Below are 57,671 nucleotides of genomic sequence, written 5' to 3'. Positions count from 1 at the left end.
ACGCCAATTATAACCTTGATTTGTTACACGGTCACTTACACTTAAACCATCTTGACCGGTATGACTAAAGAAGTTGTAGTTAGCCATGTTGCTAGAATGGACAAACGCAGCTTGCTCAAGATCAGCATCCCAAGTCAACGGAGCTACCGCTGGCATAAAGGTTCCACCACAGTCATAACCGGTAGCCCGTGCAGCGTTAACCGCTGTCAACATTTCTTGCTCTAAACCTGTAACAGGTGCTGGATCTGGAGCCGGTGCTGGAGCCGGTGCTGGAGCCGGTGCTGGAGCCGGTGCTGGAGCCGGTGCTGGAGATGGTACTGGAGCCGGTGCTGGAGATGGTACTGGAGATGGTGCTGGAGCCGGTGCTGGAGATGGTACTGGAGATGGTACTGGAGATGGTGCTGGAGCCGGTGATGAATCCCCATTACCTGAATCAACAGGGCCTTGCGCATTACTATTACCCTCATCCGGATTTGATGGTGTTCCATTGAAATCACCGGAATTTGAAATGTCACTTCCTGAGTTAGAGACGCTGTCCTGTCCACTCTCTGAGCCACCACCAGAACCACATCCTGAAATCAAGAACATAGAAACAAATAATAATGAGAATAATCGCATGGGTACTTCCAATATAATTGTATTTATCTATTTAATATCAATCAATATTTTGAGTAGTTGAATACTATTCAAAATATTAATTAATCCAAATTAACCCCTTAATGGAATTTTTAGCTGCTGATATAAAAGCACGATTAATATACTCGAAATTGATTTCATGCATCAACAGCCAGCGTTCAAAATACAGATAAATTGACAAAAGTCTGACAAAGTCAAATAGAAACCAGTCTAACAAGGTCGTATTACTTTGATTTTACGCATATTAAATAGTGACGGCCTGATATCGCATACAGCAATAAAACCATCATAAATACACATCTTGTTTGGTCGAAAGAGTTACTAAGAAAGGTGAAATAATACATTTTAGCTTGTTGTGCATATCAAAAATATAAATATAAATATATCAAAGCTGATTAGACAGAGTCTTTATCTAATGAGCTAAACATAGTTAATTTAGCTCATTAACGTAATTGTATTACACCTACCAAAATACAACCCCTTTGTGTTCATCTGCATAATGAGCCCACATTAATTAAGAGTTTTTATCTGGCTGATTCATTCCGAGTGATTCACCATGAACAATAACTTGGTAATCATCCTCATCAGTGTCACCTTCAGGTTTCAATTTTTTCTCAAATGTTGCCGCCTCTAGGTAATCTAACAGTGCGTTGACTTGCCCACTTTTAACTATGTGTTCAGGTGTTTCCATGTCGAAGGCCGGAATTTGTTCATGCTCATACCAAGATACAGCGTATTCTCTGCTGCACAAACCTTTGTTGACCAAGAACGTTAATACCCTTTCGCGATTCTCAACACGATGCATACACACCTCCTTTTATGAGACCTATAAAATAATAATAGTTGCAATTCGGCGTATCATCATTACCCACAATTGCGATTTACTATAATTTGCTCATATGATCTGCACCAACAATCTATTATTTACTTACTATGGATAAAAAGGTTGGGAAAGAATGATGAAACTTACACCAGAAGAAGTATTAGCTCAGATAGAGAGAGAGCAAGTAGTTGTAAAAACAGTAGAACACTGGTTAGATAACGCATTAAATGCAATCGAAGAACGCGGGTTCTCAAGTTTTAATGATGAAGCGAAAGCAACCTTTATTAACGGGTATATGATAGCAATGTCAAATTGCTATCATGCTAACAAGATGAATGATGAGTAATCGTTGTGTGTGGGTGTTTTACTCCAGTTCGGTAGCGATTTAACGTAATGCGCATTGGAGTTACCGATACTAACCAGTTTGCCCCTTTCGTTTGTATGAATGGGGCTTTTTTTGCGGATAGTGAAGGTAAAGTGATCATTTTTTTAATTGCATGGAAATTGGGGCAAAAAGGCCGAGAAATGCGAGTGATTTTAAAATTTCAAAGTCCATTTTTCCTTTTAAAACACGTCGAAAACAGGAAAAGAATGATAGCTGACAACACCTAGTTGCTCACGTCCATAGTCTAAAGCTGCTAATTTATCATCAAATGGCCCATAGACAGTAACCTCATGGAATTCATTGTACTGAGAGACAATCCATTGACCGAGCGCAAAATAAATCCCAGATTCCTGAATAAGCGGCTGTTGGTTCTTCTCAACAATATTGGAAACCACACAAACCAGCCCTTCAGCAGATAACTCGAAGGGAGATTCGTCGGGTTGGCGTTCTCTGCCATATCCGAAGTATTCAATTGGTTCACCTTCAGTATTGCGAATCATATTATCTATTAAAGAACGAAATCCGCCCCCTTTCTTTACCTTCTGTCTTTTAACCATACGTTTCAACCACTTAATTTCTATTTGAGTTTTCTTTTGTTACAAGATTTGTCGCCTGATTGAAATATCTTGTAGATGGTGAAGCTAAAAAGAGTCGCTAAACAGCTGGACGGATATCAATGTAAGTCAGTGTTTATTGATGATCACTATGATTTGATGCGCCTTTTCAGTCCTGCACTATTATAGATTGTAGTGGTACGGTAAATTTAGCCATCTAATTAGAGCCGACAGCAGCATTAAAGAGAAAGGTTAATAGAATATTCTGCATTTGCAAAAGTATCTCAAATTAATAAATTGCACCGCAGGAGGACTAATGCCAGAATCTCAACATCCGCAAAAACAGCCTATCCCAAATAATTGGATCATCAATGCAATGGTCATTATTGGATTGATGGTCACGCTTTATTTTTCTCTGACACAAAGGCCGGTAACAGAGCCTGCCTATGACATACCCTATAGCGAATTCAAGGAATTGTTGAATAATGGTGGGCTGGTGTCAGTCACACTAAAGGGCAATAAGGCTGAAGGTACTTTGTTGCAAGCTGCGAACATTGGTCCGCAGAAAGAGTTGAGCAGGTATTTCAAAACACGCATTCCCGATATTGGCGACGAAAGTCTTTTACCCGCTATTGAAGCACAGCGTGTTGAATTAAAAGTACTTCCACCAGATACTGATGGGGTCTTGTGGCCGATACTGCTTAGTATGTTGCCATGGATATTTATTATTGCTTTCTGGTTCTGGGTTGTTAATCGGGCACAGCACAATATTTCAGGCGGGCTGGGCGGCAAAGGCGAGTTGGGTAAATTTCTGCGCGGCTCTACCAAGGCTGCTGAAATTCCCGATATCACTTTTGATGATGTGGCTGGTCAGGATACCGCTAAACGAGAAGTCACCGAATTAGTTGAATTCCTCAAACATCCCACTCAATTTCGTCAGCTTGGCGCCGAAGTGCCACGCGGGGTGTTGCTGATGGGGCCACCTGGCACAGGCAAAACACTTATGGCCAGGGCTTTGGCCGGTGAAGCCGGTGTCAAGTTCTATTCCATTTCAGGCTCTGAATTCATCGAAGTTTTCGTGGGTGTTGGTGCATCTCGAGTTCGCCACCTGTTTGAGGAAGCCAAGAAAAACTCACCGGCGATTATCTTTATTGACGAGCTGGATAGCATTGGCCGTACCCGTGGTACGGGTCTCGGTGGCGGCCATGATGAGCGCGAACAAACCCTTAACCAGATTCTCGCTGAAATGGATGGCTTTAGCGGCCATGAAGCCATCATTGTACTGGGTGCAACCAATCGCCCAGATGTACTGGATCCGGCTATTTTACGGCCGGGTCGCTTCGATCGTCATGTGATGCTGGAATTACCAGACCGCAATGATCGTATTGCCATTCTGAAGGTTCATACTCGCAAAGTTCCTCTGGGTGACGACGTGGTTTTTGAGCAGATATCATCCGGAACACCCGGTTTCTCAGGTGCCGATATCAAAAATCTGGTTAATGAAGCGGCTATGTTGGCTGCCCGTGATAAGGCAACTAAAGTAAGCATGACTCATTTTGATGAAGCACGGGACAAGCTCATGCTGGGAACGGTACGCACCCTGGCTATTCAGCCCGAAGAGCGACATCGTCTGGCAGTGCATGAATCCGGTCACGCGCTGCTTGCCTATTTTCTTCCCCATGCAGATCCTATTTATAAAGTGAGTATCATTCCCCGAGGCAGGGCTTTAGGTGCAACTCATCAATTACCCGAACACGAGCGATACACGCTACCAGAAGATTATTTGAGAGAACGATTAGTAGTGATGCTGGGAGGACGAAGTGCTGAAAGGGAACTTTTAGGCAGCGTCAGTTCCGGTGCCGATGATGACATTTCCCAGGCTACTGCACTGGCGCGTGCCATGGTTTCCCGCTGGGGTATGTCGAAGGAAATTGGTCCAGTGGATCTCCGCAATAGTGAGGAGCATCCGTTTCTTGGCAAAGAAATAGCCCAGCCGCGTCACTTTTCCGAAAACTCGGCGCAGTTGGTGGATAAGGCTGTAAAAGAGCTTCTAGGCAATGCCGAAAAACAGGCTATGGATTTAATTGTAAGTCACAGGAAAGAGCTGGATAACCTGATTAATGAACTTGAAGAACATGAAACCCTGAACGGGGAGCAGATTAAGGTTTGTCTTGGCACCAAAGAATGATTTCAGGGGCAAAGCAAACACACGAAGTGACACCGTCACCCCGTGTGTACTGAGAGCGATTTCATGAGGCTAGTCGAGCAACCATGTCGACAGAGCTTCCCTCACCTTTTCGCAATATCCTATCAACATTTGTGGCTTTTCTTCGAATGGATCTGTCGTATGTGTAACGCGAACAAAAACTTGCGTACTTATATCAACATGTGTGATCACCTGCCCCTCGTCATTCTGGAAAATAAGATAATCGGGCGTCGCAAAAATCAGATGTTCTGGATAATAAAGGAAAGCATTGTCGGAATTATTTAGCGTACACAGCAACGATTGCTCTTCTGCCAAGGCATAAGAGCAAGCTATTGATAAATCAATAATTATTACCATCAGTACACTATGCTTTATTAACCGCATCATTTATTCCAATTTCACCATTCAACTGGAGTGATATCAGCACTATCAACCCCACCTTTAATCATACATCAAAGTTTTATGCCAATTTGACATAACCCAATACTCAACATGTAGTATATACCATTGGTGTATGATAATGTTTTAAGTGTTGCAGATAAATATAAGAGAAGTACCTCCGTACAATTTGCTGTTAGGGGATCGATATGGATATCACAAAAAATGAGACGCAAAGCTTCGATGCTGATGTAATTCAGTTGTACTTAAGAGAAATCGCACATAAGCCCCTCCTGACGAAAGAAGAAGAGATCTTGTATAGCCGTAAGAGCCTTACTGGTGATATGGCGGCTAAAAAGGTAATGATTGAAAGTAACTTACGCCTTGTCGTGAGTATTGCTAAGAAATACCGCGGTAGTGGCATGCAACTCAGTGATCTGATTGATGAAGGAAACATTGGCCTAATCACAGCCGTTGATAAATACGACCCTGAGCGGGGCTTTCGTTTTTCAACCTACGCTACATGGTGGATAAAGCAGACCATAGAGCGCTCCATTCATAACCAAGCCCGTACTATTCGTTTACCTGTGCACGTTTCTAAAGAAATCAATACTATTTTTAGAACGCATAAGCGGTTGATGAAGAATACCAGTCATGACCCTAGTCATGAAGAAGTAGCTAAAGAGCTTGAACGTAGTGTCGAAGATATTACTTCAATGCTTGCTTATGATGCGCCGGTAGTGTCAATCGATCAATCGATTGGTGATGACGCTAATTCTCAGTCGATTTCAGTCTTCATTGCTGATGATTCATCAACTAGCCCTGAAACGCATGTCGATCAACATGATGTTCGTAAGTTGGCTATGGCAATGCTAGAGAGTTTAAATCAACGAGATCGCGAGATTCTTTGCCGTCGATTTGGTTTGCTGGGTTATGAAACCCAAACACTTCAACAAGTTGCTGATGAAGTTGGTCTAACTCGTGAACGTATTCGTCAACTGCAGGTTAGCTCTTTGAAGAAACTTAAAAACACCCTGCATCGTGATAATTACGATATGGAAACTCTTTTTGCCGAAACGGCATAATACAACACGTGACCCTGTCACCTCACGTGGGAGCACTAAGTAATTAGTGCTCTTTAGGAACAACCTCCCCCCATTTTTAATAACCTCCTGAAATTGTATCTTTTTGCTTTAAGCCTTGTTTGCCTACTTGACCAAGATCTCACGGTTATGACAACTGTCGAGCCTTCACACCAGTTATTCAGAGTTGGATCGGCATATTAAAAATCACGATGTTTATCTCCTTGCTATAGAACATTCGCATCGTGTATCAATAGCTCATACCTTGATGGAATGAGCAAAATAATGAAATACAAAGCGGCATGGCTGGGAGTCTTACTCATTTTTTTACTTAACCCTGTATTACCAATAGAAGCCAAGATCGATAAGAAGCAGAAATGTCTCGAGACGAAGGAAAAAATCATTAAAATCAATCGTAAAATGCGTCAAAAATACACAGTTAAGCAAGGTGAAAAGTATAGGATTCAGCTAGCAAAACTTTATAAACTAGAATTTAAATACTGTTTTTAACAGATTATTGAAAATATTATGGCAACTACATAAATAAAGGCTAATACTTATCGATATACTCAAGCCTTAACTATTTGATAGGTAAAACATTGAAGTACATTATCCCCGCTATTCTTACACTACTTATCACTGGCTGCGCAAGTTACAGTGTCACCGAATCCGAAATCCAGGAATATCTTGATAGTCGCACAAGCTTTGAAAGAACAATCGGTGTAAAGGGCATTGCTCATGCCAATATCATTTTTAATGATATTAAGGTTGGTATCGGTCGTATTGCAGAAGACAGAGTGAGTTTAGATGCTAAAAGCCAAGCCGAGCTGATGATCACAGGCCAACCAAAGCAAAAGGTTGAGGTAGATATAAGTTTCAGCGCAATCCCCTACTACGATGAAGACGAAGGCGCTATTTTCCTAAACGATTTAAATGTTGAATCCCTAAATGTAACACCAGACGACCTGGGGATTTTTGCCAATAAGCAATTGATATCACCCATCGTTGCTATTGTGGGACAAATTCTATCGACACAACCGGTTTACCGTTTAAATGAAGGTGACTTAAAACAGTCATTGCTAAAAACAGCCAAACCTGAATTAGTCATAAAAAATCATTCACTTGTCATTGAATTATAGTAAAGCAGCACCTCATCGACAAACACCAGCCTTATTCTGGTGGCGATATAACTGGGTTTCTTATCCCACCACCTACCCTTCATACCAATCAGGTGAAGTATGTTACAACTCCAGCCAACTGGAATTAGGTCATAGAACAATCATTTATACTTTCCCGTACTAGACCAATTTAATCCTACTTATTGATTTATGGTGTTTTTCTAGTTTCGTCGAAATTAGGATTATTATTGTAGGTTATATATATAGTTATAGTGCGTTAGGATAGCAACAGGAATACGCAAAGGTTACACGCATTAACTTTAATTATAAAAAGTAGAAGCCGCTCCATTAAAGAGCGACTAGATGATTATATGAATGATTTATAGACGAAGAGGAGAATAGCTAGCAGCCAAACCGGGCATCGACCGTGCTTAATCAATCCATATCCCACAACCACTGCTATCACATCGGTCAGCGAGCCAATAGACGTTGTAATCACTGGCTTTACAAATGCACTGGCCAATAAGCCAACCACACTGGCATTGACCAGTTTTATAGACGCTTTTAAACGAGAATGACTGAAAAGCGCTTTCCAGGCTGGTAAGAATGCGAACAGTAATAAGCTTCCTGGCATAAATACAGCTATGGTAGCGATAGCACTGCCTAGAATTGGTGCGGTTCCTAATGCTGCTGCACCTAAATAACTGGCCATAGTAAACATAGGACCAGGAACTAATTGAGACGACGCGTAGGCCGTGATGAATGTGTCCGGTTCAACCATGCCCTCTAGCATTGGTTCAAGCAGAGGTAATACCACATGCCCGCCACCGAAAACAAAACTACCGGCCTGATAAAATACATTGAAAATGGCCGCTAACGGTGAGTCAACTGTTAGTAACGGCATGCCAAGTAAAAGAAATATAAATATCAGCAAGATCAGAATATTTGGCCGAATCGAATCATTCACTGTCCTGCTATGGCTGTTTTTATCTGATGAAAATGACATCATAAAACCAACCAAAGCGGCCAGAAGTATTGGTAAAATCTGCCCGATTAACCCTGTACTGAAAAATAACCATATGGCCGTTAGCAGAGCCACAGCAATGGTTAGCTTATCGGTGATGAGCTTCTTCGTCATCCCCCACAAAGCATCGGCAACCACCACGACAGCGAGAAGTTTCGCAGCTTGAATGAATGTATTAACGTATTCGACATTATTGAACTTCTGATTCGCCACCGCAAAGAATGTCAGTAAAACAAACGATGGGAACGTAAAACCCACAAAAGCAGCCATCGCCCCCGCATAACCGGCTTTTTTATAGCCCACATACATACCTAGCTGGCTACTAGCCGGACCAGGTAAAAACTGACATAAAGCAACCGCGTGGGTGAAATCTTCTTCTTTCAGCCACTTTAACTTCTCAACAAACTTTGTCTGAAAATAACCAATGTGCGCGGCTGGACCGCCAAAACTATACAAACCTAAAACAAAGAAATGCCATAAAACGTTGAACATGTTACCTCCTTTTGATTCGTATACTATCCGCAAACATATAATTAATTAAATCGTTAGCTTTGATTTAATCTATCATTTGAAGTAATTCGGATAAAGATCAAGCGATAGATCCGAATATAATCCTGTCTAGGTGATTTCTGTAATTATATTAGATAATATCGACTTTGATTGTTTACACACACGAACGGTCGACGTAAGCCTTTGATTTATAACTATCTGACAAATGCACAACAAAAGTAAGCGCACACTATAAATGACTGTTTTGCAGCGATACATTCGAAATGCGAACACTTTACTTGGATCTGCATGTGTGATGACGTGTTTCTATATTTATAAAATAAGAAATGACTAGCTAAGTTTTTTATAGCCGAAAATTCAACTGCGAATTACAGGCAAGACTTACTTACTTTTATTTTGTTACAGTGTGACGGGTAGAATTCAGTATTATTAAATCTTACGTTTATCAGTGGTATACTCCCCTAATCAGTTCTAATGGTTCTCCACTATGCTAGAAAATCTTCAACAAATGGTTATCCTTGCAACAGTCGGTCATGAGCAAAATTTCACTCGTGCGGCAGAACGGCTTGGTATCTCTAAATCTCAGGTCAGCAAGCAAATTCGTTTTCTTGAAGAAAGACTGGGGTGTCAGTTGGTACAGCGCAGCACCCGGACGGTTGCACTAACGGATATTGGTTTACAGTACTGTGAATATGGTCAGCAACTGCTAGATATTGTGAATGAAGCTGAAGCTATGGTGGCGGGCTATCGCAATGAAGTTAAAGGTGTACTTCGTGTTGGCATTGGTCAGTCATTCGGCAATTCGAACATCACATCGGCCTTGGCCGAGTTTCAAAAAGCCCATTCCGATTTAGAGCTGGAAGTCAGCCTGTTTGATCATCGCCCTAACCTATTGGAAGAAGGTTTCGATTGCTGGGTTGCGATTCATGAGCATCCACCTGAAGGTATGGTGGCGAGGAAACTCTCAAATTGTAAATTCGTTGTTGTCGCCTCACCTGATTATTTGGCTGAAAATAGTACACCCAAAGTACCAGGTGATTTACGCCATCATAACTGTATTACCTATCAAAGCCGTGAACGTAAATATATCAATTGGGAATTTACCCGTGATGGTGTTCACCAATCAATTCGAGCTCGTGGTAATTACCGCATAGACAATGCACCTGCCGTATTGGAAGCAGCAAAAAGTGGTTTAGGTATTGCCTATCTTGCAACTTACCTGCTCACCGACGAATTTGAAACCAACAAGCTCGTTCAGTTGCTGCCAGAATGGAAAGCTGATATGGAACTTCCAATTTATGCGGTGTACCCAAGGCGGAAATATTTGGCACCGAAAGTAAGATGTTTCATCGATTTTATGTCTGAACGTATGTCTCAACCTCCTTATCGAAAAATGAACCCGATAATAGAGAACAGCTAAAATAAAAGCATGTGGGTGGTACAACGTTCAACTTAACCACCCTTTCTTTGCTTCTTCTCATTAATTACATTGTGTTTCCCGTTGAATGTTCTAAACCTAAAGGAAAGGCTTATGTTCTTCAGGTTTATAAATGACTTACTTTCGTAATGTAATTCCATCTTTATTTTTTACTATTTTGCTGTTCAGCCTGTTCGGTTGCAGTGGTTCTTCCAGCACACTAAACACAAGTGACAGTGTCACGACCACCCCCTCTTTTTCGTCGACTCCTGAACCAAAAATGCTATTGGTTAACCTGCCTGAACAACGTGAAGTTGTATATTTTGAAAAGGACAGTTTTGAATTAAATATTGAGAACCAACAAGCACTTGATCCCATCGCGATACGCTTGAGGCTGCACCCTGACAGTCATTTGATCGTGATTGGGCATAGTGATGACAATGGTTCTAACGAATACAATTTAACTCTCTCTTTTGAGCGAGCTTTCAGCGTAGCAATATACATTTCATCTGTATTCGGTATTGAGGAAGAGCGGATACAACTTGTTGCTTTAGGTAACGATGAACCACTGAGTATGGGGAATAGTGAACAGGCAAAGCAGCAGAATCGGCGAGTTGAGGTTATTTCCCCGAAAGCCATTGTCAGAACCCTGAGTACAATTACAGGCGATACACTGTAGAGAAAGCCATTAGGAACAAACATTGCTGAGGTGAACGTGCTAGTACCTAAACACAGTAAAGATGATTGATTAAAACAGTCGAAGTCCGTCATCCCAGAAACCGCCAAACACTGAACTTGCAGGCTTTCTCAAAACTCACCTGGCGGTTATCAGGGATCCATCATGCACGGAAGGTTCAGTGGACTGTGGATCCCCGATAATCGCTACTGCAAATCCAATCGATAATGAAAAGATCAACATTAAGCGATTTCGAGGATGACGACGGTTTGGCTTCATCGATAAAAAACTAATCTGTTCAATCAATCATCTTTACTGTGTTTAGGTACTAGCATAGCGCCGTCAAGGAAAATAAAACATGGCGATAGTTGTATGCTATCGCCTTCGTTTATAGTTCAAGCTTATTGTTTTTTCAAAGCCGGATATGCGTACATATCTTTGAGAATGCTCGCTACACCATCAGGTAATGCAGACAGCTTATCTTCAAAACGCGTTTTTTCTTCTTCAGTGACAGATTCATCTTCAATACCAGCCGCAATATAGTTTGCAGGAAACAGCCGATAGTTAGCCGTAATTTGACGATCAATTTCTTCAGCCAGTTCTTCTGGTGTTTCAAATGACGATTTAATTACATCACCAAAGCTGACATGGATGTGGCGCTTCTGTCCCACAATTCCCTGAATAATGCTTTCGATATCTTCGAATTCACCTTTCTCATAAGAACCTGAAGTCTGTTTTTCATAGAGTTCATTCGCTTTCGCGACATCACATGGATCATTCTCATAAGAGATTGCCACAGGAACGATGTTTAAACTGGCCATAAATTCGGGGAAAGGCTGTTTACGTTTACGCCCTTCCATATTGAACATTTTTAAGATAGCCGGATCTGTTCTATCGTTACCGTTTTTAGCACGGCCTTCCTTCTGTGCAATCCAGATAGAATTCCCAGTTTCTAAAGAATGCGAAATGTAACTAGACAACAAGCCTATCGCTTTCATCATTTCACGAGGCCCTTTCGACGAGCGTTTCACGATGAAGCTTTTATTCAAACGCATCAACTCTGTCGCGCATGGTTTTTTAAGCAGGTTATCACCTATCGCTATTCGAACAGTTTTGCGTTTCTCTTGGAATAGACACCAGTTGACCATGGCAGGATCCATCGCAATATCACGATGGTTTGAAACGAAAAGATAGGCCTGATTCGGATCCAGCTGATCAAGCCCGTTAAATGTTACACCGTCACATGAATGGTCTATCGTTCCCTTCATGTACTTGGAAACATGAGATTGAACATCTTCAACGGTTTTAACATTCGACCATTTCTTTACTAAGAAACGCTTGATTATCGGTGTCAGTAGCCATCCAAAAATGCCGGATAGCAGAGGAAAACGGTAATGTAAAATTGCCGTAATAAATTCTTTATCGTCAATGAGACGAGAGATAGCATCACTCACTTCATCATCGTTATAGGGACGAATTTCTTTATATATATCGTTATCTGTTTGCACAATTATGCTTCGTCTGTAGTAAAAACGGGCTTATTTTACTTAGAAATAGGAAATTACCCAATGACATGACGCAACAACCACAGTGGTTGGAGGTCTTACCAGGCCATTAAGTGTGATTTTTAGCCATTTTATCGATCTTTGTTAGCCAGTTAGACATCAGTTCAATGCAAAAATCACCAATTTCTCGGCCATTGACTCGTCTGATGTTGACGCTCCGAGGAAAACAGAACACTATGTGCGGGCTATTCTGCTAGAGAGTCATTATGAAACAGGCAATTGAATTTACTAAAAACGATCAGACTTATCTTTATGTTGGGCCTCGTCGCAAGAGCAATACATCTTATATGATTGTTGTGACAAAAGGATCAGCTTTAATCCGCTTAGGTAAACAAGAGTTCTTGATCACCCAAGGGACAGGCTTCTGGGTCCCTTTCGATTGCCTGCATGCTTTGACCGTACTTCCTGGCAGCCAGTTCTATAAAGTTGAGATCTCTGTTCGTGTTACTGCTTCTGAGAAGGCTGATAACAACTCCAGTTCACTGTGCAAAGAAGCTGGCTTTTTTAAAGTGACACCTTTGCTAAGTTCGGTACTTATTGAGCTCGCCAATAGTTCAGAATCAAAACAAAACTGGAAAGATCCTTACGGGCGTTTGTTACGTGTAATGGCTGACCAAGCTACACAGCTTAAGGTTAGCTCTAAATTTGCTTCTCCGCATTTAGCAAAAAATTATCATGGTGCGTTATCAGCCTTATTGGCGGGTAAAAAGGTTATTGATTCTGCAGCGCAGACTGAACTGGCAAAGCTGCTAGATGTAACGGTTCATGAGTTCGAAACCTGCATAATGTTACGTGAAGCATTAAAGCTATCTCGGTCAGGCCGAAAATTACCTCAAATTGCAGAACAACTGCATACATCCGTTGATACGTTAAAAGCACTGGCCCAACCTATTACGGGCGAACCGTTTTAACTGTAGAGTCTAACTGAGCTAACATCTAACTAAGCGAATAGGAAATAGGCTGGCAAGAAAAAGCGACGTAAATACGTTGCTTTCTGAACAACATGACCGTAATTACTGGAACGGTATTTCGACTTGCAAAAAGACATCGTCATTTTCGTCTTCATGCCAACGGTAGTCAACGCGAAGTCTTAGTGAATCGCCATCTTCACCACCAATACCGAAGCTCATCTGCAGACCGTGATTTCTAATCCACTCCTGAGCATCTTGAATAGTCTCGATCTCTTGCTCATCATATTTTGCTGGTAACCAAGCGCCTAACCCATAAAAAGTTGAAGCCGATTTTTTAATAAGAAACGGTGAGTCACCATCTCTTGCCCAGTCTTCCCAGAAACCGCTACCAGATGCTTCTTTATCTTCGGTCCAATCTGAATTTTGTTCCGTGATAAATGCTATATCATCCGCACTTGGGTGTTCGGGGTGATCAATTGAAGAGGATGGGCAAGACTTAAGATAAACCAACCTTTCATCGTCAGACATAGCAGACAGTTGTTCTGAATCGTAGTAGTTACAGGATAATGCAAATACTTCCCACGAAACAAGAACAACAGCTATAGCCAGGAATGTAAGTAGTTTTATCTTACAACGCTTCAAATTACGCCTTATTCAAAAGAGCCTTTAGCCTTCGCCTTCAGCCTTATCAAAAAAATATCTCTCATCAGTTACTAAAAGTCTAGCTACTTTTGGTGTCGTTAAATGTGAAATAGGACGCTTTTTGACAATATTATCACGTATTACCGTACTTCGTATTTTTACGGTTTCCGGACACGCCAGTACTTGCCACTGTGACAATATTTGCTCAGAATTATAAAACTTATCAAAATTCTGAAAATTATCTGGGCCAACAACGAAGGTTAACTCGGTATCAGGCATTCGCTTCTGGAGTTCAGTTAATACCGCATAGGTTGTAATTGGTTCATCGCCAACAGCCATTTCTTCTTCAAGTCTTGAAAGTAACAGGTTGGGTTGATTCAGGTCGTCAATGAACGCCTCAACCAGTTCGCAGCGCGCATCGTAATCAAGCATCACCTTACCCCATGCATGGGCATAACTAGGAAGCAGCAAGACTTGATCAAAATGGCTAAGTCGTTCCAAGACAGACTTGTGTCCCAAACTTGGTGGGTTAAATGCACTTCCGAAAACGGCAGTAGATTGCGTCATCGTTTGAATGGCCTCTTTTTATACTATTTCCAAACGAATTTCACTTTGTTTGGTGGAAATCGCTTCAATTTAAATTTTATTCGCAGTTCGGCATTGATCCTGCCTTAGAGTTATCGCATGATTTTGCCAAAGGTTTAATGTAAAAATCACTTTTCCGTATTAAACCCATTTAACTGATTACAAATTGGGCTAAGCCCACTTAAGGATTCATTCACTATGGAACAGCTTATTCGCGCTGAAATGCGCGTATTGCCCGAAATTGATGTTGATTTTGAAATTCAACGCCGTATCAGCTTTATTCAACATAAATTGAAGCAAGCCAACTGTAAATCCCTTGTTCTTGGGATCAGCGGTGGCGTTGACTCCACACTGTGTGGACGGTTGGCTCAGCTGGCTATCAACAGATTGAATGACGAAAGCAATACTCAAGATCATCAATTTATCGCAGTACGCCTACCTTACGGCGAGCAGCACGATGAAGATGAGGCGCAGCTAGCCCTTTCTTTCATTAAGCCAACCCACTCTGTTAGCGTGAATATCAAGGACGGTGTAGACGGTGCGCACGCAAGTACCTTAGCTGCGCTTGAAGGAACAGACCTGCTTCCTTCATGCCACGCCAAAATTGATTTTGTTAAGGGCAATGTAAAAGCACGTACCCGGATGATTGCCCAGTATGAAATTGCTGGCCTTGTTGGTGGCATGGTATTGGGTACCGATCATTCGGCTGAAAATATCACGGGATTCTATACCAAGTTTGGTGACGGCGCTTGTGATCTTGCACCTTTATTTGGCCTGAACAAACGCCAAGTTCGCCAACTTGCTGCGGCACTGGGTGCACCGGAATTACTGGTTAAAAAGGTACCGACAGCAGATTTGGAAGAGTTGGCACCACAGAAACCCGATGAACATGCACTTCTGGTAACCTACGATCAGATTGATGACTTCCTGGAAGGCAAACCTGTCGAGATCGAGGTTGCAGAACGCCTTGTGGAAATTTATCAGGCAACGCAACACAAGCGTCAGCCGATCCCGACAATTTATGATAACGAATAAAACGGTTTAAACTGACTTACGAAGGCTTGCTAATGAAAGCCTTCGTTTTATCGCTTAACGTCAAAAATGCTTATCAAGCAGGCTATCAAGTTCCCACCAAAGTGCTTCACATAATCCTTTTCGGTAGACCGCTTGTTTAAACGAAGGATGCTCTTGCCGGTACATCTCATAATGCCGTTTTGATGTGCTTTTACTCGCCCTGACATTAGCTAACCGATCACAGGTTTTTACTATCAAAGCCAATCGGGCCGCTTCTTCACCGGTATCCAACAGTGCTAAGCGTTGGTTAATCGCTATCTTTCGCTTCGTTCTGTCTTCCAATTTACCATCAGTCATGTATTGAACGGCATCAGCAACCAGAAAACCAAAATCAGCCGCAATTTCATCGACACTGGTTACAGTATCTTCCATAACATCATGCAATTGCGCAATAATCATTGCATCAATACCAAAAGGGCTTGCAAGGCGAGAGACGGTTTCAAGATGAACATAGTAAGGGAGCTTGCCATACATTTGACCAGTATGCTTAGCTCTGGCCAATGTACGCGCTTTTATATAACGGTTATTCATCCTGCCCCCTAACTAAAACCACTACATCAAACTGAGCAAATAACACTCAACATATATTTTATTCCAGCGAGACTGAATATACTAAATTTACATGAAGTGTATGAGATTTAACGCACATTTTGTTAAAAAAAACGGCTCCTAAAAAGGAGCCGTTTGTTATTCTTCTTCGCTGGTTTGCTCAGCCTGTTTCTTCGCTGCTGCTTCACGGATCTCGTTAGCAACAATCAGAATCGCTTCTCCGCTACTCATCCCTTTCGCCATGAATTCATGAATTCGGTCAGCGGCTTTTTGTTGCTCTTCGTGATTCAACGTCGGCGTATTATTAAACATAGCTATTGTTCTGCATCTCTAAAGGGGCGGTCATTTTAGGACTAAACATGAAGCTTGTCACTCTTTGCCTGCAGTTAGCCGTTACCCGCCTCTCACTATAAGCTAATCCAAACGTTAACCCGGGCGGCCATCAAGGCGTGGTTGTGTTAACACTGGGAAATACAACACAGAGAATATGGTGAACGCGATAACCCATAACGACGCTGAGATCACATAACCATTTATCGCTAAAGACGGCAATAACAAAATCATGACCGTGCGAGCCAATGCCGAAAGAATAATCGCAATGAAAGCGCAAACAACCCAGCGTCCCACCTGTAGCGGACGTCCGCTATGCCCCAAAGACACGCGCGAAATCATCGCTAAGATCATGCCACCGATCCCGCCAACGGTAATAAAGTGCAACGCGACGCTGTAACTTATATCACCAAACATAAAGTGCAGACCTAGCATAAACATACCAATAATCATAAAGATATAAGCTGCATGCAGTGACCATAGTAAAGGTGTTTTCAGTGTCTGAAAGCTACGCCAGCGCACAAAACGAATAAGATGGGTGAAGCCGGTTAATATGAACAATGCCGGCAGAGTAACCTGATTGATTGCCTGAGGTACGGGCAATAACACATTCAATACCAGCAACCAGCTCGGAAGCATTGCCAGCAATTCAATCGCTGTAATACGAGTAATTTGTTCCGTATTGGTACCACGCCAGGTAAAAAACGGAATAACACGGCCGCCGACAACAAGTACAATAATGGAAATGACAGTGACGATAGTTAACGCCGTTGAACGCAGATCGTATTGCTCTGCACCAAAGGTCACACCTAAACTAATAAGGTGTAACTTAGCATTCAAGTAGGTTAATACCAGCAGTAAAGGCGCAAAAAATAAATTGTTCCACTGCTTTCGTTGCACAATTGGCTTTGCCAGGAAATAAGCGGCTAATGGGATCCAGATCAGATCAATGATCATCCAAATCATGTTCGGCGTACCCAGCAGTAGACCGATACGTGCTACAAGCCAAAACAGGAAGATAACTGCCAGCTTTCCCCCTCTTATACCAGGGTTACCGGTCCAGTTTTGCACTGCCGTCAGCAAAAAGCCGATGATAATGGCACAGGTAAAACCAATCAGCATTTCGTGGCTATGCCACCAAATAGGATTGCCATACATCAACTGAGAAACATCGACGGTACCAGACCAGAACAGAGCCCAGACAATCATTGATATTGCAGAGAAAATACTCGCACCAAGAAAAAACGGACGAAAAGCTAATCGAAAAAAGGGGATAATTCGTTGTTCTTTCTCGTTATCTAAAATTTGCATCATAGGTATACCTTGACCTACCTTTAAACATGTATAAATCATACACCTTTAAAGGTGCAATTAAAATACAACTTTTTAAATATAAATCAAAATTGAACGAATGGCAGGTTTTAGCCTGCTCATCAGGTTAAAAATCGGGGTGATCGACTGGCCGAGTGATACGTTGTATATCAAGAATCGATATTTCGCCTTGCCAGCGACTATCGATTAACCCGACGCTTAACCAATATCTACCATCAGGGACATCTATTTTCGGTAAAGTCGTTGGTAGCTTTCCATCCACTTGTTCGGTCCATAACGGCGTCCAAGTTGTGTCATTCAGATCATATAAGTTAATGGATAATACCGGTGATGGACATGCAGGGTTAGATAACTGACCTCGTTCAATACGCCAGTTTTTACTGTCTTTCCAACCAATGCGCTGTTTAAACGAAGGTTCCGTTAAGAGTATCCAACTGATCCAGGCTTGTTCACCTTCAGCATTAATCGTTAATTTATACAAACCAGCATTGATTGGTTTTTCTAATCGCCGGGCTTCAACTGAAAAATCGCCCCCTTCTTCAATCACTGGAGAACGCTCAATCATGGTTTCATCAGGCCATTTGGTTAATTTGATTGATTCAATTTTAGCCTGAGTCAAACCAATAATGGATACCTTAAGCGTGACCTGGTTCAGGTTCTGAATAACCTCGCGCTGAATGGATAGTTTCGACAACCATGGCGGCAAAACTTTTTGCTCAAGGCTATGACCACAATCTTCTGATATCGCAAGCTCTAACAGATTATTAAGATTAATGCGTTGTTCAGCATTAGGCGTCTGTTGCCAGGCCTGGATCATGGATTCAAAACTGGCCGACGTTTCACCTTTCAGCAAGCGTTGATGCGCAGCGGTGTACAGATCTTTACCTGTAAACCATGTAGCTGAAGCACCCGACGCGAATAGCGCCGAGTGCAACAAGAGAAGCGTACAAGTAAAAGAGAGTTTGGTCATTGGTTTCAGGATTTCATGCGGTAGCCGACACCTCGCAGTGTTTCGATCTCAATACCAGCAAGTTTTTGACGTAACTGCAAAATATGAGTATCAACAGTACGAGTTGTTGGGTAATGGTTATAGCCCCAAACCTTATCCAAAAGTTCGTCACGGGTAAACACGCGGCCAGCATGCCTGGCGAGGAACAGAAGCAGCTCAAATTCAGTGCGCGTTAATGTGACAGCGTCACCACCCTGTTGTACTTCGCGACTATCCAGGTTAATCGTAATGTCACCAACAGCAATAATGTTTGCAGCCTGCGTCTCCTGTTCACCATTTCGGAGGTGGACCCGAATTCGAGCGAGTAGCTCTTCTTCAGCAAACGGTTTGGTTAAATAATCTTTCGCACCTGAATCTAAGCCAACGACTTTGTCTGTGACTGACACCATCGCCGTTAATAAAATGACAGGCACGTGCTTAATTTTCAGCCAATCAGGCAAATAATCTAATGAATCACCTTCCGGTAACTGACGGTCAAGTACCACCAGATCCGCATTTTGCCATAAGTCTGCAACTTTAGTCGCGCAATCGGCGTATAGGCATTCATAGCCCGCTTCCTTTAAGCACTCGAGTAAACCAGCAGCAAGGTTGCGGTCATCTTCAACCAGTAGCAGAGTTTGATTCACACGGTATCTCCAAAATAAACGTTGTTGGCGGACCTTGTAATTTCAGCCGTCCACCCATTCTGTGGATCATCGATTCAACGATTGTAAGACCAAGCCCCAAGCCTTTTTCACTGACAAAGGGTTTCCTCAATCTAGCCCAGTCTTTGGGCCCCAGCAGTCCTTTATCTTCCACTCTTACAATCAACTTTCCATCATTGAACGATGAGGTCAATGTCATTGGTGCAACACCATATTTCTGAGCATTAGACAATAAGTTGTCGATACAAGTGCCCAGCCAGTAGATGTTGACTTTTACTGCCCTGTCTTCAGGTAAGAACAGTGTTACATCATAAGGTTCACTTAAATACTCAATCCACTCATTAAATGAGTCAACTTGATGAACGCTTAACTCCTGTTGATTTGCCTGAAGGTAATCTTTACTGGCTTCTGCAAGTTGACGTAAACGTCTTGAATCTTCAGTTAAGCGCCTGAACTCATCATACAGTGACTCAGGTAAATCATCAAAATGACGGCGAAAACCTTCTACTGTCATCGCTAAGCTTGCAATGGGCGTCCGAAGCTCGTGAGTCAGGATCTGCAAGACAAGCATACGTTCCTGCATTGCTCTGCGGCGGATCCGCCAACGGTAAGCTACCCATCCAATTAATAAGCCTACGTTAACAACCAATAGGCTTATTAACAAATAAAAGGTTAAATACGACTTATCTTCTTCTTGCCAGCAAATGTTTCCGCTTTTTACTAAACAAAAATCTGATTTGTTTAGCCGCTGAAAATGGATATCGTACCGATTTAGCACAAGCGACCATGTTGGTTGATCGTACACATGGTATTCATTGCCATTTCGGAACCATAACTCACCATTTGAAATAAATGCTTCTGCGCCGGCAATAAAAACGGTCACTTCTTCACTACTCATCCGTTGCAGTCGACCCAACACCGTATTGGTTGGTGAAAGTGCACGTTCCTGAATATGCAAATACTCAGTCAGACTGTCGACACGGTCAGGATGATTCTCCAAAAAGCGAGAGGCATAACTTCCACCGCCGGGATGAATATAACCTGAACGGACAAACCAGCCTTTAGGTAACACTGTATCGTTACAGAGGGCTCGGGTAAAAACCACAGGCTGTGTTACTAACGGGCTTACGGGCCACGGCCCTTTACACGTTAACGAATTCTGATAAAGGCGTTTAATTGACTTCAGCGGATAGTTAGCTGATTGTGGAAGCAAGCTTGATGGCAACAGCAACGGTGTGGGATATAAACTTTGTAACTGGCGAAAATCGTATGTTGCTAATGGCTCACTCTTAAACAAGTCAGAGCGTACCGCGCTTAAACGATCAGGCAAGCTTAGATCTGCAGCAGAACAGGCCCCTGAAACAATGAGTAAAATTAACAGCGCATACTTTTTCATCCATTGAGTTTAACATTCAATCACCAGGCAATGTCAGAAAATTGTCAGTAGTATAAAACGCTTACGCTTTGATTAGCGCAAATTCAGCAAAGAAATAACGCAGTATTTTTGCTGTGGCATTACTAACAATACCGCCCCCTTTTTTTGCTTCACTTCAATAAAAAAAGGGAGCCAACTGGCTCCCTTTCATTTCAAAGAGTTATCAAACTTATTAGATATGCTCAATAATCTTCAAGCAACTATCTTTGGCATCGCCAAATAACATTTGCGTATTTTCTTTGAAGAACAGTGGGTTCTGAACACCTGCGTAACCAGGGTTCATTGAACGCTTGAACACGATAACGTGTTTAGCATTCCACACTTCTAATACTGGCATACCTGCGATTGGGCTGGTTGGATCGTCCATAGCCGCCGGGTTGACAGTATCATTCGCGCCTATGACCAGTACAACGTCTGTTTCGCCAAGATCATCGTTGATCTCATCCATTTCCAGAACAATGTCATAAGGTACTTTTGCTTCTGCAAGCAATACGTTCATGTGACCAGGAAGACGGCCAGCAACAGGGTGAATACCAAAACGGACATTCACGCCTCTCGCACGCAGTTTATCTGTAATTTCATGAACAGGATACTGAGCCTGTGCAACCGCCATACCATACCCTGGAGTAATGATGACAGAGCGTGCATCTTTCAGCATTTCAGCTACTTCTTCAGCTGACGCTTCATGGTGTTCACCTTGTTCTTCATCAGAAGACACTACAGCAACAGTACCAAAACCGCCTGCAATAACGCTTACGAATGAACGGTTCATCGCCTTACACATAATGTAAGACAGAATTGCACCAGAAGAGCCGACTAATGCGCCTGTTACGATCAACAGATCATTTGCCAGCATGAAGCCTGCCGCCGCCGCTGCCCAACCAGAGTATGAGTTAAGCATTGACACAACCACTGGCATATCTGCGCCACCGATTGAAGCAACCAAATGGTAACCGAAAACAAATGCGATAAGAGTGACAATAATAAGTGCGGAAGTAGAACCTTCAACATTTACAAAGTACATCATCAGTAGCAATGAAACGACTACTGCAGCTAAGTTAAGCTTATGACGATGAGGAAGCATCAGTGACTTAGAAGAGATAATGCCACGTAACTTACCGAAAGCCACAATCGAACCGGTGAAAGTAACAGCACCGATGAATACACCCAGGAAAATTTCCACGAGGTGAATATTCAATAAAGCGCCAGTTAGTTCGCCATGATCGAAGAAGGTGTTGAAACCAACCAGAACAGCCGCCAGACCCACGAAGCTGTGCAAAATAGCAACCAGCTCTGGCATCTCGGTCATTTCAACTTTTTTCGCCAAATAGAGACCAATCGCGCCACCAATGATCATCGCAAGGATGATCCAGCCAGCACCTTGAGCATCAGGGCCAAATACCGTCGCCACAAGCGCGATAGCCATACCGGCCATGCCGTAATAGTTACCTGCACGTGCGGTTTCCTGCTTGGAAAGACCCGCAAGAGACATGATAAATAGCACCGCAGCAACAATGTATGCCGCCTGTACGATTCCTGCAGACATGTGTTACTCCTTATTTATCTTTACGGAACATTTCAAGCATCCGTTTGGTAACAAAAAAGCCACCAAATATGTTGATACTTGCAATTAGAACGGCGATAAATGCCAGGAAGGTAACGAAACCTATCCCCTGACCAACCTGCAACAGTGCACCAACAATGATGATGCCCGAAATTGCGTTAGTCACTGACATTAATGGCGTGTGAAGTGCGTGAGTAACATTCCAGACAACGTAATAACCCACCACACAAGCCAGTACGAATACCGTAAAGTGTGCAAGGAATTCCGCAGGTGCGTAGCTCGCAACCCAACCAAATGCAGCAATACCCGCAGCCATTATTCCGTATTTTTTAACCGGAGAAGCCGGTTCTTCTTTGACTTCCACCGCTTTCTTAATTTCCTTTACAGGCACTTGCGGTGCTGCAGAAACTTTTATTGGTGGCGCGGGCCAGGTAACTTCACCTTCTTTAATAACTGTCAGACCACGTAACACTTCATCGTCAAAGTCGATGTCGATGTTACCGTCTTTTTCTTTACAAAGAAGTTTAATAAGGTTAACCAGGTTTGTACCATAGAGCTGAGATGACTGCGTCGGCAGGCGACCAACCATATCGGTATAACCAATCACTTTCACGCCATTAGCGGTAGTGATAACTTTATTGGCTTCGGTATACGCACAGTTACCGCCGTTTGCTGCCGCAAGGTCAACAATTACGCTACCCGCCTTCATTGAGTCAACCATTTCTTTGGTGATCAATTTCGGAGCAGGACGACCCGGAATAAGCGCCGTAGTAATGATGATATCAACGTCTTTCGCCTGCTCAGCGTATAACCGCTCAGCCGCTTTGTTGAACTCATCAGACATTTCTTTCGCGTAACCATCACCGGTGCTGGTGTCTTCCTTAAAATCAACTTCAAGGAAGTGTGCACCCATACTTTCAACTTGCTCCTTAACTTCAGGACGCACATCGAAAGAACGAACAATAGCACCAAGGCTACCCGCAGCACCGATAGCAGCAAGACCGGCAACACCCGCACCTGCCACTAACACTTTCGCTGGTGGTACTTTGCCCGCAGCAGTGATCTGACCGGTAAAGAAACGACCAAATTCATGAGCCGCTTCAACAACTGCACGATAACCAGCGATGTTTGCCATAGAACTTAATGCATCAAGTGCCTGCGCACGAGAAATACGTGGCACTGAATCCATCGCCATGACGTTGATTTTTTTGGTCGCTAGTTTTTCTAACAACTCTTTATTCTGAGCTGGCCAAATAAAGCTCGCAATACTTGCGCCTTCTTTGATCAGATCAAATTCATCAACGCCTGTTTCTTCGTTCACCTGAGGAGCATTTACTTTCAGAATAAGATCTGACTGCCATACTTCTTCAGTTGATACAATTGTCGCACCTGCGGCTTCAAAAGCGGCATTGTCGAAACTTGCGTGAATACCAGCATTTTGCTCTACAGCAACGCTGAACCCCATTTTTAACAGCTGCTCGACCGTTTTCGGTGTTGCAGCAACTCGCGTTTCATTCACGAGTATCTCTTTAGGCACACCAATCTGCATTTTTATTCCCTGAACATTGGCATAGAAGTATTGGCTTTGTATCCAACCAGCAAAGTAATATCAAGCACTTTGTAAGAAAAATACAAAAAACCCTAACAAATCGTTGTAATTAACAACGAATGTTACCTTCTAACAGAAAGAAAAGAACGTTTTTAACACATGGACAGAGGTCAAACCACGTTGAAAAATAACAATATACGCCTTAAACATTGCATAAATGCCATCTGAAACGCAGTAAACCACCAAATAGTCCAAAAAATACACACTTCGCATCTAATATGTATGTTTAAAACAAATCAAGAATAGATATTAAAGAACCGCTTAATATAAAGGGACATCAATTCTTGATGAAGCTGCCCTATTGGGCAATGGAAGTCTTGCTGTTTATTACAACTAACTATTTTAAAGCAAAATCACTAACCAGGAAAAACGCTAACTATTAACGTTTACCCCAGGCATTCAAAAAATCACGATCTGACTTCAGTTACCGAACATCTTATCGCCATTTTGATCAATGAACATTTTTGCTTTGTTCAACATGAATGTTTCAGCATCCTGGCGAGAGCTCAGCAGATCGGAACGAACAAAAGTATGCGTCTTAACTTCGCCCTCTATCTGTTTACAAATACGTCCCGCAATACGAAATTGACCACCTTCTGCGATTGGCTCGGGATAGATCAGATAACCTTCGTATTCCACAGGTTCAACTTCAACTGTTTTCTTTTTTTTGTCTAAACCAAACAGTTTTGAGAAAAAGCCCACTTATTCAGTCTCCTTGAGGCTGCCATCACATTCATCAACATCATGCCATACTCTTACAGAAAATAATTATACCAAGATTAAATTATGACAAAAAAATCCTATTAAAAAACCGACGCTGCGCAACAAGTGTTTAACAATCAGGATAAGAAATACTAGGTCTGTTTATCTGTCAACACTAATACAGTTATCTAGACAAAAACACACCTGCTTGAGTCAATGAGTGAGTGACGAACTCCGGCCACATAGGGCTGGTCTTAGGTAGCTCACTACAAATTCCTTTACAAAAGTTAGCAGTTTTGTAAATGATGGCTTTTCAGCTCATAATCCTTACCAAATCTCCCCCATTTTTCGTCTCAAATCCTTTACACTTTTTACCCTCTAACGCAATTACCGTAATACCCTCAGTTATCGTTCAACTGGTTCTTAATGAACCGCGTGACCACTCCTACGCATGTAAATTCTTCATCTGCTATTTTTCCTGCACGGTCATCTGTAAGGGCATACCAACTTCCTTTTTTAAAGAACATTTGGCAAACAAACCTCACCCCTTGATAATCAACTAAAGCGAGACACGCATCATTCGCAGGCGATCCGTTCTTGGTGCTCTTGATTATGCGGCAAACACTTTCCAATATGAAATCACAGACAAGAGTGTAACCCGGACTACCGTGGTGAAATTTCTAGAGCAAGTTGCCGAACAAGGCGATGATCGTTTGACCTTTATTGTTCTTGATAATGCCCGCATGCACCATGGGATCGATCAGAAAACCCTAGAACACTGGCTGATGCAACATTACATGATATTGGTCTATCTTCCGGCATACAGTCCGGAATTGAATCTGATCGAAATCCTTTGGAAACAGGCCAAGTATTACAGACGCCGCTTTATTACTTGGAGTAAAGAAACACTGGAAGCAGAAATCGCTGCCTTGTTAGATGGCTATGGCAACTTATTTGAAATAAGTTTTTCTTAGTTACTTAATAACAACGCGAAAGCCTCTTTAATTGACACATTCCCGTACACCGCTTCCCCCTCTCCAGAAAACACTATGTGATCAGTATTAAATCCGTACATCATCTCTTGAAAAGCCTGTGCGGTAACGTTAGGAAAACCCAAATTTTCAAAATAGGCTGCAATGGTGTCGGTGGGTACTTCGATGGCCTGAATGGGTTTACCCAACAATTCACTCAAGGCTTCAGCCGCATCTTGTGCTGAATAATCCTCTGGGCCGTGTAACTCGGTCAACGTTGGCGCGGCTTTATTAGCCATCAATAAACGTGCAGCCGTTACACCAATGTCCAATGATGAAGCCATCGGCCATTTTTTGTTCAGGGGAATAAACATCGAAGGCAATATGCCTTTTTCTTTCGCCGAGGCAATAGCACTTGCCCAATTATCCAAGAAGTTGGGGGCTCGGAGGATACTCACTGTCTGGCCTGATGCATGGATCTGTTGCTCGAAATCATAGTTGGTTCCAATATTGCCGGTACCCGTCGCGTGTTGCCCGCCAACCGAAGACAAAGCCACCACATGAGGAACATGCGCAGCTTTAACAGCGGCCAATAATGCTGCGTGCACTGTATGTGCTTTGGCAAACATATCGACCTCGAAATAGGCCGGCGGGTTCATCAAATATACGCCATCAACGTCTGTAAATGCCGCCGTCAGTGCGGGTACATCATCTACGTGGGCGATGACTGCTTCATATCCCAAATCAAACATGCTTTGCGTTTGTGCCGCACTACGAACCACTGCACGCACGTCATGCCCAGCAGCTTGTAACGTTTTGGCGACCACTTTACCTGTTTGTCCTGTCGCTCCAATTACTACAAATTTCATACTATGTTCCTCGTGTTCTACACTGTTTTAGGGCAACGACAGTTGCCGCATATTCCAATAAACTTACTTCTTAATTTCAAAGGTGGCTTCGCTCTTGTAACGTTTGCCATCTGGCATAACAAAATTCGCATAGACTTTTTTATTTTTATAGTCAAACACGTCAACCACATTTGCCCCGGTTTTCTCTGTCCAGGCCATTAAAATTAAACCTTTTCGTAATTCAAATCGATCTGCATTTTCCACCGATGTTTTCCCAATCTCTTCGGACGTAGGCGCGTTAAGATACGTCCAACGTAATTGGTCATTTAACAAAAATTCCATTTGAATGGTATAGCCAGCTACCGAATAAACAATCGTTTTAACAGAATGCTTTGCACCTGCTTGTGCTGTTGTTGTAGACATGCTTCCTGCAAACAATTATTGCTAGTGCATATGGTAGAATTAAGGCTAAATAAAAAATAGTCATTTAAAGTGATGTTCAGCATGCAATAAGCGCATGTAGATAACCTGACTGGGTCTAAATTAGTATGCAAAAAACACAATATGTTTACCAAAATGCCAACTTAAATAACCTTCCGTTTTTGGCCGCACTCATTGAGTATGGCAGCATCACACGCGCAGGCTCTGCTCTGGGCTTAAGTCAGCCAGCCGTATCATGACGCAGTTACGTAAACAGATAGGCGACCCGCTCTTAGTTCGTACCCGGCAAATTCATCACTAAAAATCAGGTTACTAAACACCTTTTTATCAAACGAAGGGATGGTAAGGGTTAAGATTTCAGAAAATTTTGCGTAAAACGATTCTGAATACATGTCTTTAAATAAATTGCTCATAGCGTCCTGTTTCATGTGGCGTTAAAAATACGCCCTCACTCATACTTTCAAGCACGTTGATATGGAAAATTAAGCTTTAATCCGATAACCGGTGCGAAAAATCCACGCAATGCCCCCCAGGCACAGTAGCAAAAACATCAGCGTCATGCCTAGGCTGATACCCACATTGACATCTGCCACACCGTAAAATGCCCAGCGAAAGCCGCTGATAAGGTAGACCACCGGGTTAAAGAGACTTATTGTCTGCCAAGGTTCTGGCAGCATATCGATAGAATAAAATGCCCCGCCGAGAAAAGTGAGCGGCGTAATTACCATCAAAGGGATGATCTGCAGCTTTTGAAAGTCATCCGCCCAGATACCGATAATAAATCCGCACAGGCTGAAGGTGAGCGCGGTCAGTACCAGGAACGCTATCATCCAGCCCGGATGGAGAATTGTATAGTCGACAAAAAAACTGGCGGTAGCGAGGATCAGTAAGCCAAGGAGTATCGACTTGGTTGCTGCAGCGCCCACATAACCGGCAACAATTTCAAACGGCGAAACCGGTGCCGAAAGCACTTCGTAAATGGTGCCGGAAAATTTGGGAAAAAAGATACCAAAGGACGCGTTGGAGATGCTTTCGCTCAAAAGCGACAGCATGATCAGTCCGGGAATAATAAAAGCACCGTAACTGACACCGTCGATCTCGCCCATCCGAGACCCGATAGCTGTCCCGAAGACAATAAAGTAGAGCGAGGTGGATAAAACCGGCGAAGCGATGCTCTGCATCAGAGTCCGCCTGGTGCGTGCCATTTCAAATTTGTAGATTGCCCGGATGCCGTGGATGTTCATGCCTGCTCCCTCACCAGTTTAATGAAAATTTCTTCCAGGGAACTCTCGCTGGAGTGAAGATCCTTAATGTCCATTCCTTGCTCTCCGAGACTACGTAACAGATCAGTAATACCGGTGTGTTCGAGCTGGCTATCGAAAGTGTAAGTCAGCGTATTGCCATCATCGCCAAGCTCCAGCTGATAACTGCTCAGCATCTCCGGCAGCTGGGTGAGCGGGGTTCGCAAATGAAGCATCAATTGTTTCTTGCCGAGCTTCTCCATCAGAACGGATTTTTCCTCCACAAGGATCAGCTCACCTTTATTGATTACGCCGATTCGATCCGCCATTTCCTCCGCTTCTTCAATGTAATGGGTGGTCAGAATAATGGTCACGCCCCGACCCTGCATCTCGCGCACCATTTCCCACATGTCACGGCGCAGCTCTACATCAACGCCAGCGGTGGGCTCGTCAAGGAAAAGGATCTCAGGTTCGTGGGACAGCGCCTTGGCGATCATTACCCGGCGTTTCATCCCCCCGGACAGCTCCATGATTCTAGCTTTCCTTTTATCCCATAACGAAAGCTGGCGCAGTAGCTGCTCGATATAGGCTGGGTTGGCCGCTTTGTCGAACAAGCTGCGGCTGAAATTCACCGTGTCCCAGACGCTCTCGAAGGAATCAGTGGTGAGTTCCTGTGGCACCAGGCCGATTTTGCTGCGAGCAGCGCGGTAGTCAGTGACAATATCGTGACCGTCAGCTGTCACGTTGCCCTGACTGGCGTTGACGATACCGCAGATCACGCTGATCAGCGTTGTCTTGCCGGCGCCGTTAGGTCCAAGTAGCGCGAAGATCTCCCCGCGCCGGATATCCAAGTCGACATTCCTGAGCGCCGTAAAACCGGTGTCGTAAATCTTGTAGAGACCCTTTACAGAAATGATGGAATGCACTGTTTCTCCTTACACTCTGATGAGTGCAAAATTTGTTGATCGCGCACGCTGGCGCTTTCGTCGCGTTACTGCAACCTCAGTCATCAGGATAGGACCGAATTGTCTCATGCAGTTACATAAGTAGTAGTTCCTAACTTCCGATTAGGCTATTGATTACAGAGCATGGGCACCTGTTTGACCAACTAATGTCATAGCAAAGGAACTATCTTCAAAGATTTTCAAGCGTAACTCCGTGGCATGTTGTGTTGATACGGGCTCGTCACGATCACGTTGTACGAATGGCTCAACATTTCGTACAGGCTCATTCAATGCTTGCTTGCGTAATTCAGTGGCACGTCGTGTTGATACTGACTCATCACGGTCTACTAACGGCTGCGGGTTAACTTTTACTTGATAAGTCGGCTCACCATCAAAGGCTTTCAGGCGGAGTTCACTCTCATAGCGATCGCTGACATTATGATCATGGTCATTACCTGGAGCGGCCATCGCAGTTGATGCTGAAACCAATAATAATGTGGATAGTGCAATTGTTTTAATAAGCATATTACAACCCTTTTGAATAACTAAACTTTTCGTTTTAATGTGATGAGGATGAAATGAGTATTTTGACTGGGGTGCATCTCATACCTCTTAATATTTACTAGTTGCTAACCGTTTCGATAGTGCTAGATTAAGGTGTGCGCAGTAAGGTTGAAACAATCGATTTGGCACAAGAGATGTGCATATATGCACAATAGAGGCGGATGAGTTTGACGCAGCGCGTTGGTGGAATAGCAGATAAAAAGATGAATTGGGATGATTTAAAGTTTTTCCTGGCATTGGCCAGAACCGGTACAGTCAGTGCTGCGGGGCGAGAGTTATCCGTTAAACATACGACCGTGGCAAGACGAATAGCCGCGTTAGAGAAACGTTTAGGCACTCGCTTATTTGATCACTTGCGCGATGGTTACGCCATGACGCATGCAGGCGAAGGGCTGTATGAGCACGCTTTGAAAATGGAAGAGCAAGTGCAAGCGATCGACAGACGGGTGTTTGGTTTAGATCACCAACTATCCGGAACGCTTAAACTGACTGGCGCATACGATGTAATAAGCCGTTTAGTGATCCCACAATTAGGGTTATTTACTCGTGCCTATCCCGGTATTGATTTGCATTTAATGGGCTCTGCCGGATTATTAGACTTATCTGCACGCCAGGCCGATATCGCTTTGCGCGTCACCGACAAACCGCCTGAGTATTTAGTCGGGAAAAAAATATTGCCTTTAGTCCATGGTATTTATGGCAGCACTAACTATTTGAATAAACAAAAAGACGTGCACGACGTTGTTATTTTTCACGATCAACAAGGAAAACCAGAATGGGTTCGCGAGCTTTTTAGCGATGCCAACGTTGTTATGAAGGTCGATGAAATGACCTCAATGCTCGCTTGCGTTAACAATCATATGGGGCTGGCAAGAATACCTTGCTTCGTCGCGGATCTTGAACCGAATTTACGACGCCTCGACGTGCCATTAACGCCTTCCACCTGGGGGTTATGGCTGCTGAGTCACGTTGATTTAAGAGCCACAGCAAAAGTACGAGTATGTAAGGAATTTATAGAAGATATTCTGGAACAACAACGTGACTTAGTCGAAGGAAATACGTCTCACTACTTTGAAGAAAAGTAAATGAGCCAGAGAATCTGAGGAGGGGGGGGGGCGGTTGTGTCGCAAACTGAAGTGGAGGGTTATGGACCCTGTAAATAATTCTGTGTAACTGCCATTGGTTACAAGTATTCAGTTAATCGGTCTTCGAACATAATCATAAAGTGGTTCAGGGCTTGTTTCCAGTTATGGATTGGCATTGTCCAACGTTTGGAAGCATCCTGAATCGCCAGATAAACAACTTTTCTAGCTGATTCATCCGTAGGGAACAATTTGCTTTTTTTTATCCCCATGACTCAGCAGGGTAAGTTACTCCGGGTGAATTTGAGTAGGTCGGAGATGATCAAACCCTCAAAGTTGATGTACGCATCGTGGCGGCAACCAATTGTAATCTGATCGATGAAGTCAGGGCTGGTCGGTTCAGGGAGGCTTTGTTGAAGCGCTCAAATAACCCTCAGTTTTTCTATACACATTGAGTTCAGTTATCATAGCCAGCCTTTCATTCCGCTTAGCTGTTTAACACATGCCTTACAAACACAATGACGCCAAACGCCATCATTTCAAGAAGCATACCTACGCGTTAAATAACTATAGTGAGTACAATCAGGCTCTCAGGCAACGCGGGCGGTTCGACATTTGGATATCTGAAGAGATCATCAGTAATTGGCAACATGATGAACGCGTTTATGATGGTACCGGTTCTTCTGTTAAGTATCCTGACACTACCATCGAAGCCTGCCACTACATTCGGTTGGTGTATAAACTTCCGCTACGTCAAGCTCCGGGATTGATTGAAAATTTACTGATGAAGCTTGGCATGGACAAGCTTCAATGCCCTGATTATACGTTGTTATCAAAGCGGCTGAAGCAGCTCAATCTCACGACGCCACGTTTTAGAAAGAATGAAAAATCAGACGACAAAATTGCAGCGATAGCCATTGATTCAACGGGACTCAAGAGGTTTGGTATGGATGAATGGCACCAGGAAAAACATAAGGTTAATGCAAAACGAAGCTGGCGAAAGGCGCATTTCGCTGTTGATGAGGCTCACTTCATTCAGAGCGCAGTCCTCACCGATAAAAATACCATGGATGATCAGGTTGTCGGGGCTTTATGTCAGTCCATCATTACGGATGTCGAGCACGTAAGTGCCGACAAAATGTATGATACCAATGCGGTGTACCAAACGCTTGAAGAGAACTTCCCGAATGCTGAGATTGTTATTCCGCCGAAAGACAATACGTTTGCAGATGAGGCTCATCACCCTAAGAGGATGAGTAACCTGATAGGTTGCTTCGCACTTGGCATTATCGGTTGGCAGAACGTGCGGCAATACGGGAAAAGGAATATCTCAGAAACTGCCATGCAACGTTACAAGAAGATAATAGGCAATACATTACACAGCAGAGAGTTTGAAAATCAGTCAAAGAAAATGTTACTCGGTTGTTCTATTTTAAATCACTTCACTCACCTCGGGATGCCCAATAGCTACCGAATCGACTAACCGTATCAAAAGACCACGTAGCTTTAGTGCTGCAACAAAGCCGTGAAGTAGCGATAAATAAACAGCAGTGTTTTTCCGTAAGTCAGCCGAGTATTAAAAGCACGGTCAGAAAACGATGTGCTGAGGTGATTACTAAGGAAGAAACAAGCTGGTAGCATGTTCTCATCGACAATGCAGACGTCACTGCGGTTTCCCAGATCCTTGTGAATTACCAGCGAATAATCCATTACAAAAAATCTCATTGGTTAACTAATTATCGACCATTTTAGTGTAACCTTGCATTTTGTAAGATAAATTCCGCTAACACTTGAGTTTTACTGTGTTATTTAGACCAAAGATTCTTTACAATTTTTTTGTTCAGGATAATACATTGTTGACAGATAAACAGAGGGCTTAAGTGCAGATACAAAAAACGCCAGCAAATGCTGGCGTTTTATAAGTATTCTTTTGATATGTATCGTTAACGATAAAGACCGATATCTTTTTGAAGATGTGACGGTAAATCAGATACATTGTATTGCTTTGGTGCTGTTGAACCACCAAATAAGATATCTACTACGTGTGCAATCAATCCTTTGATATTAACCGCATAGGCTCTCTTATCCATTGCGGTAGGAGTTGCGATGGTGTCGAAGTTCATTACCTGTGCCATGATTGCCTCTTCATTTTTGGTTTCTTATTTAACTGAAGTAATATTAGCCGCTTTTATTGCGCCTCAAAAATGACAAAATCTCCATGTCAACATTAGTTTTTATAATGTGTTAAAGAAGGTTTAAATAGCACTTTCCGCCCTGGAATAAAGTTTCAGCAATAGCAGTTAATTACTCACTTTTAGCCTTGTTTTTTGCTTAAAGTTTCCAGGCTTGTGTTTTACTCGACTTTACAGTAACAATAAGGCAACATTTAAGGTAAAGAAATAATTATGCTCAGTTTTTTATCAAGACACTCATCGCTCCTCTTAATGCTTTCCGCTATTTTTGGGTTTCTATTTCCAACCGCATCAGCTGTCATTTTTCCATTCTTACCTTATATTCTCTTCTTTCTGATGTTGTTTACTCTGCTGGGCATGAAGCAAAATGAACTGATTAAACTTTTGGGTCAATTAGACATTTGGTGCTACGCCAGTTTCCATGCCATTGCTCTATCGGTTATTGCCTGTTCAATCTCAGGGCTTCTGGGCGCATCGTCATCTATGTTGTTAGCGATCTCCGCGGTAACTGCCACCGGCTCTCTGTTTGCAACACCTGCTATAGCCCGCTCTGTCGGGTTAGATGCGCTGAAAGCGATGGCAATGACGATAGCTTCAACACTAATGATGCCTGCTGTGCTTTACATCAACTTTCTCTTATTTCAAGACAGTAACTTCTCACTGGACATGCAAAGCTACATTCAGCGTTTAATGATCTTTATTCTCGGCCCGATGTGTATCTCTGCTGTTTGCTATCGGTTCATCCCACACAATTTATTACACCGAACCCACACAAAGCTTTCTCAGGTGACTATTCTGCTGGTGTTCACTTTTCCTTTCGGGCTGGTTGGTGAATTCAGGAAAATGTTTGATCAATCACTCACTCATGGCCTTAGCTTTTTATTAATTGGTATTGCTCTTTGTATTCTGTTTTTTCTTACCGGCTTTCTATTCTACCGCCGCCAGGGACTGGACTCCGCTTTGCTAGCAGCCATTACTGCAGCTAATCGAAATGTTCTTCTGACCTATACTGTCGCCGGCGCATATTTGGGGCCTGAATACATGGCGTTAATGGGTGCGATTCAGCTACCCACTTACTCTTTACCGTTATTGGTTAAAGCACTATCCAAGTACTGTCCTCCCCCCTCGACAAATGACTTGCAAAACAAGAAAAACAGCTTACAAAATCATCAATAACCCTTTCAGTTCAAAGTTATGCGTCTATTGGAAGGCTTTTCCTTGCCTCTGGGTGACGTTTTTTCTAACATGTTCGTGAATTCTCAGGGCGGGGCGCAATTCCCCACCGGCGGTAATTCAGCCTATGTTCGCTTAATGAACTAACTGAAAAGCCCGCGAGCGCTTATCTACGTATAACGTTGATAAGGTCAGCAGATCTGGTGTAATGCTCTCAATCGAGTATGAGTCCAGAGCCGACGGTTATAGTCCGGATGTAAGAGGATCAGTGGGGGCATACCTTTGTCTCTTACTTATGTGTTCAAAACGTTCTTTGCGCTTAATTGATTTACCCCTGGTAAATTTGTCAATGCAATGAATGGTTAATCGTACGTCTGCGGCTATTTGCATTTGCTTATACGCCAGATTAATACGTAATGATTGACGCTACACTGTTAAAGTTATTCCGGCCAAAGCTGGAACGCTGCCTTTCTACGCCCTGATTCTGGTTAATTTTTTTATACGGAGTTATTACCATGAATCAGTCACTACTTTCCCCTTTTGGCACTGCTTTTGATCGTGTTGAAGCTAGTCTTGCTGCTATCCGTCAAGGACGTGGTGTTTTAGTTGTTGATGATGAAGATCGTGAAAACGAAGGCGATATCATTTTTGCCGCAGAAACACTGACCCCGGCACAAATGGCACTTATGATCCGCGAGTGTTCAGGCATAGTATGTTTATGTCTGACAGAAGAGCGTGTTGCACAGCTTGAACTGCCAATGATGGTAGAAAACAATACCAGTGCAAATCAAACTGGCTTTACCGTCACAATAGAAGCTGCAAAAGGCGTGACAACTGGCGTATCTGCCGCTGACCGTGTAACCACGATAAAGACAGCCATTGCTGACAATGCATCTCCTGCAGACTTGAGCCGTCCGGGCCACGTATTCCCATTAAAAGCGAATCCTGAAGGCGTTCTTGGTCGTCGCGGCCATACTGAAGCAACTATCGACTTGATGCGTCTGTCTGGCCTTAAGCCCTATGGTGTGCTTTGTGAGCTCACCAATGTCGACGGTACTATGGCTCGCCTACCGGAAGTGATCGAGTTTGGTAAAAAGTTCGATATGCCGGTGCTGACCATCGAAGACCTGGCCGCTTACCGCTTGGCAAAAGAAATGAATAAAACAGAAGAAGCAGTTATTGCTTAATCACTTTTAAAATGATTATTTGAAACTGTTCTTTAAAATATTAAAGGCCGAGCAAATGCTCGGCTTTTGTCTATATCAGATTAGGGGCTGCTTATCTTTCAACATAATCGCAATATTGAAAGATAAACAGCTTCTAGCTAACCCGACCTGAGCGGTCAATAAATTAGAGGATTTTTATACACCTGCTGCAGGGATCATATAAATAATGACGCCCCAAGCTGAAATCCAACCAGTTACCATGGCTACATCAAACCAATCACGACTCATATTCCCTCCAAAAAGTTTATATCCTTACAAGAATAATTATCGACAATACTAGTGCATTCTTTAGCCTATTTTTAGATTTATTTTATTATAAATAAAAATAACAAAATCATGACGCTTAAAACAAAGAAAGCGCCATTTCAACGGCGCCTTGTGTTTGATAGTTCAATTTATTGACAGCTAAAAATCAATTTACTGACGACTATCATAGGCTTTCATCGATACTTGATGTGTTTTGCTGATCACCAAGTAATAACTCTGAAGTTCAGGCAACACCTTGCTGACATTCACATGGAATATAAGAAATTAAGGATTCACTCGGTGCTGAAAGCTTACCCTTTGCACGGGCATATTCTTCAAAGGCTTCCGCCATGGTGACATTCAATGCCTGCGGCTCTGATTCATAATTGAGTAAGGCATGATAGCCTTCTTTACCTGTCGCGGTATAACCAGAAGAGACCGATGAATAGATCTCGTCGTCTTCAACATCAATCCATTGGCCATTTTTATTGATCTGCAAAGTTTCAATTCGCATCCCTATATCTGCGCAACACCGGTAAGTAAAGTTCAGATCAGAGATATAGGGAAAACTGCCCGTTCCCGTACCTGTCACACCATTATCAATGGCGTTATTGATCGCACCTTCTAATGCTTCTCTTACCCGCAGGCCCTTAACACGGTACACCATAAGACCAATTGCAAAAGGCAGTAATTTTCCGGCAATGTCAGCAGAGGTCAAGGGGCCAGGATTTAACGATGAACGAACACCACCAGCATTGTGAATACCAAAATCAATGTCAAAACCAAGCTGACGCCCTTGCCATACAAAGCTTTCCACCACTAAAGGGGCAATCTGACTGCAGCCTTTGTGATCAGGTACACGCACATGCCGCAGCGGCGCGGTAACCTCGGCAATCTGTTGTGTCTGCCGTTTACGGACTTCAGGTCGGTACTCGGTGTTTAATATATTTTCGATGATCGGATCTTTAGGACAAAAACGAATGTTCGACTGTTCGCTCAGGAAGCCTTTGACCACGTCATGGGTATCTGAATCCAGATGCTCGGTTCGAGAAGCATCAACGGTAAACTGTCGACCAAGTAGAAGCTGATTGGTACCTGAAGCTTTGGCAACAGTACCATCAGGATTAAAATCTAACTCAAGCTGACCTAACGATAAGGCATTACACCCAGCCTGCACTACACAAGTATTGTTAACCATCTTTGCATACTCATCAGTGACGCCGTAACCTAAGTTGGAAAAGTCACCTTGCATGGTATGGCTGTGGCCACCAATTATCGCCCCCAGTCCGTCGATTTCTGCAGCCAATTTCAAGTCACGGTCATAACCTAAATGGCTAAGGGCTACAATTTTATTTATACCCTGCAGTTGGATAGCAGTGATTGTCTTTTGGGCCACATCGACGACATTTAAGAACTCAGTATCGGGATCCGGGTTTGCGATTCCGGCCATGTTTTCTATTGCAAGACCGAAGATTGCCACGGGCTCACCCGCTACATCTTTTACGATAAAACGTCCATGCCCATTTTCTTTATCAAAAGCACAGATGTTTCTCTTATGACGTAACGGATTCGCTTTTGTCTGATCTTCTTGTGAAAGATCCCAGTTAGCCACCAGCATTGGGAAATCAACAAGATCGAGAAAATCGGCAACGATCCCGTTTCCCATATCTAACTCGTGATTACCCAATGCCATCGCCTCAACACCAATGGCATTCAGAAGCTTGGCATTGGCGATGCCTTTATACAGAGAGAAATACAAGGTTCCCTGAAAGCAATCACCGGCATGCAGGAACATGAATTCACGACCTTGCATGTAAGCTTGCTTTTTTACCTCTTTAACCGCCGTTGACACGCGAGAAAAACCACCACAACTGGCATAAACAGATGTTTCCGTTTCAAGCACGTCAGTAGGAAGTGACAATGAAATTGAAGAAGGTTCGAAGTGTGAGTGGGTGTCATTAATATGTGCAAAAGTGATATTTGCTGCGCGGTGTTGAGTCATAAAGGATCGTTGCTCTCCATTTAAGGGCTGAGTAATAACAGCATTACGTAGGACATGAGGTTTATCACACAGTAAGTTGATTTCGCTCACATCTGGGCTTCTGATATTTTGAAAATATCATAGAAAACGTGATGTAAAACGAACTATATCACACATAGCGACAATATTTGCTATGAAACTGAAGACAATAGATTTTTTCATCATTTCGCTGGCAATATAGCTTTACTCACTGAGCCTTATCAGTGACCGCGTCACAATTGAGTACTCTCAATTTATGTACGCTCAGCTCATGCGCTTTCTGCCAATGCCATTTATATTTATATAAGGCTATTTGATACTACTGGATAACAGCATGATCCCTTATGCATTCACACTGCTACTCGCATGTTTCGTAGGTATTCTCGCCCAAAAAACCGGATTATGTATGGTCCGCGGCGTGCAGGAGTTTCAGGCTAAACGCCCTGGATTTCTGCTAACTATCTTATGTTGCGGATTCTGGCTATGGCTGGTAAGCCCAATATCGGATCAACTGTTTATCGACTCGGCGATGTTCAGGCATGACATCAGCTTTCCCTTTTTTATTGGCGGCCTATTATTTGGTCTGGGGGCCGCAATGAACAAAGGCTGCGCCATTTCAACCATATCAAAGCTGGCTAAAGGCCATTACCAGATGATCGCCACCTTACTTGGCTGGTTAATCGGCTGGTGCTCGTTAGCATCCGTTACCATCAATATGTCTTATGCCACCTTGCCCCCAATAACTAGCCCGTCAATCACTGTGACAGTAATGTTATTCCTTCTGATCGCCCTCATTTTCTTCAGAGTTCCCAGCTCTAAGCGCCCTATTTTATTGGGAATCGTCTTGTTTGGTATTATTGCCAGCATATTAACGAGCTTGCTTCCTAACTGGTCGCCAAGCCAGTTGTTGAAAGATATCGTTGCCGCATCCATTCATGGTGAGTCTGATAAATGGCCGTCGGTGCAGCGCTATTTGGTGATTATCAGTCTGATCTTTGGTATGGCGATTAGCGCAAAAAAAAGGCTTAACTTCAGGGAGTTTCAACTGAGGCCTTTACAGCTTTTATTACACCTCTGCGCAGGGATCATCATGGGGATTGGTGCGTCGTTGGCTTTAGGAGGCAATGATTCCCAACTATTAGTCGCGTTACCGGCTTTCTCTCCCGCTGGCGCTCTGACCATTATCTGTATGCTTGTGGGTATTAGGACGGGGATATTTATCAGGAAAAAGTTTAAATATTACTTAACGAATTATCTGCGCAACAGTTAGTTTATCTTTTTATTCTAACGTTGATGCTGCTAAACCGATCGTTTATTGAAGTGGTTGAGATAAAAAGGCAGCTTCAATTGCTACCTTTTCCTCATTCATATTTACTGGTAACGACCATGACGCTGTAAGAATTCAATCTTATAACCATCAGGATCCAGAACGAAAAAGAACTTCGCCAATAACTGCCCTTCACGGAAAAACTCTTTGACATCTGCAGGTTCATAACCGAGGTCTGCAAGTTTTTGATGTTCGGCTTCTAACTCATCTACAGCAACAGCAATATGACCATAGCCCGATCCGTGGCTATACGCTTCTTCTGTCCCTTCATTCCAGGTCAGCTCAAGCTCCATATCATTTTCTTCATTACGCAGATAAACAAGACTAAAACCATCAAAATCTAAGCGTTCCGCAATATCCAGTTCAAGCGCTTCTTTGTAAAATTTTAATGATTTATCTAAATCCACAACGCGGATCATAGTATGAATAATCTTTGCCACCCGACACCTCCTATCAATTTAAGAAATCTGATCTAACAATTGAATACACGATAAAAGACGTTCAATTATCCCGAGTTCATAACAGCTACGGACTATAACAACGCGATTAATCTGTCTCAAGTATTAAGCAAAAAGCCTTACAATTATACCCAAGTAACCTCAAGATGCTCGTTTCAGCGAGAATTTCCAGGCACTAAGGTCAGGCGCTGATTTGCAGATATAGCGCTCTACATCAAAAATCAGCAACGCAACATGAGTGCCTGGAAAACTCGCCCTTCGGGAGTGATTCAGCCAGCCCACTTCTGCGTCAAATGCACTCGAAAGGAGCTGCCATTCCTTCGCACATTTTCCTTGAATTGAACTGGCTGGTATCACTCTGAATCCGGCATCTTGAGGTTACTTGGGTATATTCATAATTATCCAATCAGATATCACTGTTCTGTGACCAAAACGGGCAAATACCATATCAAGGTGCTGTAATCTAAATTATAAGAGGTGGCTTATGCATTTAGAACGTATTGAGATTTCGGGATTCAGAGGAATAAAACGGTTATCCCTCACTTTTGATGAACTAACTGTCTTGATTGGTGAAAACGCCTGGGGTAAATCATCCTTACTGGATGCGCTAAGTATCGCCTTGCCTCCTGATGCGCAGTTTTATAATTTTAAATTTTCAGATTTTCATATCGACTATGCGCTCGGTCACCACAAAATGTCTCAGCTACAAATCATATTGCACTGGAATGAAGATTATAAAAGCGAACATAAAGCCCGGAGATATAGAAGTTTCGCTCCTGTATGGGTAGCACAAGACGGCCTTCAGCATCTCTATTATCAAATAAGCAGTATCATCGACAATGATAAGATCTTTACCCAACGCCGATTTCTCGATAGTAACGGCAAAGTCATCGAATGCCCCGATGCAGACAAACTTGTAAAACAATTAATGGGCCTACACCCTATTGTACGTATTCGGGATGCTCGAAGACTGCGTGACGACTCTCTCAATATGTCGCCTGCTCCATCACATAACGGCAACGGGCAACCGCACAACGGACAATCTCATAACGGACAATCAAAAAATGCCCGTATCGAAAAGCGATTAGACAATACTTGCCGCCGCTTGATAACCAAACCCGGTCATGTCAGCCCTGGCGAGCTAAAAAGCAGTGTGAATGCTCTACGCACGTTGGTCGATCACTATTTTGCTTTCACTCCCCATAACCGAACGAGCCAATTCGACCGGACCCATTTCCCGAGCCGGAGTCAGCATGGAGAAAACCCCTTAGAGCAACTGACCGAGCCTCAGATGACCAAGCAAAGTCGCTTAATCTTGATGGGACTACTGAATGCCTACATTCGCGCCCGTGGTCCGGTTGAACTTAAACGGATCTCGCGACCGATAATGATCCTCGAAGATCCGGAAGGCCGGCTTCATCCCACCATATTGCATCAGGCATGGACATTTATTGCCAATATGCCGATGCAAAAAATACTAACGACGAATAGCCCGGATTTAGCCTCTGTCGTTCCCCTGCACGCCATTAAGAAACTGATACGTCAACCCGATAGAACCAAGGTCTGCTCTATTGAGCCTAGGGATTTGAGCCGCAATGAGGAACGCCGCGTCACCTTTCATATTCGACTACACCGCCCCAACGCTCTGTTTGCCCGGGCATGGTTACTGGTTGAAGGTGAAACGGAGGTCTGGTTATTCAATGAATTGGCACGTATCTGTGGCTATAATTTGGCCGCGGAAGGAGTACAAATTATTGAGTTTGCCCAAAGTGGCTTAAAGCCGTTGATTAAGGTGGCGAGACATTTAGGTATTGAATGGCATCTAATTTCAGATGGCGATACCGCCGGTAAAAAATACGCTCAAACAGTAAAAAACATGCTCGGAACTGAGGCAGAAAGGCACCGTTTAACGGTATTACCAGATATAGACATCGAGCACTTCCTTTTCAATCACGGTTATGAGCCTTTATTCAGAAAATTAGCGCATGTGTCAGAAGAAAACCCTATGCCTCCCAAAAAAATCATTCGAAAGGCACTAAAACGCTACGCCAAGCCAGATGTCGCTTTAGCCATGGTTGAATATACTGATGAGTCAGATATAGAACAAATACCACTTCTTATTCGCTGGGTATTAAAGCGGGTAGTCGCCATGTCTCGCGGGATAGGTTAATACCTGATTATCTTTCTACATAAATGCTGCAATATTGAAAGAGAAACAGGCCCGAGTAAAAGCGACCAATATGGTCGCTTTGATATAAATGGAGCGTCGCTATTATTGCTTTTTCCAACGATGCTCGCGCCATTCGGACTGCTGTTCTTTGGTCAGGAAAGTCCAGGCAATCATTCTGCTGGTTTTCTGTCCTTGCGCCATTTCAATCGTACGCACATCAACGGCATTGGCGTATTTCAGCGCCTTATAAATAGCAGGTAGATTGTCTTTCTTAGACACTAATGTTGAATACCAGAAACAACTCTCTGGTGTCTGCGCGCTCTGCTTAATCATGCGCTTAACAAATGCAATTTCGCCCCCTGGGCACCACAATTCGGCTTTCTGTCCGCCAAAGTTCAGTACTGGTTTGCCTTTGTTACTGCTCTCTGATGCATTGGCAATGGCATTTAATGCTTTCTTACCGCCTTTTTTATTGGCATTAGCACTCAGGTTACGTTGCTTACGCTCTGAGCCTGCCGTTGCTTCTTCTAAAGAACCATGGAAGGGAGGATTACAGATAGTAAAATCAAACATATCACCGGCATTGATCATACCTGTGAAAATATTATCCGGAGACTTCTGCAGTCGGCATTTTATGTTTCCAGCCAGACTGCGATTCGACTCAACCATAAATTTTGCTGACTTAATCGAGATTGGATCTATATCTGAACCAACAAATCGCCAGCCATAAACGCGGTGCCCGATGATCGGGTACACACAGTTTGCGCCAACACCAATATCTAGCCCGGTGATCCCTTTTCCTCTCGGGATCTCTCCCTCATTAGAATCAGCCAGTAAATCCGCAATATGGTGAATATAATCTGCACGTCCGGGGATCGGCGGGCATAAGTAACCTGGTGGAATATCCCAGTTATCGACTTGATAAAAATGACGCAACAAGGCTTTATTGAGCATTTTTACTGCATCGGGATTGGCAAAATCAATCGACAAATCACCAAACGGATTCTCTGCAACAAATGGGGCAAGTTCTGAACAGGTCGCAATTAGCGCACCAAAATCGTAGCGCTGACGATGCGGGTTGCGTGGGTGTAATCCCTTCTTCTCTGTTTGTCTTTTTTTCTTTAGAGTCATTCTTACATTACCAATAAAGCTTGCTAGGATGCCGACACCCGTTAATGGGCGCATTGTACCTTCTCCGGTAAGACCTGAATAAACTCTTTTTCTGATCATTCGTTAATTGCTGAAAAGGTGAACAAATCAAACAGGCCGACGAGTTGATTTAACTATCCTTAAAACATCACCGCCATATAGGCGGTGATGTTAAAGTCATACTGCTAGATATTTTCTCATCATTCCTTCTTCACTGACATTAGTTCAGAGACTTTCTCAACAAGATCTATCGGCATTGGGAAAACAATGGTGGTCGTTCTGTCATTAGATATTTCATTTAAGGTCTGCATATACCTCAATTGAACCGCATTCGGCGCTCTATTTAACACTTCCGCCGCTTCACCTAATTTAGCCGATGCCTCAAGTTCACCCATCGCGTGAATAACCTTCGCTCGACGAGAACGCTCAGCCTCTGCCTGCTTGGCCAGTGCTCGAACCATACTTTCATCAAGGTCTACATGCTTGATTTCAACATTGGCAATTTTAATTCCCCAATTGTCAGTACGTTGATCCAATATCGCTTGCAAGTCTTTATTCAGCGTATCTCGCTCTGCTAGCAACTCGTCAAGCTCATGCTGCCCCAATACAGAACGCAACGTGGTTTGTGATAACTGACTGGTCGCTTCGTTGTAATTTTCTACATTATTAATCGCCATTTTCGGATCGACCACACGGTAATACACCACGGCGTTGACACGTACCGATACGTTATCACGGGTGATCAAATCCTGAGTCGGCACATCCAGTACAATGGTACGCAAATCAACCCGCACCATTTGTTGAATAATCGGCACAATGATGATCAATCCAGGGCCTTTGATCTGATAGAAGCGTCCAAGCAAAAATACCACTGCACGTTCATACTCACGTAAAATTTTAAACATGCTCATGATTAGCACAACCACCAGCACCACAATCGTCGCAAGAGAATACGTAATCATACCGCTATTCCTTCTTATTATTTTCTACATTGCTACTGTTTATTTTCTACATTGCTACTGTTTCTTTCTACATCCAGCCACAAGCCAGATATATTCTTAACAATAACCTGCTGACCGGCTTGCAATGAACTTGAACACCGCGCCTGCCAAACTTCCCCCTCAACCAATACACGCCCTTCACCAGGAAAACCACTCAGTACCTGAGCACTATGGCCCAGCATCACTTGTGTCCCCGTTGTAACCGGTTTTCGCCTGGTTTTAAGTAACAGGGCAAGGATCACGAAGGTAAACATCGCCGACACAACAGTCAGGCCAACAATGAGTGGCAATGCAATCTGATAACCGGGGGTTTCGGTATCCATCAGCATAATGGAGCCTAATACAAAAGCCACCACGCCCCCTAGCCCGAGAATGCCAAAGCTGGGACTGAACGCTTCTGCGACCATCAACGCAATACCGAGCAGCAATAAACCTAAACCGGCATAGCTAACTGGTAACATTTGTAGAGAATACATGGCCAATAACAGGCAAATACCGCCTAATACACCTGGTAACCCAACGCCTGGGTTATAGAACTCCAGCAGCAGGCCGTATATGCCAATAAGCATCAGAATATAGGCCACATTCGGATTGGTGATCACTGATAACAACTTGAACCGCCAATCTTGTATACGTTCGACATAAACGACATTGGTCAACTCAATTTTCTTCTCCAAGCCATTAATGGTCACCGTGCGCCCATTCGCTTTGGCGATTAACTGTTCTAAATTTACCGCAAGAAAATCGATCACATTTTCAGTTAACGCACTCTCAGAATCTAGGCTGGCCGCCTCTCTTACCGCCTTGGCAGCCCAGACATCATTTCGGCCATGTAGTTTAGCCAGACTTTGAATATAAGCCGCAGCATCATTTATAACCTTTTTCTCCATGGCAGTTTTTGCTTTGACACGCTCATCGCCGGTATCAGGTTGCTGTGAGGCTTTGCTCTCATCATCACCAGAAGCCGTGGGGTCTTCTTTGTCTTTAGTTTTATCTTTGCTTTCTTTTGGTAAGAATGGATTATCAGATTCGTCAGGATCTTTACTTCCGCCAGGCGCCGTTAATGATACCGGAGTTGCTGCACCTAAATTTGTGCCCGGTGCCATCGATGCGATGTGACTGGCCAGCAGAATATAGGTTCCGGCACTCGCGGCACGGGCACCTGCGGGCCCAACCCAGGTTGCAACAGGGATCGAAGAAGTCGTGATACCACGAATGATTTCGCGCATAGACGTATCAAGACCGCCGGGAGTATCAACTTTAAGAATGATGAATGATGCTTTGTCCGTCTGGGCCTGTTCTATCTCACGAGTAACAAAATCACTGGTTGCAGGCCCGATACCACCTTTAATATCGATGATCCAAACATCATCAGCAAAGACCGGAGCCGTTAGTAATAATGTAACCATAACGACACAGAGAGAAAAAAGTTTCATACTGCTTCCCCCACCTAAAATCATGAATACAGCGTATTAAACAACTGATTATTGATTTCAGCTTGTTAATACTAATTGCTATAAGCATAGCTCACCATTGAATAATAATGATATTTTATGATCTTAGAGGCCGTTAAAGATAACCGGCCTTATGAAGGGTATTGAACCGAGCTTTATTGAAAATGCGGAAATTTGCCAAATTAGGTGAATTCGGCAACGACAAATCGATTTCTCCCCTGCTCTTTGGCTTTATAAAGAACTTTATCAACGATTTCATACATATTTTCTGCCGTTTCCAACCCGGTTGGGATCCAGGAAACCATACCCTGGCTAACGGTAACAATGTGTGATGTGTTCGAACGCAAGTGAGGTATTTCGAATTTCTGAATGCAGTTTTTCAGTCTTTCACATTCTTTAACGGCACGGGTTTTATCACAGTTACTAATCAGAACCACAAACTCTTCACCGCCATAACGGGCTGCCAGTTCACCCGCACGACTGTAACATGCCTTTAATTCGCCGGATATCATTTGCAAACACCTGTCACCTTCCAGATGGCCATAGTAATCGTTATAAGCTTTGAAGTGATCTACATCGATCATGATAATGGTCATCGAAAAACTGTTACGTCCGTGCCAGGAAATATATTCCGCGAGTTTTTCATCTAAATAACGTCGATTTGCCAGCTTAGTCAGACCGTCTTCGTTAACCTGCTGTGACAATAGCTCATTGGCTTGTTCCAGTTTAACCGTTGCCTCTTTCAGCTGATGCCGCATACTTGAAATACGTTGCATGGCTTTGAGTTTAGAAGCGAGCACCATCTTATTAACGGGTTTAATCAAATAGTCATCGCCCCCCATATCAATCGCTTTTTCGATCATTTCAGGTTCATCATGACCACTAAGGAAAATAATCGGTACCCATTCAGGATGCTTAATACGAATTTGCGCAGCGACTTCAGTACCGCTCATCACTGGCATACTGATATCGAGTAGCAACAGGTCGGGCTCAAACAATGGATACTTTTCAATCGCTTCACGACCTGAACCAACAGCCTCAACAATATGTCCTAACCTTTGTAATCTCATAGCAAGCTGCATACGCTCTAAATGAACGTCATCAACAAGTAAGATACGCATCGCTTCCATGAAAGCATCCTATTGATATAAATACACTTGTATTATTTATAATATATAGCACACTTGTTGCGTAAAGGCAGGCAGATCTCGTTATTCAGGATCACAGACTGACCAATGTGACCCAGATAGCAAATCGGTAAGATTCAGATTTAACCAGACCTCTGACATGATATGTTGACATTTGTCTTTAGAACTATAGGATTCCCATCCTTAATCATTAATGCTGTAGGAAATGGCTATGTCTGAGAACGAAAAAATAGACGAGCAAATCGTAGAAGATATGAAACTTTCGCTTGAAGAATGTTCACCAGAACTTCGTCAGGTTGTTGCTTTTGAAGAAGTTCCAGAAGAACTTCTGGACATGCTGATTAGTGTTTATAAAGTTTCCGAAACCTCTTCTCGCGAAGCATGGGATAACATGCCTGCAAGCGCGCAAAACGTTTTAGATAACTTCGAACAGTTTCACGCACTCGTTGCACTTAGCCAAAGCTATTCAGGTGTTGATTTTCTTGGCGAGCTTCAAGATAAAGAACTTCCGGACCATATGAGTGCAGATGAACAGGAACAGTATAAAGCCGCTCTTCTTGATAAAGTGCTGCACAACTGTGTAAAAGATCTGTGTAAGCAACTGAAGCAAGCACGCCGCAATCCTCCGATGAAGCGTGAATTCCAGGAAATTTTCAAAAAATAATCCTGCGTGCAAAGGGAAGCATCGACTTCCCTTTATTATCGAACCACCGTAGTAAATCTCTTGGCATATTATACCCAAACCACCTATCACCTGGTCATTTATCACCCAACAATACAATGTGGTCGCTGAATAACGTATTTCAACTGTTCTATTGTCCCGATTGATATTTAGGCCGTAGATTTTTCGCTTTTGTATTAAAATAGATAAATTTAACTATTAGATGATATCTCTTTAAATTTGCATTATCGTGTTGCCTGATATACCCAAGCCACTTCAAGATGCAGAGTTCAGCGAGAATTCATTGGCTTTTAGTCAAGGCAGCCATTTGAGTGAATAGTGGTTCTATTTAGAGAATGGCTAACACAGAATAAAAGCCAATGAAACTCGCCCTTTGGGAGTTCCTCTGGAAAATCACTTCTTCACAAAATGTGTTTGAAAGGGAGCGCATTCCTACACACATTTCGTTCGAATTGAGTTCCCAGAGGAAGCTCTGAATCTCGCATTTTGAAGTGGCTTGGGTATAATTATATGTCTTCAATTATTAGAGGTATTGATGCCAAGTACTGAGCAGATTAAGTTTCGAACAGACGTTTGCTACATACCCAGCCTCTGCATTCTTAAATCATCTGATTCGACCCAAAGACTCAACCAATCAGAACAGTACATTCTGACATACCTGCTTGATAATCATCATCGACCCGTGACTAAAGATGAATTGCTAACGGCCGGATGGCCTGATCGTAATGTTACTGAAGCCTCTCTTTTTCAGGTACTACGTGCTTTACGCGTAAAATTACAGGAAATAGAAAAAGGTGATGTTATTGAAACCCTGCCCCGGATTGGCTATCGGATCCATGATTTTGAGCGAGAAAAAATCAGCTTAGCGGAACCAGCCACACCAAGTTTAATATCCAAATATCAGGCCTCTAAACAAGCCATATTCTTGACTGTCATCGGCCTGACTCTAGCAGCAGGTTTAGCCACCTGGTTCAGCCTGGATAAAAACGATGCACCAAGAAACTATATTGTCAAAAATAGGATCGTCGAGGCTAATTACCTGACATTGATCGGGCGCTCTGATGAAGATATCGAGGATCTCAATACAAAAGTTTTAAATCTCTACCAAGATCGTATGAAGCAACTTAAGCAAGAATCTCTTATCAATAGAAAGATAATCGCCTATAAAGGTCATTCATTTTATTCTGTGGCTTGGTGTCAGACAGATGAGAAACAGCAATGTATTGCCAATACAGATTTCTCCTACAATATACTTTTCAGCGATTGGAGTGAATTTGCTAATATTGCAGCTCAAAGTATAAACACTTACCGTGAAAATCCGATCATTCAGACCGAAATAGTTCGTAAGCCTACCGCACAGGTTTATAAGAACTACCTGGACGGATCAGGCATTCAATCTAAAATAGTGCATTATTACATTTCAAGAGACGATAACGATAATTTAAGCTACTCATTGATGTCTTTTATTAAAGAGAAAAGTAACGATTATCATCATGCTTTATCGGTTAGGGTAGCAACACTCTCGCTGTATAATGAACCTACCTCTTTTCTGGCCACGGCTGTTATAGAGCCCAAAATGTTCAACTGGACTTATCAGCCAAACAAAGAAATTGTCGCAGATAAATCCATGGCTCTGATAAATGAACAGCAAATGGAAGATGATTTTATAAACAATCGTACTCTATTTAATCACCTAGTCTACCATCAGGATTATCTGGATCTAATTCTTCATGAAAATCGCGGTTTGTACTGGCTACACAATACTCAAAAATCAACCGATTTATTTAAGCCCGCGATAAACCAGAAAGATACCCGCAACAATTAAAGTGCCGGGGATCAGAATACTCCACATGATCCCTGTCCAAACCAGTGCCCATAGCGCTCCCCCTGCAAGAACAAAGACTGCAGCGGTTTTCGCTGCATCTTTCCAATGACCACTCATTATTATGTCAGTCAAACCTGTCACAGCAAGTAATATCAATAAACCCGGCCACCACCAGCCAGTCAAGTACAACAAACCAAAACCAATGAGAAAAATGCCAGAAGAGGCGCCATCACGACCAGATGATCTTAATCCAAACATATTCGAACTCTCACCTTATTCATTTGATTTATTGCGGTTACTATTACTGTAGATCACATCATTCTTGTAGAGCAAACATTAACAGCTCTTCAAACTAGATTCAGTTTTCTCTTGCAATACTATGACTACCCTCACCACTATCGTGTGATTGCTTTTCATACTGTTTATGTCGAACATCATTCGCTCAAAGCAAACTGCCACTATGCAGGGCCAACCGGTTGATAGAATCGCGACACGACGACCCTATGATGATCCCGGAGTCGATCGTGTTTATTATCGCTTAATACAGGTGCGTGAAACGATTGTGGCAAAGGGCTTGGTTAGATAATTAATGGAATAGGTATAACAATTTTCTGAGGTTTATAAACCATAACTGTTAAAATGACCCCATTATAAAAGCAAAGAAAATGAGTAAAGTCATGCAAGGAACACTCAGTAAACTGAAGTCAACATTAGGCGATATTGTTGAATACCAATTACCAGTTGGTGACAGCCTATTGCCGCTTAATCCGCTGATCGGAAAAAAACTGACGCTGACCCATACAGGCAGCATTTTTTGCGATGCGTGCGGTAAGAAAACCAAGAAGAGCTATTCTCAAGGTCACTGTTTTCCATGTATGAAGAAGCTGGCGCGCTGTGACATGTGCATCATGAAGCCTGAAACCTGTCATTATGCGAAAGGGACTTGCCGTGAACCAGAATGGGGCGTTGCTAACTGCATGGTGCCCCATTATGTCTACCTTTCGAATACATCAGCCCTAAAGGTCGGTATTACCCGCCATACTCAGCTTCCTACACGTTGGATTGATCAGGGTGCCACTCAGGCACTGGCTATCTTGAAAGTCAAAACGCGTCAGATCTCTGGTTTAGTCGAAATCGCATTAGCTGAAATGGTGGCAGATAAAACCAATTGGCGTGCCATGCTCAAAGGTGACAACCAGCCTATCGACTTAAAAGCTGAGGCTTCACGTTTATTGCCTGAAATCGAAGCGCGCATCAGTGAGCTAGTTGATTTATACGGTGAAGACGCTATTGAAAGACTTAATGAGGAAATCGTAGATATTCGCTACCCGGTTACCGAGTATCCAACCAAAATCAGCTCTCATAACTTTGATAAAGAGCCGGTTGTGGAAGGAACGCTATTAGGTATCAAAGGCCAATATCTGTTCTTTGACACCGGTGTGATTAACATTCGCAAGTTCACCAGCTATGAAGTGACGGTTGAGGTCTAATCAAGATTAGGTTGGATTTGATATAACAGTTTTGAAATCATAATGATATAGACCTGACATCTTCACTAGTAACGAGCTTGGCAATCTAATAAATGCAAAAATGGCGATTATCTAATTATAATCGCCATTATTTTATGGCCGTTCTATGCCATTACTGGGTAGAATTTACTCCTGCACTTTGGATTTAAGCTCTGTACCTGCGTCACGAATCAAATTGAATCATTAAAGCCCAAGATGGATTCCCCCATCTTCTTTGTTGATTGTGTAGAAAAGCAGGCGAGAAAAATAGAGTTAGGAGTTAAACCTCTCCGTATAGCTTTGTACAGTATGCCAAAGCTTCAACTATGAACTCATAGTCACCATCTCCAAAAGCACCTTGTACAAGCTCCTTACCTTCAGCTATAGCCATCTGGTATTGATGTGGTTGTTGCGGTACTTGCTCCTGCAGTGATTCACTCACTGGGTGCCCTTCTGGCATGATCTCAATACACTGGCCTACCGCCTGATAACCGTCGATAGTCTCTTGAGGGTTGGGAGTAGTTGCAAGTGAGAATGAACTGACAAACAGACAGAGGAATGCTAAGACGTTCTTCATTTAGTTACTTCTCCACGATAGGTAGCTTGTTTGAAAACTTGCCGTATGGGTAGTCAAGCGATTTAAGTTGTTATCTGCTGTATTCCGTTTCGTTAATGATTATTCTACACAAAGAAACTGAATCTACGCTTAAAATAGAAAACAATGTTTTGTAATTGAATTTGCGCTGAACATCATTAATAAACTGGGGAGAAAAGAGACTCAAATTTATTTCAATTTGTATTTTGGAGTTAATGTAATGAGCCATCTGTTAGAGCCAATCGTAGATTAGAATTCCCAGGCTCGCTCGATTCACATAGTGGTCATAATCAATCAGGCTTTCGCCATACCCGTTGTAATACTGTAAGTAGATTTTTACCGTGTCATAAACAGGGAAGGCCCAGCTGAGTTCTACCGCCCCCTTGTTGTCACTGGCAAAATTATTACGTAGCAATATGCTGTAGAGGTGTCCTTCGTTTTTGTAACTCAATCGGTAATTACCGTACCCCATATACTTATGAATATCCGGGTTATCGTCGTCTTCGTCATCCTCGGGAATGCGATACCAGGGTTGGAGCGACAGCAAGAAATTGCCTTTGCCGAGTTTAAAATTGGCATATATTCGATTCCAGCTGCGGGAAAGCGCCTCTGCCCGACCATTGGACTGGTGAATAAACCCTATATCCGTCTCCAGCAAGGTAAATCCCAGGATATTGGTATCGGAGTAATAGCTGGCAAAGAACTCGGGACTGTAGTTAGTTTCGCGAAAAGGGGCAGACTCGTCAGAATTATACAGCTGCCACCAGGCGGTTTGGGTGTATCCAAACCACAGATCCCAGTTGTCATTGTACAGATCGTCCCAAAACTTGATCTTGCCGCTGAATTGGAATTTGACTTCCATGTGGTTCATTTCGGCATCGGGCTTAATCTGCTGCCAAATTTCCTCATTGGGCTTGTCATTATAGGAAGCTGGCAAAATATAGTTGGGCAGGTGAGGAGTTAATCGGAACAGCTTCCGCTCGTCAAAATAGTTGGTAATCTCGGAGAGATTCATAGCGTCAAGATCAAAGTCTGTCGGTACCTTGGCGTTTGAGCTGTCGTAACAAGCCAGTCGTTCATGTTCATCGACGACGTCCTGACAATCTGACAGGGCTAAACTGTTGGCCGAGTACGCAACAATCAAACTTATTATTAGTTGTTTTGTCATGACTTTTCCCTTGCGAAACATCCTTGTTAAATAACGCTACAGCCGCTACAAAACCCAATTGATTGGATTGATATTAGATATCAATCCAATCCTTTTCCTGATGTTACTTAATTGTTGCATCAAGAAAGTTCACAACAGATTTAGCCCAAGTATCCAGCACAGGACGAACATTTTCCAATTCAACTTGCGCTTCATCGCTTTCTACCGGTTCTCCCAAGCCTTTCCTTATCCCAGCAGCCAGCTTTTCGCCGGATAAGCTGTCGATCATCTCTGCTTCTAGAAAAATTTCAACTAATTCGTCTCGTGTTCCAGCCGCTGTTGATGCGCCGGCTAAAACAAGTGCAATAGGAATATATTCATAAGCCGCTAAATCTTCCACGCTGGTTTTTACTCCAGTTATTGCAGCGCGCACACGAACAACATCCTTTCCTCGTTCATCTACAATCTCATATTTTTTTCCAACTTCTTCTCTGACCGCTTTATCTAAATAGACCTGGATACCCGTAAGCACCTCCGAACGAATCTGTGGTCCCGGTTGCGGTGCTGGATATAAAACAACTGGATCAATCATCACCTTGGTATAGCTACGTTCTGGTAATACTGGACTTACCCATAGAAGTACGGGTGCGCCCTCCTCTTCAAAAGATTTGGTAGATTTCAGTTGTGAGTAGTCACTGAGAAAACCTGAAAACTCTTTTTCCTCGGCGATCTTAGAAGTGCAAGCCACCACCGCTACGCAAAAAAGCATGACGAATAAAAATCTCAATTTTTGATGTATCACGTTTTTAATATTGTCAAAATCATCCATAACCCATCTCCATTTGGTTGACATTCATACCAATGATGGTTGATGAATCTATATTTTTCCAAAGAAATGATGTATTTATTCATCTTTTTTAAAACTAAACTTCCCTTGTAGTAAATATCGAGACATGACAATAGCTTTTTGACAGACGTTCAACTCAGAAATGGGCATTTTCGAACTGGCGTCTCACGCACGCTTTTACCAACAGCAAGCGTCAAAAGGAACCTGTGCCAGTCCCTCCAAATCTTGAGCAACGCTTATAAATGGGAGTTAGTAAGCATTGCTAACTGATAGGCTGCCCTCAAGCATCACATTAGTTCAGATATTGAAAATCCCCCTGTGTCAGGATAGTTGTCACCCCTTAGTTTTCATCTAATTGCTAAAACAGGGAGCGGTAAACCTAGGTTGTAATGAATCTATATTCTCCAGAAAGAAAAGAGGCNGTTTTAAGCAAAGTTCTTCCACCTCAATCACGATCAGTTAGTGAAGTTGCACAAGAAGAAGGCATTCCGTACCACACCTTGTATCATTGGCTAAAACAGGTAAAAAATAATGGTAGTGCAATGTCGAATTCAACATCCTGGTCTGCTGAGAAGAAGTTTGCTGTAATTGTTGAAACAGCCCCGTTGACTGAATCTGAGTTAGCTAAATACTGCCGTGAAAGCGGGCTATATCCAGAGCAAATTAAGGCCTGGAAAGCGGATTTTTTACAGAGCGTTCAAGTAAAGAAAACAACAGGGAAAGCTGATCTCAAAGAGGCTCAAGCAGATAAAAAAGAAATTAAGCAACTCAAGCGAGAACTTCGTCGTAAGGAGAAAGCACTGGCTGAAACAGCGGCGCTATTGGTATTGCGAAAAAAGTTGAATGCGTTCTGGGACGACAACGAGGAGAGCTAACTCGGCTACCTGAGCGCAACATGCTGATGTCATTAATTAATGAGGCGTATACCGCTGGCGCAAGAAGACAAGCCGYTTGTACTGAGGCTGGTTTAAGTTTACGGACTTATCGTCGATGGTCATCATTAGGCAGCGTCACTGGTGATAAGCGTTCAACGGCTATCAGRCCTGAGCCTAAGAACAAATTGTCTGACGCTGAGCGGCAACGGATTGTTGATGTCTGTAATCAGCCTGAATATGCGAGTTTACCACCGTCACAAATCGTACCGACGCTTCTCGATAACAATGTTTATATTGCCTCAGCCTCAACGTTTTATCGAACGCTGAAACAAGCAAATCAGCTGCATCATCGAGGCAGAGGCCGTGCACCAAGAAAAGTGCATAGACCTACAACCTATACAGCAGCAAAAGCGAATGAAGTCTGGTCTTGGGATATCACCTACTGCGCTTCTCAAATTAAAGGACAATATTTCTATCTCTACATGATTGAAGATATTTATAGCCGTAAAATAGTCGGTTATGAAGTTCATGAAAATGAATGCGGAGAAAAAGCCGCGACACTGCTTGAGCGAACGTGTTGGCGAGAGAAAAAAGGAGCACATCCCTTGGTGCTGCACTCTGATAATGGCGCGCCCATGAAAGCGGTGACAATGAAAGTTAAAATGGAAGAGCTTGGTATCACGCCGTCTTATAATCGGCCAAGAGTGAGCAATGACAACCCGTTCTCGGAATCAACGTTTAGAACATTAAAGTATCGACCCAATTGGCCTTCACACGGGTTTAAGGATTTAGCTGAGGTACGAGACTGGGTTCAGGCATTTGTTGAATGGTACAACAATGACCATAAACATAGTCGAATCAAGTTTGTTACGCCAAGCCAACGGCATGATGGTATTGATAGAGAAATACTCGTTAAAAGGAAAGAAGTACTGCGGCTAGCTAAAGCTAAGAACCCATTACGCTGGTCTCGTGAAATTCAAGACTGTAACCCGATAGGGCCAGTAACATTAAACCCAGAAAATCGCATGCGGAAAGCCGCATAAAAATCAGCTAATGGGTGACAACAATCTTGAAAAACACCGCTTCGAATAACTTGTGATAAGGCAAACTCCCATTAACAGAATATGAATGAGCTTTTACTCTGAATGATAATGGTCGGATAGGCGACATCTGTTACCAGATGCCGCCCTCCTAAGAACCGTACGTGCAACTTTCACTGCATACGGCTCAAGCCTCCACTAAGGCGTACTATGTTACCCACCTACCGATAAGGTAGATTTTGCAATGCACATTTGAAGCTTCAATACTTGCTATCAAAGGTATTCTTATTGAAGAATGGCTATTGATGGCTGTAAGAAGAGGCACTAACTTCAAGTGAAGTCATCATTTGCATTTCTCCTTGAATAAAGTTCTTCAAATCATCTTGCAACGGGAGACCAGCTGGAAGTGGGCTCACTTTCGTGCCAGACACAGGTTCTGTATCTGCATCATTACAATGCAGCATTGGCTTTCTCCAGCCTCCTTTACCTGCACCACTATCGGCTTTCTTCGCAGAAAGCTTTCCCCCGAGAGGGAGTGATACAGGCTTACCGTGTTCCGTATGTCGCGTAATGTCAGTTTAGATGCCCACTCTAGTGCGGAGAGCTTAACGACCACGAAAGAACAATGCCCAACTTCTTTCCTGCCCTCGTTGCCTTTTGGCCACAGCGTATTAACCACTTCCGCTGCTTCTCGTATAACGCACCTTGCATGGATTCACATACGTTCATCATACTGACTCCCTAGCACTAACCCGACTTGTGGTTGTCAGGAGGAACGTCCTCTCGCGATTCTTTTCCCGCCCAGTAATGTACTGGACTTCGTTACATTGTCTGGCTCGCTACTTTATTCAGAGCCATAGGGTCATCTGGTGATACAGATGGTTCACTCTTATCGTGGTGAACAACGCTTCATACGACTTCACGTCGCACGGGCATTTTCGAGTTAGAAGATGGCGTCTAAAGGAATCCATCACCGCCACACAGTATTAATCTTTCTTACTCTGAATGATGCTTTAATACTTGGTATGAGGTATTTAGTTACTCTCCCACAACAGGCAATTAATACACTTACTTTTGAAGTGCGCTCATACAACACTATTTCTCCCCAATAGCCTCGCACATAAATTCCAGCACTACAGGACAAGGACGAGGACAAGAGAAGCACAGGAAATCTGCACAGAGAACAGGAAATAGACAGGAGAAAAGTTTTACAGCGGATAGTTTACTGAATTACAGGCACAACGTGAACGCCGAGGGATTTTAAATTCCTTGTGTCTACCCATTCCGCCATCAGGGCAAGAGTCGTGTCCTCCTTAATTATCTATAACTTCCCCCTGCTAAGTCGTCAGTGAACATAGCCACTAGTTACTATGACATGAATCACAAATGTAAAGCGTATGTTAGTAAATGGATGCTATTTATCACTAATTATCCTCTTTTAACCTTTTGACAAACAACGAACAAAGTTAGCTTTGTAAATGCTTAATTTACTAGTTATATGAGGCGATTTTGGATAGCCATTTATTTCCGATTTCATAGCAAATACTTATTTGTTTCACTTTTTGTCTAGTAAAAGTAGTAATCCGATAGAAATAACCACACATTTGTAACAGGAGTAACTTATATGTCGTTTGAAAATAAAACCATTGTTGTTACTGGTGCTGCTTCGGGCATTGGTCAAGAAACTGCGAAGATGCTAAAAGCATCGGGAGCTAAAGTTATCGCAATGGATAGAAACGAACCAACTGTAGAAAATGATCTGTTTATTAGAGTTGATCTGATGAGACCAGAGTCGATAGAAGCAGCCATCAATTCAGTACCAGATGGAATTGATGGCCTATGCAACATAGCTGGTGTTCCCCCAACAATAGGAGCGAAAGTTGTACTGACTGTTAATGTATTAGCATTAATAAAACTAACGGAGGGGCTAATAAAAAAAATGAACACCAAAGCCTCTATTGTTAATGTTACCTCTCTTGCTGGTGTCGGTTGGCCCAATTCAATACCTGAAATTAAAAGTTTTTTATCTAGCGTAAATTTTGAAAATATAGATCAATATATAGAGGAAAATTCAATCACAGATGAAAGAAGTTACTTCTTTGGAAAAGAAATTATTTCAGTTTGGACTATGCAAAATCGTTGGACCTGGCGTGATCGCAATATTCGTATCAATGCCGTTAGTCCAGGTCCAGTAGATACTCCCGTTTTGGGTGATTTTTTAGCAACTCTTGGCGAACGCGCAGATGATGATATGGCACTCATGGGTCGTGCTGGTAGTGCAAATGATATAGCTCACGCAATCTGTTTTCTTGCTAATGAAGAGAGTGATTGGATACGAGGAACAACTATCCCTTGTGATGGTGGCATGAATTCCCATGTAATGAGTCAAATCAATAATTTTTAGGCCCTAGAAGCCCTCGAATATTGAGGGCTTCTAGTGACTACAGGGAAATCAAAGGCGTTGCTCACCTTCACCCATACGATAAATTAGTTGCCCGGTGGCCTAATGCCGATCAGTTAAGGATCAGTTGAACGATCCTATGAGGCTGACATAATCCGGAATCAGTTAATGATTCCGGATTTTTTTATGCAACTTTCAGATGCTCTTGCCTCCGTTTCCCTTAACAGCCGTACTGACTTTCAAAGTCTTGCTGATGTTCTCGATCCTGCTCTTATCGAACAAGGCTTGAATCAAGCTGGAGTTGCGACTATTCGTAGACGAAAACTACCGATGGAG

Annotated in this window: 58 protein-coding genes, 3 pseudogenes and 1 riboswitch (1 of these 62 running past the window's edge); of the genes and pseudogenes, 26 read left to right on the top strand and 35 right to left on the bottom strand. The window is 43.0% G+C overall.

The window, feature by feature from the left end; genetic code table 11:
* Positions 1 to 213: the 5' portion of a CAP domain-containing protein gene (locus tag L4D76_RS00980; RefSeq protein ID WP_428439063.1), read on the bottom strand. The gene continues 192 nt to the left of window position 1, outside the view; only the first 213 of its 405 coding nucleotides appear in the window; the start codon lies at positions 211 to 213; the stop codon falls past the left edge of the window.
* 23 nt (positions 214 to 236) lie between these two features.
* Between L4D76_RS00980 and L4D76_RS00975 the strand changes: the two genes are divergently transcribed.
* On the top strand, positions 237 to 491 hold the full coding sequence (locus tag L4D76_RS00975; RefSeq protein WP_428439062.1) for a hypothetical protein: 255 nt from the start codon (positions 237 to 239) through the stop codon (positions 489 to 491).
* A 659-nt stretch (positions 492 to 1,150) separates the two neighbouring features.
* On the opposite strand, the gene L4D76_RS00970 is transcribed toward L4D76_RS00975, so the two are convergent.
* Positions 1,151 to 1,441 carry a hypothetical protein gene (locus L4D76_RS00970; protein WP_428439061.1) on the bottom strand — a complete coding sequence of 97 codons (291 nt, stop codon included), beginning with the start codon at positions 1,439 to 1,441 and terminating at the stop codon, positions 1,151 to 1,153.
* A 151-nt stretch (positions 1,442 to 1,592) separates the two neighbouring features.
* On the opposite strand from L4D76_RS00970, the gene L4D76_RS00965 reads away from it, so the two are divergent.
* Positions 1,593 to 1,805 (top strand): hypothetical protein, encoded by a 213-nt coding sequence (locus L4D76_RS00965; RefSeq protein WP_428439060.1) that lies wholly within the window; start codon positions 1,593 to 1,595, stop codon positions 1,803 to 1,805.
* Positions 1,806 to 2,023: 218 nt separating this feature from the next.
* On the opposite strand, the gene L4D76_RS00960 is transcribed toward L4D76_RS00965, so the two are convergent.
* A complete protein-coding gene (locus L4D76_RS00960) occupies positions 2,024 to 2,401 on the bottom strand; it encodes a hypothetical protein (protein ID WP_428439059.1) in 378 nt (125 codons plus the stop codon).
* A 313-nt stretch (positions 2,402 to 2,714) separates the two neighbouring features.
* On the opposite strand from L4D76_RS00960, the gene ftsH reads away from it, so the two are divergent.
* Entirely contained in the window at positions 2,715 to 4,586 is a 1,872-nt protein-coding gene (gene ftsH, locus L4D76_RS00955) for an ATP-dependent zinc metalloprotease FtsH (RefSeq protein WP_428439058.1), read from the top strand.
* 69 nt (positions 4,587 to 4,655) lie between these two features.
* On the opposite strand, the gene L4D76_RS00950 is transcribed toward ftsH, so the two are convergent.
* Positions 4,656 to 4,961 (bottom strand): hypothetical protein, encoded by a 306-nt coding sequence (locus tag L4D76_RS00950; protein WP_428439057.1) that lies wholly within the window; start codon positions 4,959 to 4,961, stop codon positions 4,656 to 4,658.
* A 230-nt stretch (positions 4,962 to 5,191) separates the two neighbouring features.
* On the opposite strand from L4D76_RS00950, the gene rpoS reads away from it, so the two are divergent.
* The 3 genes from rpoS (at position 5,192) to L4D76_RS00935 (ending at position 7,203) form a co-directional block, all read left to right on the top strand.
* Positions 5,192 to 6,067, top strand: coding sequence for an RNA polymerase sigma factor RpoS (gene rpoS, locus L4D76_RS00945; RefSeq protein WP_428439056.1), 876 nt, complete (start codon positions 5,192 to 5,194; stop codon positions 6,065 to 6,067).
* 282 nt (positions 6,068 to 6,349) lie between these two features.
* A complete protein-coding gene (locus L4D76_RS00940) occupies positions 6,350 to 6,574 on the top strand; it encodes a hypothetical protein (RefSeq protein ID WP_428439055.1) in 225 nt (74 codons plus the stop codon).
* Positions 6,575 to 6,663: 89 nt separating this feature from the next.
* Complete coding sequence (locus L4D76_RS00935; protein WP_428439054.1) at positions 6,664 to 7,203, top strand: YceB family lipoprotein; 540 nt, start codon at positions 6,664 to 6,666, stop codon at positions 7,201 to 7,203.
* Between the two features lie 346 nt (positions 7,204 to 7,549).
* Here L4D76_RS00935 and chrA read toward each other — a convergent pair whose 3' ends face one another.
* Complete coding sequence (chrA, locus tag L4D76_RS00930; protein ID WP_428439053.1) at positions 7,550 to 8,698, bottom strand: chromate efflux transporter; 1,149 nt, start codon at positions 8,696 to 8,698, stop codon at positions 7,550 to 7,552.
* A 505-nt stretch (positions 8,699 to 9,203) separates the two neighbouring features.
* Between chrA and L4D76_RS00925 the strand changes: the two genes are divergently transcribed.
* Positions 9,204 to 10,136, top strand: a complete 933-nt coding sequence (locus tag L4D76_RS00925) for a LysR family transcriptional regulator (RefSeq protein ID WP_428439052.1) — start codon at positions 9,204 to 9,206, stop codon at positions 10,134 to 10,136.
* A 130-nt stretch (positions 10,137 to 10,266) separates the two neighbouring features.
* Entirely contained in the window at positions 10,267 to 10,812 is a 546-nt protein-coding gene (locus L4D76_RS00920; RefSeq protein ID WP_428439051.1) for an OmpA family protein, read from the top strand.
* 398 nt (positions 10,813 to 11,210) lie between these two features.
* On the opposite strand, the gene L4D76_RS00915 is transcribed toward L4D76_RS00920, so the two are convergent.
* The gene (locus tag L4D76_RS00915; RefSeq protein ID WP_428439050.1) at positions 11,211 to 12,317 is read right to left on the bottom strand and encodes a 1-acyl-sn-glycerol-3-phosphate acyltransferase; all 1,107 of its coding nucleotides are present in this window, start codon (positions 12,315 to 12,317) and stop codon (positions 11,211 to 11,213) included.
* A gap of 263 nt (positions 12,318 to 12,580) precedes the next feature.
* Between L4D76_RS00915 and L4D76_RS00910 the strand changes: the two genes are divergently transcribed.
* A complete protein-coding gene (locus L4D76_RS00910) occupies positions 12,581 to 13,285 on the top strand; it encodes a hypothetical protein (protein ID WP_428439049.1) in 705 nt (234 codons plus the stop codon).
* Between the two features lie 102 nt (positions 13,286 to 13,387).
* Here L4D76_RS00910 and L4D76_RS00905 read toward each other — a convergent pair whose 3' ends face one another.
* Both L4D76_RS00905 and L4D76_RS00900 read right to left on the bottom strand, forming a co-directional pair.
* Positions 13,388 to 13,927: a hypothetical protein gene (locus tag L4D76_RS00905; protein WP_428439048.1), complete on the bottom strand. Its 540-nt coding sequence runs from the start codon at positions 13,925 to 13,927 to the stop codon at positions 13,388 to 13,390.
* A gap of 24 nt (positions 13,928 to 13,951) precedes the next feature.
* On the bottom strand, positions 13,952 to 14,494 hold the full coding sequence (locus L4D76_RS00900) for a nicotinate-nicotinamide nucleotide adenylyltransferase (RefSeq protein WP_428439047.1): 543 nt from the start codon (positions 14,492 to 14,494) through the stop codon (positions 13,952 to 13,954).
* Positions 14,495 to 14,710: 216 nt separating this feature from the next.
* Between L4D76_RS00900 and nadE the strand changes: the two genes are divergently transcribed.
* Positions 14,711 to 15,547 carry an NAD(+) synthase gene (nadE, locus tag L4D76_RS00895; protein ID WP_428439046.1) on the top strand — a complete coding sequence of 279 codons (837 nt, stop codon included), beginning with the start codon at positions 14,711 to 14,713 and terminating at the stop codon, positions 15,545 to 15,547.
* A 60-nt stretch (positions 15,548 to 15,607) separates the two neighbouring features.
* Here the strand turns inward: nadE and L4D76_RS00890 are convergent, their stop codons facing one another.
* The 9 genes from L4D76_RS00890 to L4D76_RS00850 all read right to left on the bottom strand — a co-directional run bounded on the left by L4D76_RS00890 (position 15,608) and on the right by L4D76_RS00850 (position 24,760).
* A complete protein-coding gene (locus L4D76_RS00890) occupies positions 15,608 to 16,117 on the bottom strand; it encodes a phosphohydrolase (protein WP_428439045.1) in 510 nt (169 codons plus the stop codon).
* Positions 16,118 to 16,273: 156 nt separating this feature from the next.
* On the bottom strand, positions 16,274 to 16,447 hold the full coding sequence (locus L4D76_RS00885) for a YoaH family protein (protein WP_428439044.1): 174 nt from the start codon (positions 16,445 to 16,447) through the stop codon (positions 16,274 to 16,276).
* 114 nt (positions 16,448 to 16,561) lie between these two features.
* Complete coding sequence (locus L4D76_RS00880; RefSeq protein ID WP_428439043.1) at positions 16,562 to 17,779, bottom strand: NnrS family protein; 1,218 nt, start codon at positions 17,777 to 17,779, stop codon at positions 16,562 to 16,564.
* A 124-nt stretch (positions 17,780 to 17,903) separates the two neighbouring features.
* Complete coding sequence (locus L4D76_RS00875; protein ID WP_428439042.1) at positions 17,904 to 18,767, bottom strand: DUF2861 family protein; 864 nt, start codon at positions 18,765 to 18,767, stop codon at positions 17,904 to 17,906.
* 5 nt (positions 18,768 to 18,772) lie between these two features.
* Positions 18,773 to 19,432, bottom strand: a complete 660-nt coding sequence (locus L4D76_RS00870) for a response regulator transcription factor (RefSeq protein WP_428439041.1) — start codon at positions 19,430 to 19,432, stop codon at positions 18,773 to 18,775.
* On the bottom strand, positions 19,407 to 20,846 hold the full coding sequence (vxrA, locus tag L4D76_RS00865) for a sensor histidine kinase VxrA (protein ID WP_428439040.1): 1,440 nt from the start codon (positions 20,844 to 20,846) through the stop codon (positions 19,407 to 19,409). The genes L4D76_RS00870 and vxrA overlap by 26 nt, the downstream gene beginning before the upstream one ends.
* Before the next feature lie 211 nt (positions 20,847 to 21,057).
* Positions 21,058 to 22,431: a Re/Si-specific NAD(P)(+) transhydrogenase subunit beta gene (gene pntB, locus L4D76_RS00860; protein WP_428439039.1), complete on the bottom strand. Its 1,374-nt coding sequence runs from the start codon at positions 22,429 to 22,431 to the stop codon at positions 21,058 to 21,060.
* A 10-nt stretch (positions 22,432 to 22,441) separates the two neighbouring features.
* A complete protein-coding gene (pntA, locus tag L4D76_RS00855; protein WP_428439038.1) occupies positions 22,442 to 23,998 on the bottom strand; it encodes a Re/Si-specific NAD(P)(+) transhydrogenase subunit alpha in 1,557 nt (518 codons plus the stop codon).
* Positions 23,999 to 24,478: 480 nt separating this feature from the next.
* Complete coding sequence (locus tag L4D76_RS00850; RefSeq protein ID WP_428439037.1) at positions 24,479 to 24,760, bottom strand: HlyU family transcriptional regulator; 282 nt, start codon at positions 24,758 to 24,760, stop codon at positions 24,479 to 24,481.
* Positions 24,761 to 25,335: 575 nt separating this feature from the next.
* Here L4D76_RS00850 and L4D76_RS00845 point away from each other — a divergent pair.
* A complete protein-coding gene (locus tag L4D76_RS00845; RefSeq protein WP_428439069.1) occupies positions 25,336 to 25,734 on the top strand; it encodes a transposase in 399 nt (132 codons plus the stop codon).
* On the opposite strand, the gene L4D76_RS00840 is transcribed toward L4D76_RS00845, so the two are convergent.
* The gene (locus L4D76_RS00840) at positions 25,731 to 26,600 is read right to left on the bottom strand and encodes an NmrA family NAD(P)-binding protein (RefSeq protein WP_428439036.1); all 870 of its coding nucleotides are present in this window, start codon (positions 26,598 to 26,600) and stop codon (positions 25,731 to 25,733) included. The two genes, L4D76_RS00845 and L4D76_RS00840, sit on opposite strands and share 4 nt — an antisense overlap.
* 63 nt (positions 26,601 to 26,663) lie before the next feature.
* A complete protein-coding gene (locus L4D76_RS00835; RefSeq protein ID WP_428439035.1) occupies positions 26,664 to 27,002 on the bottom strand; it encodes a MoaF-related domain-containing protein in 339 nt (112 codons plus the stop codon).
* 125 nt (positions 27,003 to 27,127) lie between these two features.
* On the opposite strand from L4D76_RS00835, the gene L4D76_RS00830 reads away from it, so the two are divergent.
* Positions 27,128 to 27,259 carry a LysR family transcriptional regulator gene (locus L4D76_RS00830; protein ID WP_428439034.1) on the top strand — a complete coding sequence of 44 codons (132 nt, stop codon included), beginning with the start codon at positions 27,128 to 27,130 and terminating at the stop codon, positions 27,257 to 27,259.
* 243 nt (positions 27,260 to 27,502) lie between these two features.
* Here L4D76_RS00830 and L4D76_RS00825 read toward each other — a convergent pair whose 3' ends face one another.
* From L4D76_RS00825 to L4D76_RS00815, 3 genes are all read right to left on the bottom strand, one after another.
* Positions 27,503 to 28,264 carry an ABC transporter permease gene (locus tag L4D76_RS00825; protein WP_428439033.1) on the bottom strand — a complete coding sequence of 254 codons (762 nt, stop codon included), beginning with the start codon at positions 28,262 to 28,264 and terminating at the stop codon, positions 27,503 to 27,505.
* Positions 28,261 to 29,187, bottom strand: coding sequence for an ABC transporter ATP-binding protein (locus tag L4D76_RS00820; RefSeq protein ID WP_428439032.1), 927 nt, complete (start codon positions 29,185 to 29,187; stop codon positions 28,261 to 28,263). Before L4D76_RS00820 ends, L4D76_RS00825 begins: the two co-directional genes overlap by 4 nt.
* A 153-nt stretch (positions 29,188 to 29,340) precedes the next feature.
* The gene (locus tag L4D76_RS00815; protein ID WP_428439031.1) at positions 29,341 to 29,730 is read right to left on the bottom strand and encodes a hypothetical protein; all 390 of its coding nucleotides are present in this window, start codon (positions 29,728 to 29,730) and stop codon (positions 29,341 to 29,343) included.
* Between the two features lie 200 nt (positions 29,731 to 29,930).
* Here L4D76_RS00815 and L4D76_RS00810 point away from each other — a divergent pair, with 200 nt between their 5' ends.
* On the top strand, positions 29,931 to 30,854 hold the full coding sequence (locus L4D76_RS00810; protein ID WP_428439030.1) for a LysR family transcriptional regulator: 924 nt from the start codon (positions 29,931 to 29,933) through the stop codon (positions 30,852 to 30,854).
* Positions 30,855 to 30,952: 98 nt separating this feature from the next.
* On the opposite strand, the pseudogene L4D76_RS00805 reads toward L4D76_RS00810, so the two are convergent.
* A pseudogene (locus L4D76_RS00805) lies at positions 30,953 to 31,117 on the bottom strand (IS256 family transposase); the annotation flags it as partial.
* A gap of 45 nt (positions 31,118 to 31,162) precedes the next feature.
* Here L4D76_RS00805 and L4D76_RS00800 point away from each other — a divergent pair.
* Positions 31,163 to 31,279: pseudogene (locus tag L4D76_RS00800) on the top strand (sigma 54-interacting transcriptional regulator); the annotation flags it as partial.
* Positions 31,280 to 31,353: 74 nt separating this feature from the next.
* Complete coding sequence (locus L4D76_RS00795) at positions 31,354 to 32,334, top strand: IS5 family transposase (RefSeq protein ID WP_428439029.1); 981 nt, start codon at positions 31,354 to 31,356, stop codon at positions 32,332 to 32,334.
* A 23-nt stretch (positions 32,335 to 32,357) separates the two neighbouring features.
* Here the strand turns inward: L4D76_RS00795 and L4D76_RS00790 are convergent, their stop codons facing one another.
* On the bottom strand, positions 32,358 to 32,561 hold the full coding sequence (locus L4D76_RS00790) for a hypothetical protein (protein ID WP_428439028.1): 204 nt from the start codon (positions 32,559 to 32,561) through the stop codon (positions 32,358 to 32,360).
* 233 nt (positions 32,562 to 32,794) lie between these two features.
* On the bottom strand, positions 32,795 to 32,986 hold the full coding sequence (locus L4D76_RS00785) for a hypothetical protein (RefSeq protein WP_428439027.1): 192 nt from the start codon (positions 32,984 to 32,986) through the stop codon (positions 32,795 to 32,797).
* A 270-nt stretch (positions 32,987 to 33,256) separates the two neighbouring features.
* Between L4D76_RS00785 and L4D76_RS00780 the strand changes: the two genes are divergently transcribed.
* A complete protein-coding gene (locus L4D76_RS00780) occupies positions 33,257 to 34,219 on the top strand; it encodes a hypothetical protein (RefSeq protein ID WP_428439026.1) in 963 nt (320 codons plus the stop codon).
* A gap of 75 nt (positions 34,220 to 34,294) precedes the next feature.
* A riboswitch (FMN riboswitch) is annotated at positions 34,295 to 34,486 on the top strand.
* A 245-nt stretch (positions 34,487 to 34,731) separates the two neighbouring features.
* Positions 34,732 to 35,403, top strand: a complete 672-nt coding sequence (gene ribB / locus L4D76_RS00775) for a 3,4-dihydroxy-2-butanone-4-phosphate synthase (RefSeq protein ID WP_428439025.1) — start codon at positions 34,732 to 34,734, stop codon at positions 35,401 to 35,403.
* A 529-nt stretch (positions 35,404 to 35,932) separates the two neighbouring features.
* On the opposite strand, the gene L4D76_RS00770 is transcribed toward ribB, so the two are convergent.
* Positions 35,933 to 37,690: a bifunctional metallophosphatase/5'-nucleotidase gene (locus tag L4D76_RS00770; protein ID WP_428439068.1), complete on the bottom strand. Its 1,758-nt coding sequence runs from the start codon at positions 37,688 to 37,690 to the stop codon at positions 35,933 to 35,935.
* Positions 37,691 to 38,042: 352 nt separating this feature from the next.
* Here L4D76_RS00770 and L4D76_RS00765 point away from each other — a divergent pair, with 352 nt between their 5' ends.
* Positions 38,043 to 38,978, top strand: coding sequence for a YeeE/YedE thiosulfate transporter family protein (locus L4D76_RS00765; RefSeq protein WP_428439024.1), 936 nt, complete (start codon positions 38,043 to 38,045; stop codon positions 38,976 to 38,978).
* A 101-nt stretch (positions 38,979 to 39,079) separates the two neighbouring features.
* Here L4D76_RS00765 and L4D76_RS00760 read toward each other — a convergent pair whose 3' ends face one another.
* Entirely contained in the window at positions 39,080 to 39,475 is a 396-nt protein-coding gene (locus L4D76_RS00760) for a VOC family protein (RefSeq protein WP_428439023.1), read from the bottom strand.
* 502 nt (positions 39,476 to 39,977) lie between these two features.
* Between L4D76_RS00760 and L4D76_RS00755 the strand changes: the two genes are divergently transcribed.
* Positions 39,978 to 41,663: an ATP-dependent endonuclease gene (locus tag L4D76_RS00755; RefSeq protein ID WP_428439022.1), complete on the top strand. Its 1,686-nt coding sequence runs from the start codon at positions 39,978 to 39,980 to the stop codon at positions 41,661 to 41,663.
* Between the two features lie 102 nt (positions 41,664 to 41,765).
* Here L4D76_RS00755 and rlmF read toward each other — a convergent pair whose 3' ends face one another.
* The 4 genes from rlmF to L4D76_RS00735 all read right to left on the bottom strand — a co-directional run bounded on the left by rlmF (position 41,766) and on the right by L4D76_RS00735 (position 46,388).
* Entirely contained in the window at positions 41,766 to 42,794 is a 1,029-nt protein-coding gene (rlmF, locus tag L4D76_RS00750; protein ID WP_428439067.1) for a 23S rRNA (adenine(1618)-N(6))-methyltransferase RlmF, read from the bottom strand.
* A gap of 218 nt (positions 42,795 to 43,012) precedes the next feature.
* Positions 43,013 to 43,774, bottom strand: a complete 762-nt coding sequence (locus L4D76_RS00745) for a slipin family protein (RefSeq protein WP_428439021.1) — start codon at positions 43,772 to 43,774, stop codon at positions 43,013 to 43,015.
* A gap of 32 nt (positions 43,775 to 43,806) precedes the next feature.
* The gene (locus tag L4D76_RS00740) at positions 43,807 to 45,249 is read right to left on the bottom strand and encodes an NfeD family protein (RefSeq protein ID WP_428439020.1); all 1,443 of its coding nucleotides are present in this window, start codon (positions 45,247 to 45,249) and stop codon (positions 43,807 to 43,809) included.
* Between the two features lie 200 nt (positions 45,250 to 45,449).
* Positions 45,450 to 46,388: a GGDEF domain-containing response regulator gene (locus L4D76_RS00735; protein ID WP_428439066.1), complete on the bottom strand. Its 939-nt coding sequence runs from the start codon at positions 46,386 to 46,388 to the stop codon at positions 45,450 to 45,452.
* 238 nt (positions 46,389 to 46,626) lie between these two features.
* Between L4D76_RS00735 and L4D76_RS00730 the strand changes: the two genes are divergently transcribed.
* Both L4D76_RS00730 and L4D76_RS00725 read left to right on the top strand, forming a co-directional pair.
* A complete protein-coding gene (locus tag L4D76_RS00730) occupies positions 46,627 to 47,079 on the top strand; it encodes a DUF3069 domain-containing protein (RefSeq protein ID WP_428439019.1) in 453 nt (150 codons plus the stop codon).
* A 553-nt stretch (positions 47,080 to 47,632) separates the two neighbouring features.
* On the top strand, positions 47,633 to 48,922 hold the full coding sequence (locus L4D76_RS00725) for a winged helix-turn-helix domain-containing protein (protein WP_428439018.1): 1,290 nt from the start codon (positions 47,633 to 47,635) through the stop codon (positions 48,920 to 48,922).
* On the opposite strand, the gene L4D76_RS00720 is transcribed toward L4D76_RS00725, so the two are convergent.
* The gene (locus L4D76_RS00720; protein ID WP_428439017.1) at positions 48,878 to 49,180 is read right to left on the bottom strand and encodes a hypothetical protein; all 303 of its coding nucleotides are present in this window, start codon (positions 49,178 to 49,180) and stop codon (positions 48,878 to 48,880) included. The genes L4D76_RS00725 and L4D76_RS00720 overlap by 45 nt on opposite strands.
* A gap of 148 nt (positions 49,181 to 49,328) precedes the next feature.
* On the opposite strand from L4D76_RS00720, the pseudogene L4D76_RS00715 reads away from it, so the two are divergent.
* Positions 49,329 to 49,493, top strand: a pseudogene (locus L4D76_RS00715) (fatty acid cis/trans isomerase); the annotation flags it as partial.
* 94 nt (positions 49,494 to 49,587) lie between these two features.
* Positions 49,588 to 50,412, top strand: a complete 825-nt coding sequence (locus L4D76_RS00710) for a DUF2797 domain-containing protein (protein WP_428439016.1) — start codon at positions 49,588 to 49,590, stop codon at positions 50,410 to 50,412.
* A 298-nt stretch (positions 50,413 to 50,710) separates the two neighbouring features.
* On the opposite strand, the gene L4D76_RS00705 is transcribed toward L4D76_RS00710, so the two are convergent.
* The 3 genes from L4D76_RS00705 to L4D76_RS00695 all read right to left on the bottom strand — a co-directional run bounded on the left by L4D76_RS00705 (position 50,711) and on the right by L4D76_RS00695 (position 53,001).
* Complete coding sequence (locus tag L4D76_RS00705; protein WP_428439015.1) at positions 50,711 to 51,007, bottom strand: hypothetical protein; 297 nt, start codon at positions 51,005 to 51,007, stop codon at positions 50,711 to 50,713.
* A 250-nt stretch (positions 51,008 to 51,257) separates the two neighbouring features.
* Positions 51,258 to 52,193: a phospholipase A gene (locus L4D76_RS00700; protein WP_428439014.1), complete on the bottom strand. Its 936-nt coding sequence runs from the start codon at positions 52,191 to 52,193 to the stop codon at positions 51,258 to 51,260.
* A gap of 103 nt (positions 52,194 to 52,296) precedes the next feature.
* A complete protein-coding gene (locus L4D76_RS00695) occupies positions 52,297 to 53,001 on the bottom strand; it encodes a DUF3313 domain-containing protein (protein WP_428439013.1) in 705 nt (234 codons plus the stop codon).
* A gap of 407 nt (positions 53,002 to 53,408) precedes the next feature.
* Here L4D76_RS00695 and L4D76_RS00690 point away from each other — a divergent pair.
* The 3 genes from L4D76_RS00690 to L4D76_RS00680 form a co-directional block, all read left to right on the top strand.
* Positions 53,409 to 54,937 (top strand): IS3 family transposase gene (locus tag L4D76_RS00690; RefSeq protein WP_428439012.1). Its coding sequence is split into 2 segments (ribosomal slippage): positions 53,409 to 53,859 and positions 53,859 to 54,937, totalling 1,530 coding nucleotides; the frame shifts between segments, so codons are not numbered across the junction.
* 1,621 nt (positions 54,938 to 56,558) lie between these two features.
* Complete coding sequence (locus tag L4D76_RS00685; RefSeq protein WP_428439011.1) at positions 56,559 to 57,338, top strand: coniferyl-alcohol dehydrogenase; 780 nt, start codon at positions 56,559 to 56,561, stop codon at positions 57,336 to 57,338.
* Positions 57,339 to 57,503: 165 nt separating this feature from the next.
* On the top strand, positions 57,504 to 57,671 hold a 168-nt coding region (locus tag L4D76_RS00680; RefSeq protein ID WP_428439065.1), incomplete at its 3' end, for a transposase domain-containing protein.

Source organism: Photobacterium sagamiensis (assembly GCF_050337085.1).
GTDB classification, from domain to species: Bacteria; Pseudomonadota; Gammaproteobacteria; order Enterobacterales; family Vibrionaceae; genus Photobacterium; species Photobacterium sagamiensis.
This window is presented reverse-complemented; position numbering and strand designations above follow the sequence as displayed.

Bases quoted from the DNA above. Each gene is read 5' to 3' on its own strand.
- L4D76_RS00970 (WP_428439061.1), bottom strand. From the start codon at position 1,441: ATGCATCGTGTTGAGAATCGCGAAAGGGTATTAACGTTCTTGGTCAAC.
- L4D76_RS00965 (WP_428439060.1), top strand. From the start codon at position 1,593: ATGATGAAACTTACACCAGAAGAAGTATTAGCTCAGATAGAGAGAGAG.
- L4D76_RS00960 (WP_428439059.1), bottom strand. From the start codon at position 2,401: ATGGTTAAAAGACAGAAGGTAAAGAAAGGGGGCGGATTTCGTTCTTTA.
- ftsH (WP_428439058.1), top strand. From the start codon at position 2,715: ATGCCAGAATCTCAACATCCGCAAAAACAGCCTATCCCAAATAATTGG.
- L4D76_RS00950 (WP_428439057.1), bottom strand. From the start codon at position 4,961: ATGGTAATAATTATTGATTTATCAATAGCTTGCTCTTATGCCTTGGCA.
- rpoS (WP_428439056.1), top strand. From the start codon at position 5,192: ATGGATATCACAAAAAATGAGACGCAAAGCTTCGATGCTGATGTAATT.
- L4D76_RS00940 (WP_428439055.1), top strand. From the start codon at position 6,350: ATGAAATACAAAGCGGCATGGCTGGGAGTCTTACTCATTTTTTTACTT.
- chrA (WP_428439053.1), bottom strand. From the start codon at position 8,698: ATGTTCAACGTTTTATGGCATTTCTTTGTTTTAGGTTTGTATAGTTTT.
- L4D76_RS00925 (WP_428439052.1), top strand. From the start codon at position 9,204: ATGCTAGAAAATCTTCAACAAATGGTTATCCTTGCAACAGTCGGTCAT.
- L4D76_RS00920 (WP_428439051.1), top strand. From the start codon at position 10,267: ATGACTTACTTTCGTAATGTAATTCCATCTTTATTTTTTACTATTTTG.
- L4D76_RS00910 (WP_428439049.1), top strand. From the start codon at position 12,581: ATGAAACAGGCAATTGAATTTACTAAAAACGATCAGACTTATCTTTAT.
- L4D76_RS00900 (WP_428439047.1), bottom strand. From the start codon at position 14,494: ATGACGCAATCTACTGCCGTTTTCGGAAGTGCATTTAACCCACCAAGT.
- nadE (WP_428439046.1), top strand. From the start codon at position 14,711: ATGGAACAGCTTATTCGCGCTGAAATGCGCGTATTGCCCGAAATTGAT.
- L4D76_RS00890 (WP_428439045.1), bottom strand. From the start codon at position 16,117: ATGAATAACCGTTATATAAAAGCGCGTACATTGGCCAGAGCTAAGCAT.
- L4D76_RS00885 (WP_428439044.1), bottom strand. From the start codon at position 16,447: ATGTTTAATAATACGCCGACGTTGAATCACGAAGAGCAACAAAAAGCC.
- L4D76_RS00880 (WP_428439043.1), bottom strand. From the start codon at position 17,779: ATGATGCAAATTTTAGATAACGAGAAAGAACAACGAATTATCCCCTTT.
- L4D76_RS00875 (WP_428439042.1), bottom strand. From the start codon at position 18,767: ATGACCAAACTCTCTTTTACTTGTACGCTTCTCTTGTTGCACTCGGCG.
- vxrA (WP_428439040.1), bottom strand. From the start codon at position 20,846: ATGAAAAAGTATGCGCTGTTAATTTTACTCATTGTTTCAGGGGCCTGT.
- pntB (WP_428439039.1), bottom strand. From the start codon at position 22,431: ATGTCTGCAGGAATCGTACAGGCGGCATACATTGTTGCTGCGGTGCTA.
- pntA (WP_428439038.1), bottom strand. From the start codon at position 23,998: ATGCAGATTGGTGTGCCTAAAGAGATACTCGTGAATGAAACGCGAGTT.
- L4D76_RS00840 (WP_428439036.1), bottom strand. From the start codon at position 26,600: ATGAAATTTGTAGTAATTGGAGCGACAGGACAAACAGGTAAAGTGGTC.
- L4D76_RS00835 (WP_428439035.1), bottom strand. From the start codon at position 27,002: ATGTCTACAACAACAGCACAAGCAGGTGCAAAGCATTCTGTTAAAACG.
- L4D76_RS00830 (WP_428439034.1), top strand. From the start codon at position 27,128: ATGCAAAAAACACAATATGTTTACCAAAATGCCAACTTAAATAACCTT.
- L4D76_RS00825 (WP_428439033.1), bottom strand. From the start codon at position 28,264: ATGAACATCCACGGCATCCGGGCAATCTACAAATTTGAAATGGCACGC.
- L4D76_RS00815 (WP_428439031.1), bottom strand. From the start codon at position 29,730: ATGCTTATTAAAACAATTGCACTATCCACATTATTATTGGTTTCAGCA.
- L4D76_RS00810 (WP_428439030.1), top strand. From the start codon at position 29,931: ATGAGTTTGACGCAGCGCGTTGGTGGAATAGCAGATAAAAAGATGAAT.
- L4D76_RS00795 (WP_428439029.1), top strand. From the start codon at position 31,354: ATGCCTTACAAACACAATGACGCCAAACGCCATCATTTCAAGAAGCAT.
- L4D76_RS00790 (WP_428439028.1), bottom strand. From the start codon at position 32,561: ATGGATTATTCGCTGGTAATTCACAAGGATCTGGGAAACCGCAGTGAC.
- L4D76_RS00785 (WP_428439027.1), bottom strand. From the start codon at position 32,986: ATGGCACAGGTAATGAACTTCGACACCATCGCAACTCCTACCGCAATG.
- L4D76_RS00780 (WP_428439026.1), top strand. From the start codon at position 33,257: ATGCTCAGTTTTTTATCAAGACACTCATCGCTCCTCTTAATGCTTTCC.
- ribB (WP_428439025.1), top strand. From the start codon at position 34,732: ATGAATCAGTCACTACTTTCCCCTTTTGGCACTGCTTTTGATCGTGTT.
- L4D76_RS00770 (WP_428439068.1), bottom strand. From the start codon at position 37,690: ATGACTCAACACCGCGCAGCAAATATCACTTTTGCACATATTAATGAC.
- L4D76_RS00765 (WP_428439024.1), top strand. From the start codon at position 38,043: ATGATCCCTTATGCATTCACACTGCTACTCGCATGTTTCGTAGGTATT.
- L4D76_RS00755 (WP_428439022.1), top strand. From the start codon at position 39,978: ATGCATTTAGAACGTATTGAGATTTCGGGATTCAGAGGAATAAAACGG.
- rlmF (WP_428439067.1), bottom strand. From the start codon at position 42,794: ATGACTCTAAAGAAAAAAAGACAAACAGAGAAGAAGGGATTACACCCA.
- L4D76_RS00745 (WP_428439021.1), bottom strand. From the start codon at position 43,774: ATGATTACGTATTCTCTTGCGACGATTGTGGTGCTGGTGGTTGTGCTA.
- L4D76_RS00740 (WP_428439020.1), bottom strand. From the start codon at position 45,249: ATGAAACTTTTTTCTCTCTGTGTCGTTATGGTTACATTATTACTAACG.
- L4D76_RS00735 (WP_428439066.1), bottom strand. From the start codon at position 46,388: ATGCGTATCTTACTTGTTGATGACGTTCATTTAGAGCGTATGCAGCTT.
- L4D76_RS00730 (WP_428439019.1), top strand. From the start codon at position 46,627: ATGTCTGAGAACGAAAAAATAGACGAGCAAATCGTAGAAGATATGAAA.
- L4D76_RS00725 (WP_428439018.1), top strand. From the start codon at position 47,633: ATGCCAAGTACTGAGCAGATTAAGTTTCGAACAGACGTTTGCTACATA.
- L4D76_RS00720 (WP_428439017.1), bottom strand. From the start codon at position 49,180: ATGTTTGGATTAAGATCATCTGGTCGTGATGGCGCCTCTTCTGGCATT.
- L4D76_RS00710 (WP_428439016.1), top strand. From the start codon at position 49,588: ATGAGTAAAGTCATGCAAGGAACACTCAGTAAACTGAAGTCAACATTA.
- L4D76_RS00705 (WP_428439015.1), bottom strand. From the start codon at position 51,007: ATGAAGAACGTCTTAGCATTCCTCTGTCTGTTTGTCAGTTCATTCTCA.
- L4D76_RS00700 (WP_428439014.1), bottom strand. From the start codon at position 52,193: ATGACAAAACAACTAATAATAAGTTTGATTGTTGCGTACTCGGCCAAC.
- L4D76_RS00695 (WP_428439013.1), bottom strand. From the start codon at position 53,001: ATGGATGATTTTGACAATATTAAAAACGTGATACATCAAAAATTGAGA.
- L4D76_RS00685 (WP_428439011.1), top strand. From the start codon at position 56,559: ATGTCGTTTGAAAATAAAACCATTGTTGTTACTGGTGCTGCTTCGGGC.